Annotated in this window: 54 protein-coding genes and 3 pseudogenes (1 of these 57 only partly in view); 30 read left to right on the forward strand and 27 right to left on the reverse strand. The window is 72.9% G+C overall.

What is annotated here, in order from left to right; all coding sequences use genetic code 11:
- A protein-coding gene (locus tag ACZ4XJ_RS28330) for an oxygenase MpaB family protein (RefSeq protein WP_468497857.1) crosses the window boundary here: on the forward strand, positions 1-223 show its 3' end. The gene continues 938 nt to the left of window position 1, outside the view; the window shows 223 of its 1,161 coding nt (coding positions 939-1,161); the start codon falls outside the window, past its left edge; its stop codon occupies positions 221-223.
- Between the two features lie 81 nt (positions 224-304).
- Here the strand turns inward: ACZ4XJ_RS28330 and ACZ4XJ_RS28335 are convergent, their stop codons facing one another.
- From ACZ4XJ_RS28335 to ACZ4XJ_RS28350, 4 genes are all read right to left on the reverse strand, one after another.
- Positions 305-1,045, reverse strand: coding sequence for a class I SAM-dependent methyltransferase (locus ACZ4XJ_RS28335; RefSeq protein WP_468497858.1), 741 nt, complete (start codon positions 1,043-1,045; stop codon positions 305-307).
- Between the two features lie 247 nt (positions 1,046-1,292).
- Complete coding sequence (locus ACZ4XJ_RS28340) at positions 1,293-1,571, reverse strand: hypothetical protein (RefSeq protein WP_468497859.1); 279 nt, start codon at positions 1,569-1,571, stop codon at positions 1,293-1,295.
- An 81-nt stretch (positions 1,572-1,652) separates the two neighbouring features.
- Entirely contained in the window at positions 1,653-2,633 is a 981-nt protein-coding gene (locus ACZ4XJ_RS28345) for an alpha/beta fold hydrolase (protein WP_468497860.1), read from the reverse strand.
- 239 nt (positions 2,634-2,872) lie between these two features.
- Positions 2,873-3,811, reverse strand: a complete 939-nt coding sequence (locus tag ACZ4XJ_RS28350; RefSeq protein WP_468497861.1) for a LysR family transcriptional regulator — start codon at positions 3,809-3,811, stop codon at positions 2,873-2,875.
- Between the two features lie 133 nt (positions 3,812-3,944).
- Between ACZ4XJ_RS28350 and ACZ4XJ_RS28355 the strand changes: the two genes are divergently transcribed.
- From ACZ4XJ_RS28355 to ACZ4XJ_RS28390, 8 genes are all read left to right on the forward strand, one after another.
- Positions 3,945-5,207, forward strand: a complete 1,263-nt coding sequence (locus tag ACZ4XJ_RS28355; RefSeq protein ID WP_468497862.1) for an MFS transporter — start codon at positions 3,945-3,947, stop codon at positions 5,205-5,207.
- Positions 5,208-5,305: 98 nt separating this feature from the next.
- Positions 5,306-5,845 (forward strand): DoxX family protein, encoded by a 540-nt coding sequence (locus tag ACZ4XJ_RS28360; RefSeq protein WP_468497863.1) that lies wholly within the window; start codon positions 5,306-5,308, stop codon positions 5,843-5,845.
- A 100-nt stretch (positions 5,846-5,945) separates the two neighbouring features.
- On the forward strand, positions 5,946-6,305 hold the full coding sequence (locus ACZ4XJ_RS28365; protein WP_362880932.1) for a hypothetical protein: 360 nt from the start codon (positions 5,946-5,948) through the stop codon (positions 6,303-6,305).
- A 202-nt stretch (positions 6,306-6,507) separates the two neighbouring features.
- The gene (gene zwf, locus ACZ4XJ_RS28370; RefSeq protein ID WP_468497864.1) at positions 6,508-8,004 is read left to right on the forward strand and encodes a glucose-6-phosphate dehydrogenase; all 1,497 of its coding nucleotides are present in this window, start codon (positions 6,508-6,510) and stop codon (positions 8,002-8,004) included.
- 146 nt (positions 8,005-8,150) lie between these two features.
- On the forward strand, positions 8,151-8,450 hold the full coding sequence (locus ACZ4XJ_RS28375; RefSeq protein ID WP_362880930.1) for a hypothetical protein: 300 nt from the start codon (positions 8,151-8,153) through the stop codon (positions 8,448-8,450).
- Between the two features lie 90 nt (positions 8,451-8,540).
- Positions 8,541-9,143, forward strand: a complete 603-nt coding sequence (locus tag ACZ4XJ_RS28380) for a 2Fe-2S iron-sulfur cluster-binding protein (RefSeq protein WP_468497865.1) — start codon at positions 8,541-8,543, stop codon at positions 9,141-9,143.
- The gene (locus ACZ4XJ_RS28385; RefSeq protein WP_468497866.1) at positions 9,140-10,171 is read left to right on the forward strand and encodes an FAD binding domain-containing protein; all 1,032 of its coding nucleotides are present in this window, start codon (positions 9,140-9,142) and stop codon (positions 10,169-10,171) included. Before ACZ4XJ_RS28380 ends, ACZ4XJ_RS28385 begins: the two co-directional genes overlap by 4 nt.
- Positions 10,172-10,231: 60 nt before the next feature.
- Positions 10,232-12,331, forward strand: coding sequence for a xanthine dehydrogenase family protein molybdopterin-binding subunit (locus tag ACZ4XJ_RS28390; protein ID WP_468497867.1), 2,100 nt, complete (start codon positions 10,232-10,234; stop codon positions 12,329-12,331).
- 91 nt (positions 12,332-12,422) lie between these two features.
- Here the strand turns inward: ACZ4XJ_RS28390 and ACZ4XJ_RS28395 are convergent, their stop codons facing one another.
- Complete coding sequence (locus ACZ4XJ_RS28395) at positions 12,423-13,301, reverse strand: DUF4394 domain-containing protein (protein WP_468497868.1); 879 nt, start codon at positions 13,299-13,301, stop codon at positions 12,423-12,425.
- A 237-nt stretch (positions 13,302-13,538) separates the two neighbouring features.
- Here ACZ4XJ_RS28395 and ACZ4XJ_RS28400 point away from each other — a divergent pair, with 237 nt between their 5' ends.
- Positions 13,539-14,180 (forward strand): PASTA domain-containing protein, encoded by a 642-nt coding sequence (locus ACZ4XJ_RS28400; RefSeq protein WP_362880921.1) that lies wholly within the window; start codon positions 13,539-13,541, stop codon positions 14,178-14,180.
- 203 nt (positions 14,181-14,383) lie between these two features.
- On the opposite strand, the gene ACZ4XJ_RS28405 is transcribed toward ACZ4XJ_RS28400, so the two are convergent.
- Entirely contained in the window at positions 14,384-14,884 is a 501-nt protein-coding gene (locus ACZ4XJ_RS28405) for a carboxymuconolactone decarboxylase family protein (protein ID WP_468497869.1), read from the reverse strand.
- Positions 14,885-14,891: 7 nt separating this feature from the next.
- Between ACZ4XJ_RS28405 and ACZ4XJ_RS28410 the strand changes: the two genes are divergently transcribed.
- Positions 14,892-15,437, forward strand: a complete 546-nt coding sequence (locus tag ACZ4XJ_RS28410) for a MarR family winged helix-turn-helix transcriptional regulator (protein WP_362880919.1) — start codon at positions 14,892-14,894, stop codon at positions 15,435-15,437.
- Positions 15,438-15,473: 36 nt separating this feature from the next.
- Here the strand turns inward: ACZ4XJ_RS28410 and ACZ4XJ_RS28415 are convergent, their stop codons facing one another.
- The 5 genes from ACZ4XJ_RS28415 to ACZ4XJ_RS28435 all read right to left on the reverse strand — a co-directional run bounded on the left by ACZ4XJ_RS28415 (position 15,474) and on the right by ACZ4XJ_RS28435 (position 18,777).
- The gene (locus ACZ4XJ_RS28415) at positions 15,474-15,722 is read right to left on the reverse strand and encodes a DUF3253 domain-containing protein (protein ID WP_468497890.1); all 249 of its coding nucleotides are present in this window, start codon (positions 15,720-15,722) and stop codon (positions 15,474-15,476) included.
- Between the two features lie 133 nt (positions 15,723-15,855).
- Positions 15,856-16,458 carry a TIGR03086 family metal-binding protein gene (locus ACZ4XJ_RS28420; RefSeq protein ID WP_362880918.1) on the reverse strand — a complete coding sequence of 201 codons (603 nt, stop codon included), beginning with the start codon at positions 16,456-16,458 and terminating at the stop codon, positions 15,856-15,858.
- A 190-nt stretch (positions 16,459-16,648) separates the two neighbouring features.
- Entirely contained in the window at positions 16,649-17,047 is a 399-nt protein-coding gene (locus ACZ4XJ_RS28425; protein WP_468497870.1) for a hypothetical protein, read from the reverse strand.
- The gene (locus ACZ4XJ_RS28430; protein ID WP_468497871.1) at positions 17,040-17,903 is read right to left on the reverse strand and encodes a heavy metal-binding domain-containing protein; all 864 of its coding nucleotides are present in this window, start codon (positions 17,901-17,903) and stop codon (positions 17,040-17,042) included. Before ACZ4XJ_RS28430 ends, ACZ4XJ_RS28425 begins: the two co-directional genes overlap by 8 nt.
- A 1-nt stretch (position 17,904) precedes the next feature.
- Positions 17,905-18,777: a heavy metal-binding domain-containing protein gene (locus tag ACZ4XJ_RS28435; protein ID WP_362880912.1), complete on the reverse strand. Its 873-nt coding sequence runs from the start codon at positions 18,775-18,777 to the stop codon at positions 17,905-17,907.
- A gap of 341 nt (positions 18,778-19,118) precedes the next feature.
- Between ACZ4XJ_RS28435 and ACZ4XJ_RS28440 the strand changes: the two genes are divergently transcribed.
- Positions 19,119-19,307: a DUF6381 family protein gene (locus tag ACZ4XJ_RS28440; protein WP_362880911.1), complete on the forward strand. Its 189-nt coding sequence runs from the start codon at positions 19,119-19,121 to the stop codon at positions 19,305-19,307.
- A gap of 452 nt (positions 19,308-19,759) precedes the next feature.
- On the opposite strand, the gene ACZ4XJ_RS28445 is transcribed toward ACZ4XJ_RS28440, so the two are convergent.
- The 4 genes from ACZ4XJ_RS28445 to ACZ4XJ_RS28460 form a co-directional block, all read right to left on the reverse strand.
- The gene (locus tag ACZ4XJ_RS28445) at positions 19,760-21,856 is read right to left on the reverse strand and encodes a HelD family protein (protein WP_468497891.1); all 2,097 of its coding nucleotides are present in this window, start codon (positions 21,854-21,856) and stop codon (positions 19,760-19,762) included.
- Between the two features lie 278 nt (positions 21,857-22,134).
- The gene (gene ppk2, locus ACZ4XJ_RS28450; protein WP_362880909.1) at positions 22,135-23,100 is read right to left on the reverse strand and encodes a polyphosphate kinase 2; all 966 of its coding nucleotides are present in this window, start codon (positions 23,098-23,100) and stop codon (positions 22,135-22,137) included.
- 148 nt (positions 23,101-23,248) lie between these two features.
- Positions 23,249-23,611 carry a PRC-barrel domain-containing protein gene (locus tag ACZ4XJ_RS28455; RefSeq protein WP_362880907.1) on the reverse strand — a complete coding sequence of 121 codons (363 nt, stop codon included), beginning with the start codon at positions 23,609-23,611 and terminating at the stop codon, positions 23,249-23,251.
- 343 nt (positions 23,612-23,954) lie between these two features.
- Entirely contained in the window at positions 23,955-24,116 is a 162-nt protein-coding gene (locus tag ACZ4XJ_RS28460; RefSeq protein ID WP_053676175.1) for a hypothetical protein, read from the reverse strand.
- A gap of 130 nt (positions 24,117-24,246) precedes the next feature.
- Between ACZ4XJ_RS28460 and ACZ4XJ_RS28465 the strand changes: the two genes are divergently transcribed.
- The 3 genes from ACZ4XJ_RS28465 to ACZ4XJ_RS28475 all read left to right on the forward strand — a co-directional run bounded on the left by ACZ4XJ_RS28465 (position 24,247) and on the right by ACZ4XJ_RS28475 (position 25,967).
- On the forward strand, positions 24,247-24,816 hold the full coding sequence (locus tag ACZ4XJ_RS28465) for a GAP family protein (RefSeq protein WP_468497892.1): 570 nt from the start codon (positions 24,247-24,249) through the stop codon (positions 24,814-24,816).
- A gap of 88 nt (positions 24,817-24,904) precedes the next feature.
- Positions 24,905-25,288 (forward strand): VOC family protein, encoded by a 384-nt coding sequence (locus tag ACZ4XJ_RS28470; protein WP_362880905.1) that lies wholly within the window; start codon positions 24,905-24,907, stop codon positions 25,286-25,288.
- A gap of 163 nt (positions 25,289-25,451) precedes the next feature.
- A complete protein-coding gene (locus tag ACZ4XJ_RS28475) occupies positions 25,452-25,967 on the forward strand; it encodes an SRPBCC family protein (RefSeq protein WP_362880903.1) in 516 nt (171 codons plus the stop codon).
- A 95-nt stretch (positions 25,968-26,062) separates the two neighbouring features.
- Here the strand turns inward: ACZ4XJ_RS28475 and ACZ4XJ_RS28480 are convergent, their stop codons facing one another.
- Together ACZ4XJ_RS28480 and ACZ4XJ_RS28485 are read right to left on the reverse strand one after the other, a co-directional pair.
- Positions 26,063-26,512 carry a PRC-barrel domain-containing protein gene (locus ACZ4XJ_RS28480; protein WP_362880902.1) on the reverse strand — a complete coding sequence of 150 codons (450 nt, stop codon included), beginning with the start codon at positions 26,510-26,512 and terminating at the stop codon, positions 26,063-26,065.
- 167 nt (positions 26,513-26,679) lie between these two features.
- Positions 26,680-27,537, reverse strand: coding sequence for a helix-turn-helix domain-containing protein (locus ACZ4XJ_RS28485; RefSeq protein WP_468497872.1), 858 nt, complete (start codon positions 27,535-27,537; stop codon positions 26,680-26,682).
- Positions 27,538-27,781: 244 nt separating this feature from the next.
- Between ACZ4XJ_RS28485 and ACZ4XJ_RS28490 the strand changes: the two genes are divergently transcribed.
- The 3 genes from ACZ4XJ_RS28490 (at position 27,782) to ACZ4XJ_RS28500 (ending at position 30,145) form a co-directional block, all read left to right on the forward strand.
- Positions 27,782-28,453 (forward strand): DUF4097 family beta strand repeat-containing protein, encoded by a 672-nt coding sequence (locus ACZ4XJ_RS28490; RefSeq protein WP_468497873.1) that lies wholly within the window; start codon positions 27,782-27,784, stop codon positions 28,451-28,453.
- Positions 28,454-28,644: 191 nt separating this feature from the next.
- Positions 28,645-29,553, forward strand: a complete 909-nt coding sequence (locus tag ACZ4XJ_RS28495) for a DPP IV N-terminal domain-containing protein (RefSeq protein ID WP_468497874.1) — start codon at positions 28,645-28,647, stop codon at positions 29,551-29,553.
- Positions 29,554-29,647: 94 nt separating this feature from the next.
- A complete protein-coding gene (locus ACZ4XJ_RS28500; RefSeq protein ID WP_468497875.1) occupies positions 29,648-30,145 on the forward strand; it encodes a PH domain-containing protein in 498 nt (165 codons plus the stop codon).
- 234 nt (positions 30,146-30,379) lie between these two features.
- Here ACZ4XJ_RS28500 and ACZ4XJ_RS28505 read toward each other — a convergent pair.
- Positions 30,380-30,687: pseudogene (locus ACZ4XJ_RS28505) on the reverse strand (transposase family protein); the annotation flags it as partial.
- Positions 30,688-30,716: 29 nt separating this feature from the next.
- Here ACZ4XJ_RS28505 and ACZ4XJ_RS28510 point away from each other — a divergent pair.
- Together ACZ4XJ_RS28510 and ACZ4XJ_RS28515 are read left to right on the forward strand one after the other, a co-directional pair.
- A complete protein-coding gene (locus ACZ4XJ_RS28510; protein WP_468497876.1) occupies positions 30,717-30,869 on the forward strand; it encodes a hypothetical protein in 153 nt (50 codons plus the stop codon).
- A gap of 6 nt (positions 30,870-30,875) precedes the next feature.
- Positions 30,876-31,610, forward strand: coding sequence for a prolyl oligopeptidase family serine peptidase (locus tag ACZ4XJ_RS28515; protein WP_468497877.1), 735 nt, complete (start codon positions 30,876-30,878; stop codon positions 31,608-31,610).
- A 55-nt stretch (positions 31,611-31,665) separates the two neighbouring features.
- On the opposite strand, the gene ACZ4XJ_RS28520 is transcribed toward ACZ4XJ_RS28515, so the two are convergent.
- Positions 31,666-32,328 (reverse strand): GOLPH3/VPS74 family protein, encoded by a 663-nt coding sequence (locus ACZ4XJ_RS28520; RefSeq protein ID WP_362880894.1) that lies wholly within the window; start codon positions 32,326-32,328, stop codon positions 31,666-31,668.
- A 200-nt stretch (positions 32,329-32,528) separates the two neighbouring features.
- Here ACZ4XJ_RS28520 and ACZ4XJ_RS28525 point away from each other — a divergent pair, with 200 nt between their 5' ends.
- The 3 genes from ACZ4XJ_RS28525 to ACZ4XJ_RS28535 all read left to right on the forward strand — a co-directional run bounded on the left by ACZ4XJ_RS28525 (position 32,529) and on the right by ACZ4XJ_RS28535 (position 34,275).
- Positions 32,529-33,260, forward strand: a complete 732-nt coding sequence (locus ACZ4XJ_RS28525) for a nucleotidyltransferase domain-containing protein (RefSeq protein ID WP_468497878.1) — start codon at positions 32,529-32,531, stop codon at positions 33,258-33,260.
- 200 nt (positions 33,261-33,460) lie between these two features.
- The gene (locus ACZ4XJ_RS28530; RefSeq protein WP_468497879.1) at positions 33,461-33,835 is read left to right on the forward strand and encodes an isoamylase early set domain-containing protein; all 375 of its coding nucleotides are present in this window, start codon (positions 33,461-33,463) and stop codon (positions 33,833-33,835) included.
- A gap of 221 nt (positions 33,836-34,056) precedes the next feature.
- On the forward strand, positions 34,057-34,275 hold the full coding sequence (locus ACZ4XJ_RS28535) for a hypothetical protein (protein ID WP_468497893.1): 219 nt from the start codon (positions 34,057-34,059) through the stop codon (positions 34,273-34,275).
- 167 nt (positions 34,276-34,442) lie between these two features.
- On the opposite strand, the pseudogene ACZ4XJ_RS28540 reads toward ACZ4XJ_RS28535, so the two are convergent.
- The 4 genes and pseudogenes from ACZ4XJ_RS28540 to ACZ4XJ_RS28555 form a co-directional block, all read right to left on the reverse strand.
- Positions 34,443-34,646: pseudogene (locus tag ACZ4XJ_RS28540) on the reverse strand (carboxymuconolactone decarboxylase family protein); the annotation flags it as partial.
- 253 nt (positions 34,647-34,899) lie between these two features.
- Entirely contained in the window at positions 34,900-35,610 is a 711-nt protein-coding gene (locus ACZ4XJ_RS28545; protein ID WP_468497880.1) for a response regulator, read from the reverse strand.
- A 1-nt stretch (position 35,611) separates the two neighbouring features.
- Positions 35,612-36,829 (reverse strand): sensor histidine kinase, encoded by a 1,218-nt coding sequence (locus tag ACZ4XJ_RS28550; protein ID WP_362880888.1) that lies wholly within the window; start codon positions 36,827-36,829, stop codon positions 35,612-35,614.
- 5 nt (positions 36,830-36,834) lie between these two features.
- Entirely contained in the window at positions 36,835-39,159 is a 2,325-nt protein-coding gene (locus ACZ4XJ_RS28555) for an MMPL family transporter (RefSeq protein ID WP_468497881.1), read from the reverse strand.
- A 233-nt stretch (positions 39,160-39,392) separates the two neighbouring features.
- Here ACZ4XJ_RS28555 and lpdA point away from each other — a divergent pair, with 233 nt between their 5' ends.
- From lpdA to ACZ4XJ_RS28585, 6 genes are all read left to right on the forward strand, one after another.
- Positions 39,393-40,784 carry a dihydrolipoyl dehydrogenase gene (lpdA, locus tag ACZ4XJ_RS28560; protein ID WP_468497882.1) on the forward strand — a complete coding sequence of 464 codons (1,392 nt, stop codon included), beginning with the start codon at positions 39,393-39,395 and terminating at the stop codon, positions 40,782-40,784.
- Positions 40,785-41,437: 653 nt separating this feature from the next.
- Positions 41,438-42,919 (forward strand): hypothetical protein, encoded by a 1,482-nt coding sequence (locus tag ACZ4XJ_RS28565; RefSeq protein WP_468497883.1) that lies wholly within the window; start codon positions 41,438-41,440, stop codon positions 42,917-42,919.
- Positions 42,916-43,827 (forward strand): hypothetical protein, encoded by a 912-nt coding sequence (locus ACZ4XJ_RS28570; protein WP_362880882.1) that lies wholly within the window; start codon positions 42,916-42,918, stop codon positions 43,825-43,827. Before ACZ4XJ_RS28565 ends, ACZ4XJ_RS28570 begins: the two co-directional genes overlap by 4 nt.
- Positions 43,828-43,949: 122 nt before the next feature.
- Entirely contained in the window at positions 43,950-44,846 is an 897-nt protein-coding gene (locus ACZ4XJ_RS28575) for a serine/threonine-protein kinase (protein ID WP_468497884.1), read from the forward strand.
- Between the two features lie 344 nt (positions 44,847-45,190).
- Positions 45,191-45,616, forward strand: coding sequence for a hypothetical protein (locus tag ACZ4XJ_RS28580; RefSeq protein ID WP_362880878.1), 426 nt, complete (start codon positions 45,191-45,193; stop codon positions 45,614-45,616).
- Between the two features lie 185 nt (positions 45,617-45,801).
- Positions 45,802-46,314 (forward strand): hypothetical protein, encoded by a 513-nt coding sequence (locus ACZ4XJ_RS28585; RefSeq protein ID WP_468497885.1) that lies wholly within the window; start codon positions 45,802-45,804, stop codon positions 46,312-46,314.
- Positions 46,315-46,351: 37 nt separating this feature from the next.
- On the opposite strand, the gene ACZ4XJ_RS28590 is transcribed toward ACZ4XJ_RS28585, so the two are convergent.
- Complete coding sequence (locus ACZ4XJ_RS28590; RefSeq protein ID WP_468497886.1) at positions 46,352-46,888, reverse strand: GNAT family N-acetyltransferase; 537 nt, start codon at positions 46,886-46,888, stop codon at positions 46,352-46,354.
- A 107-nt stretch (positions 46,889-46,995) separates the two neighbouring features.
- On the opposite strand from ACZ4XJ_RS28590, the gene ACZ4XJ_RS28595 reads away from it, so the two are divergent.
- Positions 46,996-47,553: a GNAT family N-acetyltransferase gene (locus tag ACZ4XJ_RS28595; protein ID WP_468497887.1), complete on the forward strand. Its 558-nt coding sequence runs from the start codon at positions 46,996-46,998 to the stop codon at positions 47,551-47,553.
- 91 nt (positions 47,554-47,644) lie between these two features.
- Here ACZ4XJ_RS28595 and ACZ4XJ_RS28600 read toward each other — a convergent pair whose 3' ends face one another.
- The 3 genes and pseudogenes from ACZ4XJ_RS28600 to ACZ4XJ_RS28610 form a co-directional block, all read right to left on the reverse strand.
- Entirely contained in the window at positions 47,645-48,238 is a 594-nt protein-coding gene (locus ACZ4XJ_RS28600; RefSeq protein ID WP_362880871.1) for a flavodoxin family protein, read from the reverse strand.
- Between the two features lie 196 nt (positions 48,239-48,434).
- Positions 48,435-48,638 (reverse strand): cold-shock protein, encoded by a 204-nt coding sequence (locus tag ACZ4XJ_RS28605; RefSeq protein ID WP_362880869.1) that lies wholly within the window; start codon positions 48,636-48,638, stop codon positions 48,435-48,437.
- Between the two features lie 285 nt (positions 48,639-48,923).
- A pseudogene (locus ACZ4XJ_RS28610) lies at positions 48,924-49,111 on the reverse strand (2-oxoacid:ferredoxin oxidoreductase subunit beta); the annotation flags it as partial.

The following is a 49,111-nucleotide window of genomic DNA, read 5'->3' on the forward strand; positions in this document are numbered from 1 at the left end:
CCACCTGCTCGGCATCCTGGAGACCATCGAGGACCGCTCCCCGCTCGGCGCCTGGGCCCTGGACCGGCTCGGCCACCTCACGACGGTCTTCGAGCTGTCCTCGCTGACCCGGGGGCGCGTCATGCACTACGCCATCCCCGAGCAGCTCAAGAAGGAGTACGGGGTCCCGAGCGGCGTGCCCCGGTCCCACCGGTGGAGTCCCCCGGGCGCCTCGGTCTCGTGACGAGGCCGCGTCGGGGGACCCCGGGTCCGGGCGAGCCGACGTCCGCGCGGCGCGTGCTCGCACCGCCCGGACGGGATCCGGTCAGGCGCGGCAGCGCAGCATGGTCAGCGGCATGTTGCCGTCGAGGTCCTGCCAGAACTCCTCGCCGTGCTCGCGCACGCCGGCGGCGGAGATCTCCAGGGGAACCCAGGTGATGTCGCTGAAGCCGGCCGCTTCCAGGCTCTTCTCGTAGACCTCGCGGCTGGGCGGGTTCGCGACGAACGAGATCGACGGGTCGAGGAGCGCGGTGATCCGTACGCGCGGCCCGATCTCGGTGTCCTCGCCGAGGGATTCGCACAGGAAGCCGTACTTGGCCAGGGACGGGCCGTCGAACCGGTAGTCCGGGTTCTGCCCGAACGCGAAGAACTCTGCTCCCTCCGCGAGGCTGCGGTGGATGGTGCGACACATCCGCTCGATGGTGGCGACGTCCTCGGCGTAGTTGAACAGTTGGACCGCCACCGCGATGTCGAAGGGCTGCTCGAAGGCGCGCAGTTCGGCGACGTCGCCCACCTCGTAGCGCACGCCCAGCGGGTCGCGGTCCTCCAGCGCCCGGGCCGCGTCGACCATCGCGGAGGAGATGTCCACGCCGAGTACGTGGGACGCGCCGCGCCGCTTGAACTCCCGGCTGTAGAAGCCGGTTCCCGAGGCCAGGTCGAGGACGGACCTGCCGTTCACGTCGCCGACGAGGGCGAGGAAGCCGGGCACCTCTCCGTACCGTGCGAGAGGGAGGGTCTTGAAGCCCTCGAACGCTTCGCCGATCTCGTCGTACAGCTGACCGCTCATGACGCATTTCCCCCGTTGTATCCAGTACGTCCGATGCATCCGATGCATCCGGCTTCGCCCCTCATGTCGGGTCGAAGCCCCTGGCCGGAAGTCTGCTCCTCATCGGCCGGAGCGTCGTACTGGCGGATCCCACGAATATGGCGGGGGTGTTTGGTGCGCAGATCGCATGAGAGGTACGGGAGTTGGCCTTCCAGCCCTACCCAGGTTCGTGGGCGACCGGGGTTCGTGGGTCACCGGGGTTCCTGGGTCACCGGGATTCATGGGCCGCCGCGCGGCAGGCGCCGTTCGCGGCGCCGCCCGGCACCCCGGCTTCGGTGAGCCCGCTGCCGCATCCCTGGAGGTCGTTGCCGACACCCCGTTGACACGCGGCCGTGACGGCGTCGGTGACGGCGACGCCCGTCCGGCTCGCCATGAGGGTGCAGGCGGGAATGTCCGCCGGGGCGGTGGGGGCGGCGAGGGCCGTGCCGCCGAACAGGAGGATGAGGCCGGTCAGGACACCGGCGGCGATGCGGGTCGACGTGCGCATGGGACGCACCTGCTTTCCGAGCCGACTACCGTCTCTCCCCTCCACCGTACGACCGGCCGCACCCCACCACGAGCGCGGACCTCAGGCGGGCAGCGAGGCGAGCCAGTCGGTCAGGAGCTGGTTGGTCTCGGCGGGGCGCTCCTGCTGGATCCAGTGGCCGCAGCCGTCGAGGATCCGGGAGGTGACCAGGCCGGGCAGGGTGAAGGGGAACGCCTTGATCGCGTCGGCCAGCCAGGTGGTCGGGGCGTCCAGGCCGCCGCCGATGAACAGGGACGGCTGGGTGATGGGGGCGCCGTCGTACTCGGCGAGGTCCTCCCAGTCCCGGTCCACGTTCCGGTAGCGGTTGAGGCCGCCGGTCAGGCCGCTCCGCTCGAACTCCGCGCTGTAGGCGTCCAGGTCGTCCTCGTCGAGCCAGCCGGGCAGCCGACCCGCGGGGAAGCGGTCGCGCAGCTTCCCGCCCGGGCTGACGAAGTGCGGGACGGGCGCGTCGGGCCCGGGCATGGTGTCGGCGGACAGGGCGCCGTAGAACCCGGCGAGCCAGCCGCGCACGTCCGGCTCGATCTCGGCTTCGGCCCGGCCGGGCTCCTGGAAGTAGGAGATGTAGAACTCCTCGTCCCCGCCGAACGCCGCGAAGGCCTCGCTGGGCCGCGGCCCGCCGCGCGGGGCGTAGGGGACGCTGAGCATTCCCACCGCGCTGAAGACGTCCGGCCGGACCAGCGCGGAGTTGGCTGCGATGGTCGACCCCCAGTCGTGGCCGATGATCACGGCGGACTGTTCGCCGAGGGCCTCGACGACGGCGACGTTGTCCTCGATCAGGTCCAGCACCCGGTACGCGGCGACGTCGTCGGGCTTGGAGGAACGGCCGTAGCCCCGTACGTCGATCGCGGCCACCCGGTATCCGGCGGCGGCCAGCACCGGCAGCTGGTGGCGCCAGGAGTACCAGGATTCCGGGAAACCGTGCACGAGCAGCACCAGCGGCCCTTCGCCCTGCTCCACCAGGTGGATCCGCCCCGCCGGGGAGGGAACCAACCGGTGTGTGACGTCCAGGGCCTGCTTCGACATGAATCCTCCAGGTTGCTCGGCCTGCCGTACGCCAGGACCGTTACCCGATCATGCACGCAACGGCACAGGAGTTCGAGCGTAGTTGCCGGTTCGGCAACCCGGTCGCACGGGTCGGATTCCATGATCACGAACCCGCCGCACCCCGCCGGGCGTCGCCGACCCGCACTCGTTCGAGGTCCCGCGCGCCGGGCCTTGAGCCGCGTGCGGAGGCGATGGCCGCGGGGTCGCGCAGGGCGGGCTCAGTGCGGGAGGGCCCAGTTCGGGGTCCAGGTGTCCGGGGCGGGACCGGCGGGGGTCGGGATGGTGGCGAGGTGGGTCCGGAGGGTGGTCAGGGCCGGGTGGGGGTTGTCGCGGTGCCACAGGAGGGAGTGCGGGTAGACGGGTGTCGGGTCGGTCACCGGGATGCGGCGCAGGCCGTGGCCGGCGGGCCAGACCAGGCGGGTCCGCTCGCCCATGAAGGTGGCCAGGGCCGGGGTGTCGGCGACGGTGTCGAGGAGGGCGTCGGAGCCGAAGTTGGGGCCGGTCGCCTCGATGGTGAGGTCGAACGCGGCGACGAGGTCCTCGTAGTAGGCGGCCCATTCGGTACCGGGGACGATGCCGGGCATCCAGATCCGGTGCCCCACGAGCCGCGCCATCGTCACCGAGCGGGCCGCCGCCAGCGCGTGGCCCGGGCCGGTCAGGAGCTGGAGCGGCTCGTCGAGCACGCGGACGGACTCGATGTCCTCGGGGAGCGGCCGGCCGGGCGCGGCGACCGCGCGGAACGACGCGTCGATCGCGCCGGAGCGCAGGGCCGCGACGGCCGTGTCGATGTCGAAGAGCATCACCACGTCCAGGTCGATCCCGGGGTGCGCGCGGTGGAACTCGCGCATCAGCCCCGACGCCGCGACGCGCGAGGCGATGACGTCGACGCGCAGCGGCCGGCGGCCGGTGCGCACGGACGCGACGGCGCGGTCGGCCACGCGCAGCAGCTCGCGCGCGTGGGGCAGGAACGCCTGGCCGTCGATGGTGAGTTCGGCACCGCGCGGGGTGCGGGTGAACAGCCGTACGCCGAGTTTGCGCTCCAGGACGGCGATGCGTTTGGAGACGGCCTGTTGGGTGACCGCCAGCTCGGCGGCGGCCTCCTGGAACCGGCCCGCGTCGGCGGCGGCGACGAACGTCCGGACGGTGTCGAGGTCCATGCCGACACCCTACGGTCACAACCACTGGTTGTGGCGGAAGGTCCGGCGGTTGTTTGATCCCTGGTCGTGCCGCTCGCTTTGATGGTTCCGATCGCGGTCGGTTGTGGGTACGGAGCGGGAGGGGAGGTCGTACGTGAGGGGCGGGCGGCGGTTGGGGCGGCGGTTCGGATGGCTCTGGGCGGCGTACGGGACCGGTGCGCTGGGGACGTGGCTCGCCTTCGGCGCGTTTCCGATGATCGCCATTCAGGTGCTGCACGCCGGGCCGGCGAAGGTCGCGCTGCTCGCCTCCGCGGGGGCGGCGGTGGGCGCGGCGGTGGCGGTGCCGCTCGGCCCGTGGGTCGAGTTCCGCCGGAAGCGTCCGGTGCTGATCGCGATGGACCTGGCGCGGTGCGCGGCCCTGCTGACGGTTCCCGTCGCGTTCGCGCTCGGCGTGCTCGGGTTCCTCCACCTCCTGCTGGTCTCGGTGGTCGTCGCGGCGGCCGACATCACGTTCCGCGCCGCCTCGGGCGCGTACCTGAAGACGCTGCTGCCGGCCGGGGACCTGCTCGTCGCCAACGCCCGGTTGGAGTCCACGGCTTGGGCGACCACGATCGTCGGACCGCCGCTGGGCGGCGCGGCGATCGGCCTGCTCGGTCCGGTGGCGACGGTGGTGGCCGACGCGGTCAGCTACCTGCTCTCGGCACTGGGCCTGCGCGCGATGGGCGGGGACGAGCCGCGCCCCGAACGCGCGGAGGCCGGCCCCCGGGGGGACGGCAAGGGCATGCGGGGAGGGGACCTGCTCGACGGCTGGCGGTACGTCCTCGCCGATCCGACGCTGCGACCGCTGTTCTTCAACACGGTCCTGTTCAACGGCCTGGTGATGGCCGCTTCCCCGCTGCTGGCCCTCCTGATGCTCGGCCCGCTCGGGTTCGCGCCTTGGCAGTACGGCCTCGCGTTCGCCCTGCCCTCGATCGGCGGTCTGCTGGGCTCACGGCTGGCCCGGCCGCTCGTCGGCCGGTTCGGGCAGCACCGGGTCCTGGTCGGATCCGGGGCGCTGCGCGCGATCTGGCCCGTCGGCCTGGCCTTCGTGGGTCCGGGCGGCGGGGGGTTGCTGCTGGTGATGGGCGTCGAGTTCGGGCTCATCCTGTGCTGCGGGGTCTTCAACCCCGTCCAGGCCACCCAGCGTCTGGAGCGCACCCCGCCCGACCGGGTCGCCCGTACGCTGTCCGCCTGGGCGGTGACGTCCAAGGCGTCGACCGCCCTGCTGACGGCCCTCTGGGGGGTACTGGGCGTCCTGCTCGGCCCGCGCACGGCCCTCGGCCTGGCCGGCGTACTCGTCCTCGCGACCCCGTTCCTGCTCCCCCGCCGCGCGCCGACTCCTCCCCCCGGGCCCGGGACGACCCCGGCCGTCGGCTGACGGGCGGGGCGGGGCGCCGGCGGGTGCCGCGGCAACAGGAGCGGGGTCGGGTCGGGGTCGGGTCGGATGGACCGGCCGCGGCTGGGCAGCAGCGTGGCATGGCCGTCCTTCGAAAGCTCGCCCGTCCGTTGCTCGCCGCCCCCTTCATCGCCGGGGGACTGCGCACCCTGCGCCGTCCCGAGACCATCGCGGAAGCCGTCCAACCCGTCGCCCGGGAGATCGGCAAGCGCGTCCCGGCGCTCGGCGGGGACGCGGTCCAGTTCGTACGCGTCACCAGCGCGGTCCAGACGGCAGCGGGTCTGCTGTTCGCGACGGGGCGCGCCCCGCGCCTGGCCGCGCTCACGCTCGCCGCCTCGGTGGTGCCGACCTCCCTCGCCACGCACGCCTTCTGGAAGGAGGAGGACCCGCAGGAGCGGGCCCGTCGGCGCGCCCACTTCCTGACGGACCTCGCCACGCTGGGTGGGCTGCTGATAGCCGCCGCGGACACCCACGGCAAGCCCTCCCTCGCCTACCGGTCCCTGCACGCGCTCGATCACCGGCACCCGGTGAAGGCCGTGCGCCGGCCCGCCGAGGCGGCCGCGGCGAGTACGGTCAACCGTGCCAAGGCGGTCGTGGCCTCCCTGCCCGGCTCCCGCTGAGCCGGGCCGGGCCCGCGCCCGCCGGCCGTACGCACCGCACGACATCCGGGTCCCGGCCCCCCGCGGGTCAGGACCCGGCCGGACCGACGAGGAGCACTCCATGGCCGACGCCCGTCGCACCGCCCGCCACATATCCGTGGCCTCGCTGCTCCGGCCCGCCCCGCTCGGACCGGGTCGACTGGCGGAGACCCTGACCGCCGCCGCCCGCAACGCCCGGCGCCGGCGCGCCGCGGGGACGGCGGCCGTCTGCGCGACGGCGGCCGAACACCGCTCGGGCCCGGGCCGGGGCGGCGCGTCCGTACCGGACGTCGCCGGCGGGTCGCGCTGCCTGGAGTCCACCGGTTCGGGGGACCGCCGCGAGCGGGCCCACGAGGCGGTCGAGTCCCGCACCACGGGCCCCGACGACCTGGCCTCGCTCCTGGCCATGCTGGACCTGCGGCGCCGGGCGGACGGTGAGTAGGGGGTCCGCTCCCCCTTGGTCCCGGCCCGCCGGACGGCTCGGCGTTCCCCCGATCGCCGGGTCGCCACCCGAGTCGACGGTCCCGGAGTGCCGGATCGGTCGCCGACGCGCACAGTGGGGCCTTGAGGACGTACGGCCGCCGCGCCGGAGCGGTGCGCGGGCACGGCGTCGGCCCGTGCCGTCGGACGAGTGAGGATGCCCCGTGGTCCAGCCCGCCCAGCCCGCCGCCTGCACCACGACCGCGACTTCGACCCCGACCGAGCCACTTCCGGCGGACCACGTCATCGTCATGTTCGGCGCGACGGGTGACCTGGCCCGGCGCAAGCTGCTGCCGGGGCTGTTCCACCTGGCCCGGGCGGGGCTGATGCCGGGCCGCTACCGCATCGTCGGCACCGCGCCGGCGGCCGAGGCGCTGACCGACGAGGAGTTCCGGGCCCACGCCCGGCAGGCCGTGGCGGAATTCGGCCGTTCGCAGCCGCAGGGCCCGGCCTGGGAGGCGTTCGTGGCCGGCCTGTCCTTCGGCGCGGCCGACACCGGCGCGGCGGAACCGCTGGTCGCGGCGGTACGGGCGGCCGAGGAGGCCGTCGGGGGCAGCCCGCACCGGCTCTTCCACCTCGCGGTGCCGCCCGTCGCGTTCGCCTCGGTCATCGACCTGCTCGGTGCCACGGGGCTCGCCGAGGGCGGCCGTGTCATCGTCGAGAAGCCCTTCGGGACGGACCTGGAGTCCGCCCGCGCGCTCAACGCCACCATCCACGCCGTCTTCGACGAGTCCCGCGTCTTTCGCATCGACCACTTCCTCGGGAAGGAGGCCGTCGACAACATCCTGGCGCTGCGGTTCGCCAACGGTCTCTTCGAGCCGTTGTGGAACCGCGAGCACATCAGCCACGTGCAGATCGACGTGCCCGAGCACATCGACATCCAGGGCCGCGCGCACTTCTTCGAGGGCACCGGGACCTTCCGGGACATGGTCGTCACGCACCTGTTCCAGCTGCTGGGCTTCGTCGCCATGGAGCCGCCGGTCACCCTGGCGGCGGACGCGCTGCGGGACGAGCAGGTCAAGGTCTTCCACAGCATGCGGGCGGTGGACCCGGCCCACGTCGTCCGCGGCCAGTACGCCGGCTACCGCGCCGGGCCCGGTGTCGATCCGGAGTCGGACACGGAGACGTTCGTGGCGCTGCGGGTCGAGATCGACAACTGGCGGTGGGCGGGGGTGCCGTTCCACCTGCGTACGGGCAAGGCCCTCGCGGAGGGGCGGCACGTGGTGACGATCGGGCTGCGCGAGCCGGTGCTGCGGATGTTCCCGCTGGACGCGCGGGAGTCGGCGGACGGCCGGGGCAACGAGCTCGTCATCGACTTCGCCGATCCCGGTTCCCTCACCGCCCGGTTCCTGGTCAAGGAGCCGGGGCCGTCGATGCGGCTGGCGGAGGCCGACATGGTGTTCGCGTACCGCACCTCCTTCGCCACCGACAACTCCCTGGAGGGGTACGAGCACCTCCTGCTGGAGGCGATGCGCGGCAACCAGGCCCTGTTCACCCGCTCCGACGGCGTCGAACGGCTGTGGGAGGTGGCGACGCCGCTGCTCGACGCCCCGCCGCCGGTGGAGCCGTACGCGCCGGGCAGTTGGGGACCCGAGAGCATCGCCGCCCTCGTCGAGCCGTACCGCTGGTACCTGCCGGACCGGCGGGACCGGGAGGCATAGGCCCGCCGCCGCGGAGCGGCGCGCGCCGGTCCGCGGCGGCGGGGATCGCGGGGGACGGAGAAGCGGACAGCAGGCGGGGGCGGAGAAATGGTGGAATGCCGGTGGGGCGGCCGGTTTTTTCGGCGCGGTGTGGGTAGTCGGTGGCCATGGACTCGCTGACGCACGCCACCCCCGCCCCGCGCGCCGTCCGACAGTTGCGTCGCATCCGCGCCGCGTACGCCTCCGGATTCGCCCTGTGGGCGGCTGCTGCCGTCTGGGAAGGGTGGCATCGTCCCGGGAGCCGCGAGATGTGGGTGCTCGTGCTGCTGGTCGCGCTGTTCACCGGCCTGCTGTGCGTAGCCGCCGCCTCGCTGTACCGGCTGCGCAGGTCCGTTCGTGGCGCGCCGGCGGCCGCCTCGGCCCTGGCCGTGGGACGGTCGGGTCGCCGGGGACCTGCCGGCGCCTGACGGCGCGTCCAGGGCGCCGGAACGTGTGGGATGCCCGAGGCTGGGCAGTCGACAGTCATATCCACACGTACCGGACATGAAGGACATCTGTTGGCTGCGAGCGGAACACCTCCCCCGGAGAACGACGGCCTGCGGTCCCGCGTCACGCTGCGGGTCAACGGCGCGGAACGCGTGCTCGACCTGGACCACCGGGTCACCCTCCTCGATGCCCTGCGCGAGTCGCTGGGGCTGACCGGCAGCAAGAAGGGCTGCGACCACGGCCAGTGCGGCGCCTGCACCGTCCTCGTGGACGGCCGGCGCGCCAACAGCTGCCTGCTGCTGGCGGTGGCCCAGGACGGGGCCGAGGTCACCACCGTCGAGGGGCTCGCCGACGCCGACGGATCGTTGCACCCCCTCCAGGAGGCGTTCCTCGAACACGACGCCTTCCAGTGCGGCTACTGCACCCCGGGTCAGCTGTGCTCCGCCGTCGGCGCCCTCGCGGAAGCCGCCGCCGGCCAGCCCTCGCACGTCACGGACGCGGCGCGGCCGCCGGGCCCCGTCGCGCTGACCGGCGAGGAGATCCGCGAACGGCTCAGCGGGAACCTCTGCCGCTGCGGTGCCTACAACGGGATCGTGGAAGCGGTAGCCGCCGTCGCCGGAACCGGCGCCGAAGCCGGCACCCCGGCCGTCACCCCGTCGGGCGTGATCGCGTGAAGCCCTTCGCCTACGTACGGGCCACCAGCCTCCAGGAGGCGGTGGACGCGCACGCCGGTCGTCCGGACGCTCGCTACCTCGGCGGCGGCACCAACCTCGTCGACCTGATGAAGCACGGGGTCGAGACGCCGACCACCCTCATCGACATCACCCGGCTGCCCCTGCGCGGGATCGAGGAACTGCCCGAGGGGGGCCTGCGCGTCGGGGCCGGCGTGCCCAACAGCGACCTGGCCGCGCACCCCCTCGTACGGACCCGGTACCCGGCGCTGTCCGAGGCCCTGCTCGCGGGCGCGTCCGGGCAGCTGCGCAACGTGGCCACCACCGGCGGGAACCTGCTCCAGCGCACCCGCTGCCCGTACTTCCAGGACGTGTCCAAGCCGTGCAACAAGCGCGAGCCCGGTACCGGCTGCGGCGCCCGCGACGGCGTGCACCGCGATCTCGCCGTGCTCGGCCACTCCGAGCACTGCGTCGCCACGCACCCGTCCGACATGGCCGTGGCCCTCGCCGCGCTGGACGCGAACATCGAGCTGTACGGGGGCGAGGACGGGCCCCGCAGCGTTGCCGCGACCGCGTTCCACCGGCTGCCCGGCGACCGCCCCGAGCGGGACACCGTGATCCGCCCCGGGGAACTCGTCACCGGCGTGGTGCTGCCGCCGCCCGGCGCCGGCGCCGTCTCCCTGTACCGCAAGGCCCGCGACCGGGCCTCGTACGCCTTCGCCCTCGCCTCGGTCGCCGCCGTGCTGGAACTAGCCGACGACGGCCGCGTACGGCGTCTCGGGCTCGCCTTCGGCGGGCTCGCCCACCGGCCCTGGCGCGCCGGCCGCGCCGAGGAGCTGCTGGTGGGCGCCCGGCCGACCGGGGAGGCCGTACGCCGGGCCGTGGACGCCGAGCTGGCGGGGGCCCGGCCGCTGCGCGACAACGCGTTCAAGGTCGACCTGGCGCGCAACCTCGCCCGGGACGCGCTCACGCGGCTGGTGCGCGCCGCCGGCGGGCCGCCGGTGGCGCCCACGGAACGGCCCACCGTGTAGCACTCCCGCGCCCCCACCCGGCCGACGCAGCCGTCCGCACCGATCAGAGAGGGAGCCGTCATGCGCTCCACCAACGCCCTCGGCAGCCCCGCGCCCCGGCGGGAGGGCCGCGAGAAGGTCACCGGAGCCGCCCGTTACGCCGCCGAGCACACCCCGCCCGGCTGCGCCTACGCCTGGCCGGTCCCGGCGACGGTCGCGCGCGGGCACGTCACCGCCGTCGACGACACGGCCGCCGCCGCGCTGCCCGGCGTCATCGGCGTACTGACGCCGTTCAACGCACCGCGCCTGGGCCCCTCCGACGACCCCACGCTGCAACTGCTCCAGGACTCCCGGGTCCCCCATCGCGGCTGGTACGTGGCCCTCGCCGTCGCGGACACCCTGGAGGGGGCGCGGGCCGCCGCGTCGCGGGTGCGGGTCGACTACGCGAGCGAGCCGCACGACACCGTCCTCAGCGTCGACCACCCCGGGGCCTACACCCCGCAGGAGGCCAACGGCGGCCATCCCGCCCACCGGGAGCAGGGCGACCCCGACGCGGCGCTGTCCGCCGCCGACGTACGGGTCGACTGCGCCTACGCGGTGGCGCCGCTGCACAACCACCCCATGGAGCCGCACGCGGCGACCGCCGTCTGGGACGCCGCCGGGCACCACCTGACCGTGCACGACTCCAGCCAGGGTGCGGGCCCGGTCCGCGCGGCGCTGGCCTCGCTGTTGAAGCTCGCCGAGGACGAGGTCACCGTCGTCTCCGAGCACGTGGGCGGCGGTTTCGGCTCCAAGGGGACACCGCGCCCGCACGTGGTGCTGGCCGCGATGGCCGCCCGCCACTACGACCGGCCCGTGAAGCTGTCCCTCCCCCGCGCCCACCTGCCGGCGACGGTGGGGCACCGAGCGCCCACCCTGCACCGGATCGGGTTGGGCGCCCGCGCGGACGGGACCCTCACCGCCCTCACCCACGAGATCACCACGCACACCTCCCGCGTCCGGGAGTTCGTCGAGCAGGCGGCCGTGCCGGCCCGGGTCATGTACGCCGTACCGGACGTGCGGACCACGCACCGGGCCGTCGCCCTGGACGTGCCCACGCCGTCGTGGATGCGCGCGCCCGGGGAGGCTCCCGGCATGTACGCGTTGGAATCGGCGATGGACGAACTGGCCGACGCGCTCGGCATGGACCCGATCGAGTTGCGCGTGCGCAACGAGCCGTCGACCGAGCCCGACAGCGGCCGTCCCTTCAGCAGCCGGCACTTGGTGGAGTGCCTGCGCGAGGGCGCCGAGCGGTTCGGTTGGGCGGACCGGCGCACCCCGCTGCGGGAGGGCCCGTACCTCGTGGGCACCGGGGTGGCCGCCGCCACCTACCCGGTGCTGATCGCCCCGTCCACCGCCCGCGCGCACGCCCGCCCGGACGGGAGCCACCTCGTCGAGATCAACGCGACGGACATCGGGACCGGGGCCCGTACCGTCCTGGCACAGGTGGCCGCCGACGCGCTGCGGGTCCCGCTGGACAGCGTCTCCGTCGCCATCGGGCACACCGGCCTGCCCGCCGCGTCACTGGCCGGCGGGTCCTCCGGTACGGGGTCCTGGGGCTGGGCCGTGCACGACGCCTGCGCCGCCCTGACCGCGCGCCTGGAGCGCCATGCCGGGCCGTTGCCGGCCGAGGGGCTGTCGGCGTCGGCCGACACCACGCAGTCGGCCAAGCAGAAGTCCCCGTACGCCCGGCACGCGTTCGGCGCGCACTTCGCCGAGGTCCGGGTCGACACGGTGACCGGGGAGGTACGCGTCCGGCGCCTGCTCGGCGTCTTCGCCGCCGGCCACATCCTCAACCCGCGGACGGCGCGCTCGCAGTTCAAGGGGGCGATGATCATGGGCATCGGCATGGCGCTCACCGAACACAGCACCATGGACGCGGAGTTCGGCGACTTCACGGAGAGCGACCTGGCCGCGTACCACGTGCCCGCGCACGCCGACGTGCCGGACCTCGAAGCGCACTGGATCGACGAACACGACAAGCACCTCAACCCGATGGGCAGCAAGGGGATCGGTGAGATCGGCATCGTCGGAACGGCCGCCGCCCTCGGCAACGCCGTCGCCCACGCGACGGGCCGCCGGCTGCGCGAACTGCCCCTGACACCGGACCGCGTCCTGACGGTGCTGCACGCAAGCAGCTGACGGACGACGGGGCGGGCGCGGCGCACCGGGCCGGCGCGGTGGACCGGCGCGGTGGACCGGCGCGCGCCCGGCGGCCCACCGCACGGTCACGTCAGCCCTGGTCCAGCGGCAGGGCCAGGTCGGTGACCTGCTGCTGCTTCGGGAACGCGCCCATGTCGCGGCCGGCGCCGGTCAGTACGTCGATGCCGTAGAGGCGGAAGGCTCCGCCGGTGTTGAGGGCCGCGAAGCCGTGGTTGGTGCCGTGCTTGGGCGAGAAGTAGATGTCGAAGCCGGCGTCGGGTCCGGCGGCGACGCCGAGGTTCCCGGTCGGGGCGAGGGTGCCGGCGTTGGCGGGCGACTGGAGGGAGACCCGGTCGGCCGTGGTGTCGATGTCGAAGAGGGTGGTCGCGGTCGCCGTGTTGAGGTCGTTGTTGGTGTACGCGGCACCGGTCACGCCCATCGCCGTGGACGGCGGGGTGGTCGGGTTGGTGAGCGTCCCGTCGACGGTGGTGCCGAGCGGGGCCGCGGCGTCGTCGAGGTTGTGGCGCAGGTTCTGCCCGGTGTCGCTGATGACGCGGAGCCGGTTGGCCGCCGGGTTGAAGTCCACGCCGAACTGCCGGCCGGAGAGCGCGACGGTCAGCTGGGACACCTTCGTGGCCTTGGCGTTGCCGGTGTCGAGGGTGTAGACGCCGCCCCGGTCCCCGACGCCGTAGAGCTTCTCGTTCTGCACCCGGAAGTCGATCCCGACGAGCTTGGTGTCCCCGGCCAGGCCGGTCACCCTGCCGATGGACATGCTCCGGCCGGGCCGGTCGACGGTGAACTCGACCAGGCGCTGGTTCGCGGTCAGGCCCACGGCGGTCAGTGCCTCGCGGCCCGTCCGGTCCCTGTGGTCCATGGCTTTGCCGCCGCCGTCCGCGGACGCCAGTACGGGCGCGGACAGGGCCGCGGCCACGGCGATGGACAGGGCGGTGATGGTCTTGCGCGTACGCATGGTGCTCCCCGAGAAGTATGGGTTCGTGCCTGCGGCCCGCGGGAATCGCGGACTCGCCCGGGGTTTCGACGTCGGCCCCGCCCCGGATGGGTCGAACCCACGAACACCATCCCAATGGCCGCACGCCCGGGCACCCGCCCCGTCTCCTGGCCGTCGCGCGGCGGGCCCACGGTTCCAGTGCGTCACGGAACGGTCACAGGCCCCACGAACCGGCGCATCCCCGGCGATCATGGCGCGATGCGCACACATCACGTCACCCTGCTCGCTGGCGTCGGCCTTCTCGCACTCACCGCCTGCAACCCCCAGGCAGCGGACGGCAAGCCCGACACCTCCGCTCCGACCGCCTCCTCCTCGCCCGCCGGAACCTCACCGTCGAAGACCGCCGGCGGCGGCCCGAAGACCGCCACGCTCCCCGATTTCGTCGGCAAGGGCCTGCAAAGCGCTCAGGACGAGGCCCAAGCCGCCGGTTTCCTCCTCCTGAAGTCCCATGACAGCCTCGGCCAGGAGCGACTCCAGGCCCTCGACCGCAACTGGAAGGTCTGTAGTCAGACCCCGGCCCCCGGTGCGAACGTCGACACGTCGACCACCATCGACTTCGGCACGGTCAAGCTCGAAGAGAACTGTCCGACCGGCGACGCCCCCGCGCCGAAGCCGGCCGGCGGCACCATGCCCGACTTCGTCGGCAAGGGCATGAAGGCCGCCCGTACCGCGCTCCCGACGAACACGTCTATCACCGTCAAGGACGCCTCGTCGCAGAACCGCATGGTGCTCCAGGAGTCGAACTGGAAGGTGTGCACCCAGAATCCGGCCCCGGGCTCCGCGCTGAACGGGCAGCCGGTCGCGTTCACCGCCGTCAAGACCGCCGAGTCCTGCCCCTGAGGTGACCTCTCCCCGTTCGGCGACCCGTTCTCGACGCCGTCGGGATCCGACGCGTGCGCCGAGCGCCGCCTGCCGGCGGGCCCACACCGAGCCGGCGGGGGCGCCGTCGTCGGCGTCGCGACGGGACAACGGCCGGGCCCCAGTCGTCCGCTTCTGCGTCGGCCGCCGGCGCCGATGCCCGGGCGGCCGTACGCCGCGGGCTGCTACGCGGCGCCGGTGAGGCGGTTGGCCAGGGTCGAGACGGTGTACGTACCGATGCCGAGGACGACCTCCAGGGCGTTGCGGCGGTCGTAGCCGTGGGCCCGGAAGGCCGCCAGCTCCTCCTCGCTCACCGCGCCCGAGGAGGCGAGCACCTGGAGGGTGAACCGGCGTACGGCAGCGAGCCGTTCGGGGTCCGGGGCGGGGCCGAGGGCGGCGAGTTTCGCCTCGTGCATGTCGACGCACAGGTGGCACTGGTTGCGCGCGGCGACGGTGAGGATCACGGTCTCGCGGGAATGCGCGTCCAGGGTGGTGGACTCGAAGATCTCGTTGAGCTTGAGGAAACCGTCCAGGGTCTGCGGGGACTCGCGGAGCAGCGCGACGGCGTTGGCGGTTCGGGCGGACAGCTCGGCGGGAGCGGGGGAATCGGTGGGTGCGGACAGCGCGGCGGTCATGACGGCTCCTGCGGGGTCGGTGCGGCGGATGATGAGGGACACGCGTAGCATCGACAACATGGTTGACGATGTCGATGAAGGAAACGTAAACCAGGTTGTCGATTCGGGCAAGGGGGTGACCCGCCCCGAGGCGTCCGACGGCACACCCGGCTTCGAGCTGCCCCTGCTCCTCCTCGGCGGCTTCCGCACCCTCATCGACCGGTTGCACGCCCGCCTGGCCGAGGAGGGCCACCCCGGCCTGCGCCCCGCGTACGGCTTCGCCCTCCAGGCCATCGGCGCCCACGGCGCGACCGCGAGCGACATCGGACGGCGCCTCGGGGTCTCCAAACAGGCCGCCGGCAAGACGGTCGACCGGCTGCTGGCCCTGGGCTACGCGGAGCGCACCGACGACCCCGGGGACGCGCGCCGCAAACTCGTCCGGCTCACCCCCCACGGCCGCGCCGCCCTCGGCCGCTCGGCCGCCGTGTTCGACGAACTCCGCGCCGAGTGGGCCCGGGCGCTGGGCGCGGACCGCGTACGGGACATCGAGACCGCCCTGCGGACCGTCGTCCCGGCCGAAACCGCGTTCCGCCTGGACGCCACCAGTTGGCTCGGCGGCACCTGAAGCCGGCCGGACGGGGAGGGGCCACCGCCGGCCCGGTCAGTCGGAGCGGCGGCGGCGGCGGATGCGGATCGGGCCGCGGGTCTTCGTCGGGTCGACGGGGTGGCCGCCCTGGGTGATCTCGACCTCGCCGGCCGTGACCAGGCGGCGGGCCGCGCGGCGGGCCGGTTCCATCAGTGCGCGCCAGCCGTCGCCGTCGCCCTCGTACACCGCCCGCGCGGCGTCGGAGGGACAGATGGTGGAGGTCGGGCTTCGACGCTCCAGCAACTCCAGGATGGCTCGCTCCAGGCGCCGGTCCGGGTGCCGTTCGCCGTCCGGGTGCCGTTCGCCGTCCGGATGCCGTTCGGCGTCCCTCTGTCCTTCGCCGTCCGTCTGTCCTTCGCTGTCCGTCACCCCTCCAGTGTGCGGCCGGGGGCCCGTGTCACGGGGACGTCGGCGGCGTCCAGCCCGGGTCGCGCCCGCTCAGCCCGACGGCCCGGTCCAGCAGCGGGGCCCCGTCCGGTACGGGCACGACGGGGCCGAAGATGCCGCCGCCGCGGTCCCCTTCCTGGGCGGCCGCCAGCAGGAACGCGTGCGCGGCGCGCAGCGCGGCCTGATCGGGGGCGTACTCCTGGCCGGTGGCCCGGGCCAGGTCCCAGCCGTGCACGACGAGTTCGTCCGCGGCCACCGCGGCCGCGACCTCGCCGGGCAGGTCGACGCCGCCCGCCCGGGTCATGCCGGTCCAGGCCGCCGGGTCCTGCCAGGCCGCGGCCAGCTCGTCGAGCACCCGGGGCAGCTCCTCGCGCCAGTCGGCGGGCAGAGCGGGGACGCCCGACTCGGGGTCGGTGTCCGTCGTCGGGCCCAGGTCCTTGCGGGCGGCGTCGCGAAAGGCGACGCAGAGTCCGGCCAGGTGACCCAGCAGGTCACCGACCGCGTACGCGGGGCAGGGCGTCGGCTCGCCGAGCCGCGCGTCGGGCACGCCCGCCGCGAGCCGCGCCACGATCCGGGCCTGCGGTCCGAGGTCGAGAGTCGTCGTACCGGTCATCTGCCGCTCCTCCCACAACGATGGGCCCGAAGGGTAGACCGGCGGCAAAGCCCGTACTCATCGCAACACGCCCCGAAAGTTCCCCGGCGATGGGCGATGGGCGATGGGGCGACGAGGCGGGCCATGGGGCGGCGAGGCGGGCCGGCCGGCCCCCAGCCCCCGCCCCGAGCCCCCGCCCCCGCCCCCGCCCTCAGGACAGGAAGCGTTCCGCGGCCTCGCGGGCCCGGGCGTTCGCGGTCGCGGCTTCGGACAGGGAACGGGCCAGGGCGTCGATCCACTCGTCCAGGCCCACCGGGCGCCGGGAGAGCACGATGCCCCGTACCTCGTGGCAGACCTCGCCGCTCGCGCGGCCCTCCCGGTCCATCCGCAGCAGGAGGCGCCGCTCCCCCAGCGCGACGTCCAGTGTGGTGACGCGGCCCTCGCGCCCCGCCATCCGTTCCACCACGGAACGCCGGCGCTCGACCCGTACCGTGCCGGACGGCAGCGCGTCCGCCAGGTGCGCCGCCAGCACGGCGACGTAGAGGTTCAGGTCCGCGCTGTCCCGGCGCAGCGCCGCGGCCAACGCGTCGACGTCCGGCGGCTCAGCCATCGAGGCTCAGCACCATGTTCGGTCGGTCGATGGTGTGGTCGTCGCGCAGCGGGCGGACCGCTGTCCCGATCGCGAAGAACTCGGTGGTGTGCGGTCCCCAGGAGTGCGAGTGCTGCCGCAGTTGGACCGCCACGATGCCCTCGGCGTCCAGGGACTCCGCCTCCGCCCGCATGCGGCCCATCGCCAGTTCTCGTGCTCCGTAGAGCGCCTGGGTGAACGGTTCGATCTCGACGTTGCGGCCCGCGGTGCTCAGTACCTGCGCGAAGCGCTGGTGCGCGACGTGGTGGACGCAGGAGCCCATGACCATGTCGAGGGGTGCGTAACCGGCCCTGATCAGCGTCCAGAAGTCCTGGCCCGACAGGTCCGAGGTGAACGGCTTGCCCTTGTTGTTGAGCCAGGTCCCCGCCGGTCCCGGGTCCGCGCCGGCCGCCTTGACCGCCGTGCCGACGGCGATGAACTCGGCCACGTCCGAACCGAACTCCTTGAACTCGATGTCCAGCCGCACCGCCACGATCCCGTCCGCGCCCAGAGCGCTCGCCTCCGCCTCCATGCGGCTCATGGCGAGTTCACGGGCGTGGTACATCGCCTGCGACAGTTTGGTCAGCTCCTGGTTCTTCGACCACCGGCCGAACTGGATGCCGACGTGGTAGACGGAGGAGCCGAGGACCAGACCGAGCGGGCGGAAGCCGACCTCGCGCACCAACAGGAACTCGTTCACCGACAGGTTCGAGGTGAACGGCGCCGCCCCCTCCCCCGGCCGGGGTTGCGCGAGCCGCCGCATCGCGTCCTCGGGCATGCCGTCCGCGGCCGGTCGGGCGGCTGCGCCGGCCGGTTCCTGTCCCGTTCGCTCGGTCATATCAGCGCTCGCGCTCCAGTCTCATGATGGCCAGTGGTGTGGGCCCGGCGGACCGCTCGGAGCGGGCGAAGCGGACGAGGGAGGTGCCGACGAGGACCGCCTCCGCGACGTGGTCGCGCGTGTATCCGTACGCGGGGCATTCGCTCTCGCTCACCGTCAGCTCCACGTCGTCCACCACCATCCCGTCGCCGCCGTGCTTCGCCGCGTCGAGGGTCAGTCGCACACGGGCTTCCCGGCGGACGTGGCTCAGCAGTTCCGTGTAGCCGTCGACTTCCTGGGCGTCGGCGGTCCACGCGGTGCGGCGCGAGGTGCGCCAGTCGTCGTGCCGGGTTTCGAGGGCCACGCCGAAGGCGAGTCCGGTGGGAACCCATCCCGCGTACAGCAGCTTCGCGAAGTCCTGGCCCGTCAGGTGCGACGTGAAGGGCCGCTGCGGCCGGATCCGCGAGCGGGCCCGGACCGCCGTTCCCCGGACGGTGCACTCCACGAGCCCCTCCGCGAACCGGTCGACGCACAGCTCGACCCCGACGATGCCGTCGCCGCCGAGCGCGCCGCATTCGGCGACCGCCCGCGCGAGCGCGAGCCTGCGCGCCCCCTGCATCGCCTTCGCCGTTGCCGACAGCGACGGCACCCATCGGGAGGACGGCACCCGCTTTCCGTTCACGGCCTTCCACGCTCCCGGGCAGCCGCCGAGACCCTCGTACCCGACGGCGGAGACGGTCGTACCGAGCACCTGGCCGACCGGCTCGAACCCGGCGCCCTTGACGGCGGCGTACTCCTCGGAGGTCAGGGCCGAGTCCCAGACGCCGCCGGCCCGGGAGCGCGTCGCCCCACCGGGAACGGCGTGCGGCGGACCGGTGTTCCGTCGGTCTGTCATCGCCCTTGCCATCGGCCCTTCGGCTCGCCTCGCGGATCGCGTCGCCCGTCGACAGCCTAGGCCATCGAACAGAACGGCGAACGACTGATCGACGGGTCCAACGGAGCCTCCCGTCACAGGCCTTGAGCACGAGCCTTGAGCACCGACCTTGAGCACGAGTGGCCGGGCGCCGGTCGGAGGGCGGATGGTGATCCCGTCATGGGGTAGGCGCGGCGGAGAGCGGTGGCGCGTCCGGGACGGTGAAGTTCCGGTGGGTCGCCGTGCTGGTGCGGTGACCCGGTGTCGCTCCGCTGGTTGGATGCAGGCGTCCGCACTCACTCCCCCGAGGGAAGGAACTGGCCATGAACAACGACAGTCAGCCGAGCAAGCGGACGCGGGAGATGCGCGAGAAGGCCGAGGAACTCGAACAGGCGGCCCAGCACGCCGGCGACCCGGCGGAGAAGCAGCGGCTGACGGAGAAGGCCCTGCACATCCGCCAGTTGAGCGAAGAGGTCAACGGCAAGGGCAGCGGGACCATGGACCCGATGTAGGCCCCCTGCTGTGGGAGGAATCGCCGCAGGACGGGGCGCGCGCAGCGTCGGGGTGGGGGCGCACCCCCTCGCGGTACGCCCCCCGCCGCCCGTCCCGTCACCCCTCGGCGGCCGTCAGCAGCGTTCGGACGGCCTCGCACAGGGCGTCGTCCTCGACCATGCTGCCCCACTGGTCCGACGACACCGGCCGGGCGTCGGCGGCGAGGATCGGGTGCAGGACGGGTGCCGGCGGCCCGGTGAGCGGCCCCGGCGCAGCCAGGTGCTCCAGAGCCCGGATGCCGTGGGCGCCGATGGCGCGTGCGTTCTTCTCGAATCGGGCCGTACGAGCGGCCGATGATGTGATGGGTGTGGAGGGTACGGGCCCCGGAGCCGATCGCCCGAACGGGGCTGCGGGGATCGGCTCGTGGCGTACGGCCCCCGGCCGGCGCGGCGTCGTCGCGTGCGCCGGGCGATCAGGCGGGCTGGACGGTGACGGTGACGGTGCAGAGGCGTTTCGTGGCCCGGGTGAGGGCCACGTACAGGTCCCTTTCCCCACCGGGGCGGGCCGTGATGATTTCCTCGGGGTGCAGGACGACGACCCCGTCGAATTCCAGGCCGCGGGCTTCGGACGCCGGCACGATGCGTGCGTGGTGCGCGATGCCCCGGGCAGTCAGCTCGTTCACCCTGCTGTCCGCGCAGATCACTCCCAGCAGCTCGCCCGGGTGCGCGGCGCTCTGGGCGCGCAGTTCCTGAGCGACGACGGTGACCAGCCCGTCCGCGGTCGTGGTGACGGTGCGGGGGCGCGCCCCGGTTCGAAGTGACCGTGTGGGCTTCTGGTCCGGAGCGATCCGTGCGAGCAGGTCCCGGACGCTCTCCAGGATCTCCTGCGTGGTGCGGTAGCTGACGGTCAGGTCGTGCTGTGCGAACCGCCGTCCGACGTGGGGGCCCAGTGCTTCCTTCCAGTCGCGTGCTGTCGCGTGGGGGCCCGCCTGGGCGAAGTCACCCACCAGCGTCATCGCTCTTGCCGGGCAGCGGCGGACGATCATCCGCCACTGCATGGCGGTCAGTTCCTGCGCCTCGTCGACGACGACGTGCCCGTACGTCCGCTCGGGCGGGCCGTCGACCAGGCTCGCCGCCTCGTCCAGCAACGACACGTCGGCGTCGGTCCAGGGGTCGTCCGGACCGCGCAACAGGAGGGACCGCTCCTGCGCGGTCAGGCGGGGCAGGTGCTCGGCGAGAGCGCCGGCGTTCGTCAGGAGCGCCTTCACGAGGTCACCGGCCGTCAAACGCGGCCACAACAACTCGATGGCCCGGTCGACGCCGGTTGCGGCGGCGTTGTTGTCGCCATCGCCGTCGCCATCGCCGCCGCCGCCGCCGGCACCGTCGTCGCCATCGAGGAGGTCGGCTCGGAGGGCGTCCAGGTCCAGCTCGTGGGCAGGCCCGGTGTCGGCCGCGCCTTCGGCACGCCGCCGGTCGGCTCCCGTGAACCGGTCCAGGTTGAGGCCCGTCATCGCTTCGGCGTCGGCGTCGATCCGCTCCAGGAGATCGCCCATGTCCCGTCGCACCGCGTCGGTGACGGCGTCGACCAAGAGCTCCTTGAACACCTGGCGCGCGGGGTTGTGCCCCGGTACGGCCGCCACGGCGGCGTCGCGTGCCGTGGCGACCTCTTCGCCGGACAGCTGGACCAGTTCCCGTCCTACCCGCACGGTGAAGTCACCGGCGGGGGCTTGGTGGGCCCGCAACAGGCCGGCCAGGGCGTCGGCGAGGTCGGCGCCGCCCTTGAGGCGCGCCGTATCGTACGGGTCCACCGTGGCCGGGGACACGCCGGCCAGCTCCCGGCAGGTCGCCAGGACGACGTCGTTCTCCCCGAGCGAGGGCAGGACCCGGGAGATGTAGTCGAGGAACCGGGCGTTCGGGCCCACCACCAGGACCCCCTCCTGCGCGGCGCGCGGGAACGCGTACAGGACGTAGGCGGCCCGGTGCAGGGCGACCACCGTCTTGCCGGTGCCGGGGCCGCCCTGCACCACGGTCACCCCGCGGTGGGCGGAGCGGACGACCGCGTCCTGCTCGGCCTGCAGCGTCGCGACGGCGGTGTGCATCCTGCCCGTACGCCGTGCCGACAGGGCCTCGGTCAGCGGGCCGTCCCCCACGACGTCCTCGTCGGTCGGGGCGCTCCCGTCCAGGAGTTCGTCGCTCACCGAGATGACCGTGCGCTCCTGGAGGCGCAGGTGCCGGCGCCGTCGCAGTTCCATGGGGTGGACCGGCGTCGCCTCGTAGAAGGGCCGCGCCGCGTTGGCGCGCCAGTCCACGAGCAGCGGTAGGTCGTCCTCCTCCGCGTGCAGGCCGATCCGTCCGATGTACAGGGTGGTGCCGTCCGTCCGGTCGATGCGCCCGAAGACCAGCCCCTTTTCGGCGCCCTCCAGCCGGCCGATTTCCTTGGTGAGGCGCTCGGCGGCTATTTCCCTCTCGAATGCCTCACCGGAATTTTCCGGCGGGTCCTTCAGTACATTCGCCCGCTGCGCTCGCGCTTCGCAAAGCCGCTCGGTGAGCACTTCGTACAGGGAGGACACATGATCCTGTTCCGCCGCAACCGCGTGCACAGCGGGTTCCATCACCTTCGACAACGGGGGCTCCTTCGATTCGAGCCACACCATACGGTCGAAGTTCCCCGAGGATAAGTCTTGAATTGCTCAGGCCGTCATGTCCTTGTGACCCACGCACGACGCGCCGCACCGCGTATCGCGCATTCCGCTGTTCCGTACATCTCCCATTGCGCTTTCAATATCCGTATGCCTTATGGGCGGCGCGCCCCGGAAATGTCGACGTCCCTTCCGGGGTGGCCCGGCGCTCACTCCGGCGTCGGGTGGTGGCCCGGGCCGGTGGGCAGGCCGGTCAGCGGGGTGGGGGACAGCGTGGTGGGTTCCTCGCCCTCTTCGAGGAGGGTGTCGGCGGCGCCGACGATCAGGGGGTCGGGCTTGCCTATCGCTTCCGGGTCCTTGTTGTCGTAGTCGACGCGCCACAGCAGGCTGCGCATCGCCTCCAGCCGTGCGCGCCGCTTGTCGTTGCTCTTGACGACCGCCCACGGCGCCGCCTCGGTGTCGGTGGCACGGAACATCGCGACCTTGGCCCGCGTGTAGGCGTCCCACAGTTCGAGGGAGGCGAGGTCGGTGGGCGACAGTTTCCACTGGCGGACGGGGTCCACCTGCCGGATCGCGAACCGGGTGCGCTGCTCGGCCTGGGAGACCGAGAACCAGAACTTGACCAGCAGGATCCCGTCGTCCACCAGCATCGTCTCGAAGGTCGGGCACTGCCGCAGGAAGAGCTCGTACTCGCGCTCCGTGCAGAACCCCATCACCTTCTCGACGCCGGCGCGGTTGTACCAGGACCGGTCGAAGAAGACGATCTCACCGGGGCCCGGCAGGTGGGCGACGTAGCGTTGGAAGTACCACTGCCCCGCTTCCCGTTCGGTCGGCTTGTCCAGGGCGACGATGCGGGCCCCTCGGGGGTTGAGCCGTTCGGTGAAGCGTTGGATGGTGCCGCCCTTGCCCGCCGCGTCCCGGCCCTCGCAGAGCACCAGCACCCGGGCGCCCGTCTCGCGCACCCAGCGCTGCAACTTCAGCAGTTCGATCTGCAGGATCCGCTTGTTCCGCTCGTACTCGGCGCGCCGCACCTTCTGTTGGTACGGGTAGTTCTCCTGCCACGTCCGGATGGGAGCCCCTACGGCGTCCAACAGGACGGGTTGCTCCGGCCTGCTCGCGTCGATGCTCAACCCGGACAGCAGGTCCTCGCCGGTTTCCACCGCTTCGTCTTCCATTTCGTGCGCCTACCCGGCGACCGCGGGACCAAGCGCGGAGGGCGGGGCGGCAACCGCATGGTCGCCGCCCCGCCCTCCGGGTGCTGCCGGTCGTCCGCCCCGCGTCCCCGCCTCACGAAGACGTGCGCGTCGGATCCGGCGGACTCGCTCAGACGCCGCGCGGGCCGTCGTAGTAGCCGCCGACCTGCTGGTGGTATTCCGCGTTGCCGAGGTGCTTGTCCTTGTCGAACTCGGGAGCGTTCTTGATCTGCTCCTTCGTGCGGTCCACGTAGATCTTCTCCTCGCCCGGGTCGATACGGGTGACCGTACCGGCCGGCAGGAGTACTTCCTTGCCGAAGATCCACGGGCCGGTGTCGACCACGATGTAGGCGGAGCCGACCTCGTCCGAGTGCTTGTCGACCTTGCCGATGGAGCCGTCGGCGGCCTCGACCTTGTAGCCCGTCAGGTCCGTCAGGTCCGCGCCGGTCAGTCGGCCGGACGTCTCGCGGTAGCCCCACACGTTCTCGGTCATAAGAAACCTCCCATTGGCTTGGAACTCGACGCCCGCCCCCGGGAATTCCCGAGCGACGGGCGGCCTCACGATCACAAAAACTCGCCTGCCCCGGCGCATTCGCCTCACACCCGGGAAAGCGATGAATCTTTCCGACGCTCCCGGACGCTCCCGGACGGGCCGGGACCTGGGCGGCCGACGGGTTCGGAGGCGTCGGTTCCCGACTGCTCCCGTCGACCGCCCGGGCCACCCGCGCGCCTACCCGGGAACAGCCGTCCGTAACGAGCACGCACACATGGGTGTGGGGCCCGCCCCCTCGACCGGGGCGGGCCCCACACCACAACGCCGCAGATCAGCGGCGGGTCTACCAGCGGTACCACCGACCGCTACCGCCCTTGGGACGGGCGACGAAGCCGACCAGCCACAGCACCAGAACGGCGATGGCGACCCACCAAAGGATCTTCACCGCGAAACCGGCGCCGAAGAGGATCAGAGCGAGCAGAAGAACAAGAAGCAGGGGAACCATAGTTATTACCTCCGAGACTCCGAGTGCCCCCACCGCCCCCGATCATGCACGTGGCATTTTCCTGTTTTTCATCGCCAGGAACGGGAATGCGCGCGGGTTTTGTTCGTTCACACTCCTACCCGACGGGTAGATTGCGCAGCCGAGTGGCCGGCCGGCCGCCGGCGCCTTCTTCGCCGGTTGGACGGTCGGAATCCTCATGGTGGCGACCGCCAGCACCGCCCTCGCCTCTGTCATCGAACGCACGGATGAGACGCCCACCTGGGCGTCGTGGACCAAGGCCGTGCTCGGCCTGGTGCTCGTCCTGCTGGCGGTCCGGCAGTGGCGTTCCGGCGTCGCGAAGGACACCCCGGCGTGGATGCGGGCCCTCACCACCGCCACCCCGGCCAAGGGGCTGCGGTTGGGCCTGCTGCTCTCGCTCGCCAACCCCAAGGCCCTCCTGCTGACCGCGGCGGCCGGGCTGACCGTCGGCGCGGCCGAACTGGGTACCGCGCGCGCCGGCATCGCCGTGGCGGTGTTCACCGCGATCGCCGTGTCCACCGTCGCGCTGCCCCTGCTGTCGCACGTCGTCCTGGGCGAGCGCGTCCTCACCCCGCTGGGGCGGGCCAGGACGTGGCTGGAGACGCACAACGCCGCGGTGACGGCGGTGGTCCTGGCCGTGATCGGTGTACTCCTGACCGTGGAGGGCGTCACCGGCCTCTGACCGGGCGGTGGCGGCGCGACGGGTGCCGGGTTGCTTCCTGGGCGCAACTCGGTGGCGTTCGGCGCGGAGATCGGGAAGGGTCACACGCATGGTGTCAGTAGTGCAGAACGTGGCGATCGATTGTGCGGATGCTTACGAGTTGGCCCGGTTCTGGAGCAGTGCGACGGGCTGTCCCCTGCATCCGGAGGACAAACCGGGGGACCGCGAGACGCAGGTGGTGCCGGCCGAGGGCCCGGTGCTGTACTTCAACCAGGTGCCCGAGGCCAAGGCGGGCAAGAACCGCATCCATCTGTGCCTGCGCCCCGAGACCTCACGCGACGAGGAGGTGGAACGGTTGACGGGCCTCGGTGCCCGCTTCGTCCGCGACCACCGGAATCCCGACGGCTCGGGCTGGGCCGTCCTGGCGGATCCCGAGGGCAACGAGTTCTGCGTTCTGCGCGGCGACTCCGACCGGGCCGCGACGGAGGAGTGACGTTTCCGCCCCGGCCCGGCCCGGAAGGTGGGTCGGGGGCTCGGGGCGGGGGCTCCAGTCGGGGGCTCGGTCGGGGGTGCCTGCCTGCCGCCCGCCGAAGTTACCCGGGGGTAGCCAGGTGGGGCGTCCGAGGGTAGCGTCGGCAGCCGAGAAGGGGAGTCCCATGCCTCGTACGTTCACGGTGTCCGACAGCATCGTCGTCCTTGCCCAGCCCGCCGATGTCTACCGGAAGGTCTCCGATCCCGCGCGGATGGGCGACTGGAGCCCGGAGAACCTCGGTGCCACCGTGCACGGCGGCGCCGGGGAGGCGCGCGTGGGCATGGTGTTCGACGGGCGCAACAAGCGCGGCGCCTTCCGGTGGACCACCCGGTGCACCGTGACGGCGGTCGAGGAGGGGCGCCTGTTCCGGTTCCGGGTGCACGCGATCGGCGTCCGGCAGCCGCGCGTGCGCGGCCCCATCGCCACCTGGGAGTACCGGTTCGAGTCCGTCCCGGAAGGTACCCGGGTGACCGAGACGTGGACCGACGACCGTCGCGCGTGGCCCGACTTCGTGGCCCACGCCTTCGACCGGATCGCCACGCGGGGCCACACCTTCGCCGACTTCCAGCAGCGCAACATCCGCACCACCCTGCGCAACCTCAAGCGCGTCCTGGAGGAACCGGCCGCCGCCGACCGGTGATCCGTACCGGCGCCGGGGCCCGGTAGGTCGCGGGCGCGGCGCCGGGGCGCGGCGGCGGGCGGGACGTTCGGGAGCCCGGGCGCCCCGGGCCCGGTTCAGCGTCCGGGCTGGACCGGTCGCAGCCGGGAGACGGCGTGCTCCTGGCCGGCCGTGCCCTCGCGCATGACCTGCGCCCGGTCCATCACCGCCCACCCGGCGTCGCCCTCCGCGTTGACCTCGTCGCGTGCGGAACGCACCCCGTAGTGCCCGTACAACTGCTCCTCCTCCGACACGGAGAGCACGCTCCCGCAGTCCAGCGCGGCGCAGGGTGCCTGCTCGATCAGCGTCACCGGATACGGCACCACCAGGCGCCCGTCCTTCCACTCCGCCGTCCGGAGCGGGACGAACACCCCACCCAGCCCCGAGGCCCGGTCGGTGATCCGCACCCACTCGGGCCTGCCGGTGGTGTCGTCGACCAGGACGTACTCCACCTGTCCCAGGCGCTGCCCCTGGTCCGTGTGCGCCGTGCATCCTGCCATGGCCGTGAGCTGGTCCTGAGTGATCACTACTGCTCCTTACCCGACTGCCGTGTGCTGTCGTCCGTGGTCCGTGGTCCGTCGCCTGTCGGCTACCCGCGCAGGCCGATGGGAAGCACGACGCCGACGTCGCACGCGTACTGACGGGTACGGGGGCACCCGGGGTGCCCCGGTCCGGGCGGCCCGACCCCGGCTGCTCAGCCGGTTCCGTCCGGGGGCGGCGCGGGCCACGGGTGTCGGGCGGCGCGGGCCTGGTCCGCGGCGCGGGCGAGGCTCTCGGCGACGAAGTCGACGAACCGGGCGACGGTTTCGAGGCGGGCCCCGGCCGGGGTCCCGGGGCCGAGGACGCGGACGCCCTGTCGTGCGGTGACACCGAGGTGCTCGGTGCCGCGGGCGGCGGCGATCGTCGCTCGGTACAGGGCGTCGTCGTCGATGAGGTAGCGCTCGCGGCGGCCTCCGTCGCGTTCCCTGCGGACGAGCCCCCGGCCTTCGAGGAACGCGATCGCCTTGGAGACCGAGGCGGGGCTGACCCGTAGGCGCCCGACGAGTTCGGACGCGGTGAGGGCGCCCTCGTCGGTGGTGCAGAGGCCGGCCAGCGCGCGGGCCGCCATCCTGGGCAGGCCCGATCGCATGAGCACGGCCGCGCACTGGTCCTCGTACGCGCGCACCGCCCCGTACGCGCGCACCGCCCCGTACGCGCGCACCGCCCCGGTGTCGCGCCCGTACGCCCGCGCGGGGGCGAGGTGTTCGGCGGCGCGGGGGGCGCGGTCGGATCGGGGGGCGCGGTCGGCGCGAGAGGCGCGGTCGGATCGGGAGGCGCGGTCGGGGCGAGAGGCGCGGTCGGGTCGGGAGGCGCGGTCGGGTCGGGAGGCGCGGTCGGTTCGGTAGGCGCGGTCGGTTCGGTAGGCCGTGGGGCCGCCGTTGCGCCGTACCTCGCGGCTGACGGTCGAGGTCGGCCGGCCGAGGCCGCGTGCGATCTCCGCGTAGGCGAGGCCGTCGGCCACTCCCCGCGCGATCCGTCGGCGTTCCCGTGGGGTGAGTCGGCCTGCCGGCATCGCGGGCTCCTTCGAAGTCGGTGGTGTCGCCAGTAAAGCGTTCACCCTCAGCTCATTGCAACAGGTGCTCAACTGACCGTTGCGTTAAACACATCCACAATGCAACGAAATTGGCCCTTTGACCTGCAATATCAGCGACTTGATGCAACGAATCCGTTGCCCAATACGTGAACGCAACTTACTGTTTCCCTCATCGGAAACAACCGGGCCGACCGAGTGCCCGCCGCAGACGAAGGAGCCCACCATGCTGAAGTTCGCCACCCCCGCCCCGGTCGCCGCCGTCCTCGACGTCCCCGCGGGACGCATCCAGGTCATCGCCGCCGACCGCTCCGACACCACCGTCGAGATCCTGCCCGCCGACCCCACCAAGGCCCGCGACGTCAAGGCGGCCGAGCAGACCACCGCCGACTTCCACGACGGCACCCTGCGGATCGCCGCCGCTCCCGCCAGGAACCGCGTCCTCGGCCACCCCGGATCCGTCGAGATCACCGTCCAACTCCCCGCCGGCTCCCGTGTCGAGGCCACGACCGCCGCAGTCGAGTTCCGCGGCGTCGGACGCCTCGGCGACGTCACCCTCGAAGCCGCGCAGGCCACCGTCAAGATCGACGAGGCCGATCACGCCCGCCTCACCGTCCACGCCGGCGACATCACCATCGGCCGACTCGGCGGTCCCGCCGACATCCACACCCAGAAGGGTGACCTCCACATCACCGAGGCCACCCGCGGCACCGTCACCCTGCGCACCGAGCACGGTGACATCACCATCGGCGCCGCCCGTCACACCTCCGCCACCCTGGACGCCGGCACCCACTACGGCCGCGTCCACAACACCCTCAACAACGCCGACGGCCCCGCCGCCGCCCTCACCATCCGCGCCACCACCGCGTACGGCGACATCACCGCGCGCAGCCACTGAACGCGCCCCGCCCCCCGACATCCGTAGCCGGTACCGACCCCTCACGACGTCGACGAGGATGAGCACCACCCAGGATTACCGGGCCGCCGAGCAGCTCCTGCGCCGGCCCGCCCGCCCGCCCCGGCGAACTCGTCGTCGGTGACAAGGTCCGGCGGCAGTGGATCGACGGCGGCACCCGCTTCCGGTACGCGGTGAGCAACGGCCTCGGCAGCCGGTTCACGCTGGTGGACCCCGCGGCGGGTACCCGTGAGCCGGCGTTCGACCACGCCCTGCTCGTCACCGCGCCGGCCGCCGCGTCCGGTCAGGACGTCGACCCGGAGGCCCTGCCGTTCACCGGCGTCGAAGTGACCGGGGACGCCGCGGAGTTCGTCGCGTTCGGCGCGTACTGGCGCTACCGGCCGGACGACCGGGTCTGCGAGCGGGCCGAGTTCCCGCCGGCGGGCAACCCGTTGGAGGTGCCGTCACCCGACGGGGAGCTCGCGGTGTCCCTGCGGGGGCACGACCTGTGGGCGCGCTCCCTGTCCGACGGCCGGGAGTGGGAACTGACCACCGACGGCGAGCCCGACCACGGATACGGCCGCGGACCGCGGTCCACCGGCGACAGCACCCTGTTGCGCAAGACGGGTCTGCCGCACCTGCCGCCCGCGGTCCTCTGGTCACCCGACTCGACCAAGGTCCTGGCCCACCGCACCGACGAGCGCGACGTCCGCCGCACCCACCTCGTGGAGGCCGCGCCCAGCGACGGCTCCGCGCCGCTCCTGCACACCCAGCGGTACGCCTACGCCGGGGACGAGAACCTGCCGCGGGCCGAGCTCGTCGTCCTGGACGTCGCCACGGGCACGGTGGTCCGCGCACGGGCCGAGCCGCCGCTCATGCCGAACGTGTCGCCGATCCTGACCCAGTGGGCGTGGTGGGCTCCGGACGGCTCGGCGGTCCACTTCCTCGACCGCCCCCGCGACCTGCGCACGATCACCCTCCACCGGCTGGACCCGGTCACCGGCGAGGTCTCCGCGGTGCTCGGCGAGAGCGGGGACACCCGGGTGGACCCCAACCAGGGAGCCCTTTCCATCCTCAGTTTGAGGTGGTCAGATGCAGGGTGAGGATGGAACGGGCTCATCGGGCAGGCAGAACACCCCGGCTTCCAGGTGATTCTTTGCCTCACCTACAGTTAGATCATCTGAGGATGGAGTGACCATGGGGGCACAGGAACTGCCGCGCTACTACCGGGTGAGCAAGCGAAAGGCAGTCAGCATGCTGGCTACCTTAGGCATCGCGACAGTCGGATTTCTGGTCGTAACGTGGATCGCGGAAGATCCGATCACCGACCAGGTAAAGCTGCTGGTAACCGTAGCGACGCTCCTGTTCGTCGCAGTTGTGGCGGTCACCCTCCCACGGAGCGGCACCTCGGTGGACCACAGCGGCCTCCGGATCCAAGGACCGGTCCGGACGCGTCGGCTGACCTGGGCAGAAATCCAGGACATCAGAACCGAGCCCATGCCCCGAACGGCCCATGGTGAAAGCTCCATGCCGAACATGGTCACGTACGCCTACCTGTCCGGGGGCCGGCGCCGGCTACTCATCCACGTAAACGACCTGCACGTCACCAACTTCGAGCACGAGGTCTCCATCCTGCGCGCCGCCTGGGCCGAGCTGCGCGGCACGGACCCCACACCGGGCACTCCCGCCGCTTGACCCCCGGTAGCCCCCCGGCCCATCAAGTCCGACCAGCCGGCCGGCGCACGAAGGACGCTCTCCAGGACCTGTCCTATCGATCACGTGACATTCGTTGAGATCTGGCTTTGACTGGCCTCAAAGCAAAATGGATCTTGGTCCGATGGTGGTCGCAACAGAGTGCTCGCATGTCCAACCCCATCGCATACCCGGTCTTCCGAACCACCGACCCATACTGAGCCATTTCCATCTTGATCAGGCGGCGAGTTCAAGAGCAACGACGGCTCGGACGATGGCGGTGATTCGGGTGGTGCTGCAGCGGAGCTTCCGCAGGAGCCGCGAGCATTTAAGGGTGGCCATGGCACGCTCGCCGAGGCCGCGGATCTTGGCGTGATCGCGGTTGTGACGTCGGCACCAGCCGTGCAGCCCCGGAACGGGACGCGGACCGCAGGACGTGCGCCCTGGTACGCCTTGTCGGCCCAGCACTTGGTGGCGTCGGCGGCGAGGGTGGCGGGCTTGGCGTGGGTCCGGGCCGCGGTCAGATCGTGCACGGATCCGGGTAGCACGTTGCGTACGGGACTGGGCCGGTCGGGTGCTGGTCGAGCTGGAGCGCGCCGGCATCGGCAAGCTCACGGCCACCGGCTGGACGGCTCCGGAACGGTTCCGGGTGAAGGCGGCCGACGGGGCGACGGACCTCTACGGGGTGCTGTACCGGCCGCGGGGCTTCGACCCCTCCCTGCGCTAGCCGGTGGTGGACAACCTGTACCCCGGCCCGCAGCTCAACCGGGTCGCCCCGTGCTTCGACCCCGGTGGCACGGGCCTCGACGCCGAGCTCCTCGCGGCGCTGGGCTTCGTGGTGATGGCGCTGGACGGGCGGGGCACCCCCGGGCGGAGCAAGGCCTTCCACGACGCCTCGTACGGCCGGTTGGCCGACGCGGGCCGCCTGGCCGACCACGTCTCGGCGCTGCGCCAGTTGGCCGGGAGCCGGCCATGGATGGACCTGGACCGGGTCGGCGCGTTCGGCCACTCCGGCGGCGGGTTCGCGGCGGCGCGGGCGATGCTGGACTTCCCCGAGGTGTACGGGGCGGGGGTGGCCCTCTCGGGCTCGCACGACGCCCGCTTCTTCACCCCGGGCTTCGTGGAGACCTACGACGGCGCGGCCAACCCGCAGGCACGGGCCCGTACGTCCAACGTGGACCTCGCCGACCGGCTGACGGGCAAGCTGCTGCTCGTGCACGGCGAACTGAACGACCAGGTCCACCCGTCCCACTCGCCGCGACTGGCCGACCGACTCCTGGCCGCCGACAAGGACTTCGAGCTGTTGATCGTGCCCGGGGCGGAGCACACCTTCATCGACTGCCTGGCCCACGTCCACACCCGCGCCTGGGACTTCCTGGTCCGCACCCTGATGGGTACGCAACCTCCCGCGTACCGCCCGTCCCGCATCCCGATCGGCCCCGAACTCCTCGCCGAACTGTTCGCCTGAGCGGGTGGGCCGGGACGGGGCGGGGGCGGGGCGCCGGCGGCATCGGTGGTCGGTGTTACGCGGCCGCCGCGCCGCGGAAGTCCTGGGCGGCGCGGCACACCGCCTCCGACACCGGGGCGGCGTTCTCGGCCAGGGTCATCAGGCGGTCCGTCAGGACGCGGCGTCGGTCGGACGACAGGGCCGAGGACAGTTGGCCTCCCGCGTGCGCGAGGCCGGCCAGCAGCGCGGCGCGGCCACCGGGTCCGGCGTCACCGTCGGGGTCGGCCGTACCGGTGGCGGGCCGGGCGGCGTCCGCGGCGGCCACCGCCGCCCGCACCTCCGCCCGTACCTCGCCGGCCGCGCTGAGGCCGTGCGGGGTGAGGTCGGCGCGGTTCAGGGCGAAGACGCCGAAGACGCGGCTGATGCTCTGTTCCAGCAGGCCGTCCTGCTCCATGCTCCTCAGCACGTAGTGGATCGATTCTCGACCGTCCTTCCGGACCCAGTAGAGCCATTTCCTACCGGGCTCGTCGACTATCCCCTGCCACACCTGCCGGAGCGCGGCATCCTGCGGAGCGTCACCCACCGCTTTTGCCGTACCCGCCTCGTCCGTCAGGGCGCCGCGGTCGAGCAGTTCGGCCAGCATCGCGCCGCGCACGGCCGGTGCCAGGTACTGCCGGACCGGAAGTTCCCCGCGCTTCGCGTCGAAGGCGAGCAGGATCATGTCGCCTGCCAGGCTCATCTCAGGTGTTCCTCTCGTACGGGCACCGCGCCGGCAACGACCGCCGGGTTCCAGGCAGTCTGCCCTGCTCGGGCGGGGTCCACCGCACTTCCGCCCCGGCTTCGAACCGCTCACCCGACCCGGTCGGGCCGCGGACACCTCGGCCGGGACGCCGGGGAACCCGCTCGCCCTCTCGCGTCGGTCCTGGCAGGCTGACCGGCATGAACGCGCCCCACGTGGCACAGGCCCGCCGTCTCGTCCGTGACCGCTTTCCCGACGCGCTCTCGGTGGTCCTCGCCGGGTCGACGGCCTCCGGACGGGCCACCGCTAGCAGCGACCTGGACATCCCGGTGCTGGTCGGGGACGACGGGGTGACCCACCGGGAGACCGTCCGGTTCGAGGGGCGGGTCGTGGAGCTCTTCGTCCACACCCGGGCCGGTCTCGCCGAACTCTTCGCCGCGGACGTCGCCAACCGGCGGGCGGCCATGCAGTACATGTACGCCGGCGGCCTCGTCCTGGTCGACGTGGACGGTGCGGCCGGCCGGGCCCGCGCCCTGGCCGCGGCGGATCTGCGCGGCGGGCCGCCCGCGTTGGATGCGCGGGCCGTCGGGTCGAGGCGGTACGGGTTGACGGACGCGCTCGACGACCTCGCCGACGCGGGCGATCCCGTCGAGACCCTGGCCGTGGCCGGGTACGTCCTCACCGCGGCGGCCGACCTCCTGTGCGATCACCGTCGGGCGTGGATCGGCGGTGGGAAGTGGCTGCCGCGACGTCTGCTGGAGGCGGACCCGGCCCTGGGAGCGGCCCTGTTGGAAGGACACCTGCGGCTGTGCCGGGCGGCTGACCCGACGGCCCTGATCGATGCGGCGTCAGCGGTCCTCGACCTCGTCGGAGGTCCGCTGCGCGAGGGCTACCGCAGGACGTGGCAGGGCACGGAGCCGTCGGCTCCGTAGCCGGCCGTCGGTTCCTTTGCCGGTCGGCGGTTCCTTCGCCGGTCGGCGGTTCCTTCGCGGTCGGCGGCTCCGTGAGCAACCGTCGACCGGCCGCGATGTCGCCCTCGCCCACGACCGGGTGGACCTCTACCTCGCCTGCGCCATGAGCGAGGGCTGAACCGGCCGGAACCCCTGGCGGGTGCACGGGGTGTGGTGGGCGGGTGACGCTGGGACCCCGGGCGGTGGCGTCGGCGGGCGCCGGGCGGGTCCGCCCCGCAGGATGGGCGGGTATCCCCGCCTCCCCCCGTCTGGAGCCCGTCGTGCTGGAACGCACCCTGCGCAAGGACCGCACCAAGATCACCTTCGTTCTCCCCGCGGACACCCCGCCCGGCCCGGTCAGCGTGGTGGGCGACTTCAACGACTGGCAGCCCGGCGTCCACACCCTGCAGCCCCGCAAGGACGGCAACCGCGCCGTCTCCGTCGAGCTGCCCAGCAAGAGCAGCCACTCGTTCCGCTACCTGGCCGCCGGGGACTACTGGTTCAACGACGAGGCCGCGGGCGACCAGGACGGCCCCAACAGCCGCCTCCACACCTGAGCCCGCTCCGGACCGCGGGGCGGAAGGCCTCCGGTCCCGGGTAGGCCGGTACGCCGCCGCCCCCACCTCCGGTGGCGGTGGCGGCTAACGGCGGACCGCTGCCGGCGGGCCGGCGCGCGGCTGGTGGACCGTGAACATGTAGCTCTTGACCGCCTCGGGGTCGAGGTTCCGGAACGTGACCATGTGGTTGGAGTCGACGTTCACGAACCCCCTGGGGCAACGTGACGGAAATCGGCCCGCCCACCTCGTCGTTCGCGGTGCGGTCGTGGAAGAGCACCTTCACCGAGGCCCGGGCCTCGGTCGGCGATCCGCCTTCCCGGAAGCGGCGCACGGCCGAGTACGCCTTCCCGCCCGGCCGGATCGTGGCGGCCGCCCGCGCCGGGGACTCCATCGGGAGCGGCTGGACCTCGGTGTCCGTGGCGAAGCGGACGATCGGGTAGTAGTACAGAGCTCCCCGACCCCCCGGGCTTCGCGGGCGCGCTCGGCTTGGCCGGGGCGGTGGACTTGGCCGGGGCGGTGGGCTTGACGGACTCGCTCGGCTTGACGGACCCACTCGGCTTCGCGGACCCACTCGGCTTCGCGGACGTACCGAACTCGGCGGAACCGCCGCCGGGATGCGCACCTCGGACTCCTCGGCCTTGCGGAGGAAGCCGGTGTTCAGGACGGTCAGGTAGGTGTTCCCGACGATCTGGCCGGCCCGCAGGTGGACCAGGCTCATCGTGGCGCGCGGGACCGACCGGTTGCCCGTGGCCCGGAACAGGGCAGTGCTGATGTCGTTCAGCTCCGGTACGAACTCGGCCGGGTTCGCCATCCGCGAGAGGGGGCGCGGGGGGGGGTGTCGGTGTTCGTCATGGCGGCCTCCGAGGGTTGGTGCCGCTGCTCGCTGCGTCGGCTGCACCGCACTGACGGACGGGACGCCGGGAGTGTGACGACTCCGGAGAAGAATTACTCACGTACCCCACCACCGGCCGCCGTCCTCCGCCCCGGGACACCCGTACGGCCCGGCGAATGAGCAGCGTCGCGGAGCAGTGGCCGGGGTGGGTCGGCGGGTCGGTGGGTTGGGGTCAGGGGCGGGGGAGGAGGCCTCGTTCCAGGGCCACGACCACCGCGTGGGTGCGGTCGCTGACGTCGAGTTTGGCGAAGACGCGGAGCAGGTGGGTCTTCACCGTGGCCTCGGCGATGACCAGGCGGCGTCCGATCTCCACGTTGGAGAGGCCGTCGGCGACCGCGTTCAGTACGTCGACCTCGCGTGCGGTCAGCGGTACGACGGCCGGCCTGCGCATCCGGGCGACCAGGCGGGCCGCGACGCGGGGGGCCAGGACGGTTTCGCCGCGGGCCGCGGAGTGGATGGCGTCGACGAGTTGCTCGCGGGTGGTGTCCTTCAGCAGGTAGCCGATGGCTCCGGCCTCGACGGCGCGCTCGATCTCCTCGTCGGTTTCGTAGGTGGTGAGGATCAGCACCCGGGTGCGGGCCGGGCCGGCGACGATCTCGGCCGTGGCGCTCGCCCCGTCGAGCACGGGCATCCGCAGGTCCACCAGGGCCACGTCGGGCTCCAGCCGCTCGACGAGTTCGACGCCGGCGCGACCGTCACCGGCCTCGCCGACGATCTCGACGGTGGGCTCCTGCGCCAGCAGGGCCACGACGCCCGCCCGCATCACCGTGTGGTCGTCGACGACGATCACGCGCAGGGGCTGCGGGCCGTCTCCGCCCCGCGCCGCGTGTGCGGACCGGTCGGGCCGGTCGGGCTGGTCGCGCTCATCACGCTGTACGGGCATGTCAGTCCTCGGTGATCGGGTCGGAGCTCGGCTCTGGGTTCGGCTCCGGGCTCGTGGGGATGAGGGCGAGGACGCGGGTGCCGTCGCCGAGCGAGCTCGTGAGCGTCAGGTCGCCGCCCAGCTCGGCGAGGCGCTTGCGCATCCCGTTGAGGCCGAAGCCGCGGGAGTCCGCCACGACGAAGCCGCGCCCGTCGTCGGTGATCTCCAGTTCCACCCCGTACGGGCGTTGCGCGAGGACCACGTCGACGGTGGAGGCGGCCGCGTGCTTGCGGACGTTGGCGAGGGACTCCTGGGTGCAGCGGAGCAGGGCGATCCGGGTGGGTTGGTCGCAGTCCACCTCCTCCAGTTCCGCGGTGACGGGGAGCCCGGTGTCCTCGGTGAAGCGGTCCAGGGTGCGGCGCAGGGTCGCGGCGACGGATCCGGGGGCGAGGCCGCTCTGCGGGGCGGAGCCGACGAGGATCCGGGCCTCGGCGAAGTTCTCGCGCGCCGTCTGCTCGATCGAGAGCAGTTGCTGCGCGCTGCGGTCCGGATCGGCCGCCAGCCCGGAGCGGGCCGCCTCGGCCAGCACGATGATGGAGGCGAAGCCCTGCGCGAGGGTGTCGTGGATCTCCCGGGCGAGCCGTTCGCGTTCCTCGGCCGCGCCCTGGAGCCGGTGGGCCTCGGCGAGGCTCAGTTGGGTGCTGGTCAACTGGGCCCGCAGCCGCTCCCGTTCGTCGCGCTGTTCCAGCGCCCGGGGGGTCAGGACGGCAAGCAGGACGCTCACGGCGTACACCGCGACGGAGGAGAGGGTGTTGGTGCTGAGGTTCTCCGCGTTCCAGCCCGCGCGCAGGGTGCCGCCGACGGTGATGGCGACCGCGCCGAGGCCGCTGAGGACGATCGCGGCGCGCAGACCGTCGACGAAGATCACGAACTGCGGCAGCGCGAGGGTGTAGAGCACTCCGTAGCCGTCGCGCAGGTAGGAGAGGCCGGCCAGTGCGACGAGGAGCACGCCGAGGTGGACGTACCCTCCCCGGACGGGGTTGCCGGGCAGTCGCCGGACGGTCCCGTAGCTTGCGCCGAGGGCGGCCAGCAGCGCGAGCGACCCGTACTTCGTGGTGCTCGGGAGGTCCGTGAAGACCGTGGTCAGGATCAGGATTCCGATGACCGCCCAGGACAGGACGTCCCACCAGTGGAGCATCCATATCCAGAACGGGTCGCCGCGCCGGGGCCGTTGAAGCATGATCGTCAGCCTACGTTCTCCACCGCGCGGCCCGCCGGGCCGGCGGCCGGGTCCACGGCCGGGCCGGCCGCCGGAGCCGTCCGGGGGCGGCGCAGCGGGTTCCATGCCCGCTCGCCCAGGAGGAGCAGCACCGCGGGCAGGACCATGAGGCGGACGACGACGGCGTCCAGCAGGACGGCGAGGGCCAGGCAGAAGCCCATCTGCTTCATCTCGGTGAGGTGGAGGGCGACGAAGGCGCCGAACACCGTCACCATCACCACGGCGGCGCTGGTGACCACCTTCGCGGAGCGTTCGATGCCGTCGAGCACGGCCCGGCGGGCGCTCATGCCCCCGTCCATGGCCTCCTTGATGCGGCTGACGACGAACACCTGGTAGTCCATGGACAGTCCGAACAGGATGACGAAGAGGAACAGCGGGACCCGGGAGGCGATCGCGCCGAGGGAGTCGAAGCCGAGGAGTTCTTCCGCCCAGGTGCCCTGGAAGACCGCGACGAGGGCGCCGAGCGCCGCGCCGGCGGACAGCAGGTTGAGGACGACGCCGAGCAGGGCGATGACCACCGAGCGGAAGGCCCACAGGGTCATCAGGAACGTCACCAGCAGCAGGAAACCGAGCACCAGCGGCAGCTTCGCGTTCTCGTGGTCGACGTAGTCGCGACCGCGCGCCACGTCGCCGGAGACGGCGCTCTCGACGCCGGTCAGCTGCCCGAGCGTGGCCGGCAGGTGGACCTGCCGGAGGCGGGTCAGGGACTCCCCCGCCCGCTGCGACGTGGCGGTGTACGGGACCGCCACCTCCAGTACGCTGATCCGCCCGTCGGCGGAGGTGAGGATCCGCGGCTCGGCGTGCGCGGCGAACAGGGGGTCGCCCTGGGTCCGCCGGCCGAGGTCCGTCAGGGCCCGGTGGACGTCGGCCGTGCGGTCGGGGCCGGTGGCCCGGACGGTGACGCGGTGCTGGGACGACAGCTCGGGGAACGCCGCGTTGAGCCGGTCGTAGACCTGGACGGCGGGGATGTCGCGGGAGAAGGTGTCGCGGCCCGGGTCTACCAGCTTGAGGCCGAAGGCGGGTGCGGTGAGGCCCAGCAGGAGCAGGACGGACAGGCACAGGGTGAGTACGGGGCGGGTACGGGCGGGCTTCAGCAGGGCGCCGGTCAACCGTCCGGGGCGGTCCTCGGCGTGAGCGTCGTCCGCACCGTGCGCACCGTCCGCGCCACCGTCGCGGCGGCGGGCGGCGCGGGCCGGCTTGCCGCTGCGGGCGCGGCGCTCCGCGCGGGCTTCGGCGCGGCGGGTGCGGCGTTCGGCGGTGCGGGCCGCGCGGCGCTCCGACCGCTGTCCGATCTTCACCAGCAGGGCGGGCAGCACGGTCAGGGAGCTGACCACGGCGACCGCCACGACCAGGATGGTGCCCGTCGCGAGGGAGGAGAAGATGACGTCGGTGGCGAGGTACAGGGTGGCGGTGGAGACGATCACGGCGAGGCCGGAGACGACGATGGCGCGGCCCGCGGTCGCGGCGGCCAGTTCCACGAGGGCCTCGGAGCTGAGGGTGCCCCGGGCGCGGGCCCGTTCCTCGCGTTCGCGCTTGAGGTAGAAGAGCGTGTAGTCGACGCCGACCGCGAGACCGACGAGCAGGATCATGTTGGTGCCGACGCCCGCGTCCGGGAGGAGGTGGGAGGCCGCCATGGACAGGCCGAGGGCCGCCGCGATCGAGGACAGGGCGAGCAGCAGTGGCACGGCGGCCATCACCACGGACCCGAAGACGAGCAGCAGGGTGATGAGGGTGACCGGGAGGGTGATGCGCTCGGAGAGCGCGAGGTCCTCGTCGCGCTGGTCGTTGACGCCCTTGCTGATGGCCGGTGACCCGGTCTCCTCCACGATCAGGCCGGGGTGGGCGGCGCCCACCGCCGCGCTCTGTTCGAGCAGCGGGACGACGTTCTTCCTGCCCTCCAACTCGGGTCCGTGCATGACCACCTGGACCATCAGGACGCGTCCGTCGCGCGAGCGGACCGGCTCGGCCACCGTGTCGACCTCGGGCAGGGCGCGCATCCGCGCGGTGAGGTCCCGGGCGGCGGCGCCGGCCCGGTCGGTGTCGAGTGGGAGGCCCTTGTCGCGGGAGCGGATCAGGATCTGCTCGGTGGGCCGGCGCTCCAGGCCTCCCTCGGCGGCCATCGCCTCGGCGCGGCCCGCCTCGCCGACGCGGAAGTCGGCGGAGGTGGCCTGGTGAGTGCCGACGGTGATGCCGACGCCGAGGCAGAGGACGACGAAGACGAACCATCCGGCGATGGCGGCCCACGCGTGCCGGGCGCTCCAACGGGCCGTGCGTACGGGAAATGAGGTCATGTCAGGAGCATGCGGCGCGGGGTGGGGCGGCCATGACGTCCTGCGGACTGAACTTGCCGTCCACCGGTCGGTGGACAACGCTCCCCCCGGCCGGGGTCCCGACCTGCCCCGTCGCGGCCCGTTCTCCGCGTCGGAGTTGATGGATCGCGGTGCCAAAGTCCGTACCCTGCCGACGAGATGACAGGATGATGACAGACAGATGGTGATACCACGCATTCGAAAGGTCATCGGCAATGGAGCATTCCGCGAACCGCGTGTACGACCTGGTCATCCTCGGCGGCGGTAGCGGCGGCTACTCCTGCGCCCTGCGTGCGACCCAGCTCGGACTGGACGTCGTCCTGATCGAGAAGGGCAAGTGGGGCGGCACCTGCCTGCACAACGGCTGCATCCCGACGAAGGCCCTGCTGCACGCGGGCGAGGTCGCCGACGAGCTGCGGCGCAGCGAGTCGTACGGGGTGAAGTCCACCTTCGAGGGCGTGGACATGGCGGCCGTGCACGCCTACAAGGACGGCGTGATCGCCGGCCTGTACAAGGGCCTCCAGGGCACGTTGAAGGCCCGCAAGACCCTCACCCTGGTGGAGGGCGAGGGCCGCCTGGTGTCCCCGACCGAGGTCGAGGCGGGCGGGATGCGCTACCGGGGCCGGCACGTGGTCCTCGCCACCGGCGCCCAGCCCCGCTCGCTGCCGGGCCTGACCATCGACGGTGACCGGGTCATCTCCTCCGACCACGCCCTCTTCCTCGACCGGATCCCCGAGTCGGCGATCGTCCTGGGCGGCGGCGTCATCGGCGTCGAGTTCGCCTCGGCCTGGAAGTCCTTCGGCGTGGACGTCACCGTCGTCGAGGGCCTGCCCCACCTGGTGCCCGCCGAGGACGTCGACATCTCCAAGTCCCTGGAACGCGCCTTCCGCAAGCGGAAGATCAAATTCGAGCTCGGATCGCGTTTCGCCGGCGTCGAGTACACCGATTCCGGCGTCCGCGTCTCCCTGGAGAACGGCAAGCAGATCGAGGCCGAGCTGCTCCTCGTCGCCGTCGGCCGCGGTCCCGTCTCCGCCGGCCTCGGCTACGAGGAGGCCGGCGTCACCGTCGAGCGCGGCCACGTCGTCGTCGACGAACTGCTGCGCACCAACCTGCCGACCGTCTCGGCCGTGGGCGACCTGGTGCCGACCCTCCAGCTGGCCCACGTCGGTTTCGCCGAGGGCATCCTGGTCGCCGAGCGAGTGGCGGGCCTGCCCGTCACCCCGATCGACTACGACGGCGTCGCGCGGGTCACGTACTGCGAGCCGGAGATCGCCTCCGTCGGGCTGACCGAGGCCAGGGCGAAGGAGCTCCACGGTGAGGACAAGGTCGTCATCAGCAGGTTCAACGCGGGCAGCACCGGCAAGAGCAAGATCCTGAAGTCGGCCGGTGACGTGAAGCTCGTCCAGCTCGTGGACGGACCCGTCATCGGCCTGCACCTGATCGGCTCCCGGGTCAGCGAGCAGGTGGGCGAAGCCCAGCTGATCTTCAACTGGCAGGCACTGCCCTCCGACGTGGCCTCCCTCGTCCACGCCCACCCGACACAGACCGAAGCCCTCGGCGAAGCCCACCTGGCCCTGGCGGGGAAGCCGCTGCACGTCCACGGCTGACCCCTGCCCGTTCGTCGGCGCGGCGGGCGGCCCCGCGCCCGCCGGGGGCCGGGGACCGGGGACCGGGGCCGGCGTCAAGGATCGACGTGCTCCGGGTCCCGGGACGTGCCCCGGGCGAAGGCCGCTTCGGACGCCGCAGGGCCGGCCGCCACCAGGCAGGCCGACCACACGCGGTCGACGTCGTACCGTTCCGCTTCGGGCAGCGGGGCACCGGCCGAGAGGCGGGCCGCGTGCGCGACGCCGAGCAGCTCCGCCGCCCGTTCCGCGGCGCCGCCGGCCGCCGCCGCGCCGGCCAGCCCCTCCCAACCAGGGCCTGCGCCCGTACGTCCCCCAGCTCGAGCGCCACCTCCAACCCCTCGGCGTGCAGCGCGTGCGCCCGGGAGGGCTCGCCCCGCAGCTCGGCCGTGAAGCCGAGTTCGGCGACGGAACTCCCATTCGGGGCTCAGGACGGCGTCGAGCACCGTCGGCGCCGGCGCGGGGTCGGCATCCGTGCGAGCACACCGTGACCCGTCGTCGGGCCGTCCCGGCGGACGCCCCCCGACACCGAGGCACGGGAAGGGCGGTCGCCGCCCCCGGTGGTGGAGGTCGCCGCACCGGCCGCTGCTCGCAAGGGCGTTGGGATTCCGCTCAGGGGCGGCGAGGTTCCCGCTTTCATGTCAGAAGTACCCGGATTCCGTACCGCCGGGGGTGGTCCACTGGTGGCCGTCCCCCTCCGTACGGCACGGGAGAGCTTCATGCGGTCCTGGCAGTCCCTCACCTCCGCCCTCGCGGCGCTCCACGATCCGAGGCTGCGCCGGCCCTCGGTCTACGAGATCTCACGGCGCAACACGACCGCGATGGGCCGCGCCACCTCCGCGCTCCGGTTCCTGGCCGCCCTGGTCTTCGCGGCGGCCCTGGGGCGGGTCGTCCTCGGGACCGGCGGCTCGCCCTGGTGGTGGGTCGTCACCGTGCCCGCGTTCGCCGGTTCGGCGCTGGCGATCGTGCACACCCACCAGGACCTCATCGAGGCCATGATGCGCTCCCGGCTGGCGCCGCTGCGCGTGATCGGACGCGAACTCGACCTGCACGGCTGGCAGAAGGTCAACGTGCCCGCGATCCTGGAGACGTTCGGGCCGCTCGTCCTGGCCTGGACCGTGGGGGCGCCGTCGGGGCCGTTCACCGGGCATCCCGGGGCCCAGCTCATCGCGGCCGCCGCCACCCTGCTCTACAGCGGCCTCGGGACGCTGCACTGGATCGTCGAATCGGTCTTCTACCAGTTCGAGCCGACGAAGGCCTGGTCGGTGGCGTTCGCCCGGCTGGCCCGCGCGGTCGTCCCCGCCCTGCTCGCCGCCGTCTACGGCCTGTTGCTCGCCCGCAACGCCGACGCGACCGGCGCCAACGCCGGCCTCCCCTGGCTCGCGGCCGTGTTCCTGCTGCTCTACCCGGCCACCGTGGTCTACGAAAGGATCCTGACCAGCGCGCTGAACGAGATGCGGCCCGCGATCGTGGCCCAACGGCTCCAGGACGCCACCATCGTGCACTCCAGCATCAGCAACCCCCTGCACTACGTGCTGCTGGCCGCCCGCGAGCGGCCCGCCGCCGACGCCGAACCGCTGATGATCTACCTGCGGGGCGAGCTCCGGCGGTGCCTGGACGAACTCGACCACCAGCACCCGCCCGCCACGATCGGCGAGATCGTCGACGCGGTCCGCGCCGGCCTGCTGCCCGACGACCGTCCCCGACTCACCTTCGACTCCCCCGTCTCCCCCGATCCTTCCGGTCCTTCCGGTCCTTCCGGTCCTTCCGGCTCCCCGCGCCGGCTGGGCCCCATGGACGCCTCGCTGGCCCGCAGCATCCTCGCCGACCTGTGCTGCAACGCCCTGAAGGAGGTCCGCGGCGGCCACCGCCCGCAGGCCGTGGTGACGGCGGCGTACGAGGAGGACGTGCTCACCCTGGTCGTCAGCGACGACGGCCCCGGCTTCGCCGGCGGTGCGGATGCCGCCGGGGGCGCCGGGGGCGCGCCGGGCACCTCCCTGGTGCGGCTGCGCCAGCTCCTCGGCCAGCTGCGGGGCAGTCTCACGTTCCGACCCGGCGAGGTCACCGGCACCGTGGTCACCGCGAGTTGGTCGCTCACCCCGCAGGACGGCACGTCATGAACCGTCGCCTGAACGTCCTCGTCCTGGACGACAACCCGACCACCGCGCTCGGTGCGCTCAACTACCACCTGGCGGCCACGGCCGGATCCCCGGACCGCTTCGCGATGCGGCACCTCTCCGACCCCGCGCGGCTGGACAACTACCTCGACGCCTACGGCGACGAGATCGACGTCGTCGTCATCGACGTGGAGTTCGAGCTGACCAGTACCCGGACCTGCCTGACCGCCTTCGACACCGTCCTGCGCCGGGGCGGGCCCGTCGCGATCGGCCTGTCCACCTCGCAGTACGGACGCACCCTCTTCCCGTTCGCCGTCTGCCAACTGCTGCCGCCACCGACCGGACGGACCATCGTCGGCTGGACGTACAAGGACGACCGGCCCGGGCGCGGTTTCCCCGAGCTGGTCCGGATCCTGGACACGATCGCCGCCGGCTCCCCGCCGGCCAGGCCCCGGACCCTGGAGCCATGCACGCCGGACGCGGCACCGGCGACGGGGGCCTTCATGCAGGAGATCCTGGCGGGCCGGACCGACGTACGCCTGTGGTCGATGCTGTCGCGGACCACCTACGAGGCGGCCGACCTGGCCGCGGGAACATCCGCGTCGGTCTCCACGGTCCGCAAGCGCTTCAAGAAGTACGTGGCCGCGATCACGGCGTTCGAGAAGGCCATGCGGGGCAACGTCGTCCACCCGCTGGGTGCGCAGGCCGTACTGGGGCGCCCGGGGGCGGAGGAGGGGCGGCCCGGCAAGTCCGATCCGACGCAGCGGATCGTCGAGACCTTCGCGCACGCGCACCGCACGTTCTTCCAGGCCCCCGAGCTGGAGGAGATCGTCGTGGCCCGGGACAACCGGCTCAGCAGGCTGCGCGGCCGACGCCGCAAGCCCGAACCCTGGTGGACGCCGCAGCCCTGACGCACGCCGTCCGGGCCATTTCCACCCCCCTTCGCTCCCCTGCCCAACTCGGGCAGGGGCCGACCGACCCGACACCCGCACCCGACACCCGCACCTGACACCCGCACCTGAAGGAGACAGTCATGCGACTGAGGCTCGTATCGGCAACCCTCGTCGGCGCCCTGTGCGTCGGCGGTCTGTCCGCGCCGGCCTTCGCCGGTGAACCGGCCGCGCCGGACCGGACGGTGACCACGCAGGAGGTGGCCGCCGCGCTCGGCGAGGTACCCGGCCTGCTCTCCGCATCCGATGGGGTGGCGGTCTCCGCCGACCGCGACTCCGCGGCGTCCGCCACCACCGGCGGCGCCACCGTGGACGTCCCCAAGGCGGCCTCCGGCGAGGTCACCCTGGCGCCGGACGCGGGCACCGGGTTCGCGGTGTCCCTGCCGGCCGGCGCGTCCGACGGACCGGGCACGCTCGTCGCGCCCGGCACCGTCGCCTACCCGTCGGGCGACGGCAGCGCCAACGCGGTCCAGGCCCTGGAGGGCGGCGGGGCGCGCATGTTGACCGTCATCTCGGTGCCCACGGCGGCCACCGAGTACCGGTACGACGTGACCGTCCCCGGCGGCGGCTCCATCGCCCTCACCGAGGACGGCGGGGCCGTCGTGCGCGACGGGTCGGGCGCGACCGTCTCGCAGGTCGCGGCGCCCTGGGCGGCCGACGCGAACGGCGCTCCCGTCCCGACCCGCTTCACCACCGACGGGGCGTCCCTGACCCAGGTCGTCGACCACCGGGGCGGCGGCCACGCCTACCCGATCGTCGCCGACCCGGTGTGGTTGGTCGGCGCGGCGCTCGCCGCGTACGTCGTGCTGCGCTGGGCCCTCGGCGCCTGCGGACTCGGCTACCTGTCCGGAGCCGCCCAGGAGGCGTTCTTCCACGGCTGGGTCTGGCAGAACGTACGCCGTGCCGGACGCGAGGGCTGCGTGTGGGGCCTCCTCACCGGTGGCGCCGGCGGCCTGGCCCGAGTCCTGATCAGGCGCTGACACCATTCCCGCTCCATCCGCCTGCCGACGCCCGCCCGCTGTCACAACAGCGGGCGGGCGTGGGGCTGTCCGGTGCGGGCCGGGGCTCGCGCACCGGTGCGGCTCCGCTCCTCGCGGGGCGTTGTCAGTGGTGCCCAGCGTCTCGAACATGCTGCGGACCGCACATATTTTCGCCTATGCACGCCCCCGCTCCGTGCGCCGCATATCCCTCCTGAGGTTCGTCTCGATCACCCGCGGGAGCGAGTCGATTTCCTCCCGCACGAAGGGGATGTCGTCAGTCCAACTCCTGTTTGGTCGGGCATGGTTGGCTGCGCAGTAGAATTCGAACAAAGGAAGCCGGCCGCATGGCGGACAACAGCGTTCCCGTCCCTCCGAAGGGCCGCATCGGAGTCACCTACACCGAGATAGCCGCGCACTACGGCATGAGCGCCCGCTACATCTCCGAGAACCCCCGATGGGGCCGGCACGAGCGCTGGCCGGAGAGCATCGGCAAGCGCGGGCGGAACAAGGAGTTCGACCCGGCCGCCGTCGCCGCCTTCTTCAACGAGCACCACATCCGCGAGACCGCGCCGCTCGACCCCGACCGCCTGTACACCGTCGTCGAGATCGCCGAAGCGGCGAACCTGCAGCCGGACACCGTCCGCTCCGACATCAGTCGCGGCCGGTGGCCCGCTCCCGACCAGTGGTCGCAGGGCGAGACGAAGTTGTGGCGGGGCGACACCGTCCGCGCCCACCTGTCCGCCCGCCGCACCTACCGCAGGGCCGGGTAGCGCGGACCTCCCGCGCCCCCTGGATCACCCGCCGACGATCGACCCGAGTGTCACCGCGAGCTACGCCGGGCACACGCGAGGTGACCGTCCCGCCGCGCCAACCCCGTCCGACCCCGTCCGCTGATGCGGGTCCGGCGCATCTGGGGGAGGCTGGGTGTGATCGGTCGCCGGGCGAGGAGGGTGTCGTGGACGTTTCGGTGGACGGCCGCGGGTCGGCCCGCGCGGGCGGGAACCGGGCAGGACGCGGAGCACGCCACGGTGTGCGGTCCGTGATGCGGACGGTCGGCGTCGCGTGCGCCGCCGCGGCCCTCGTCGCGGGAGTCGTACCGGCCGCCTCCGCGCAGACCACGCCGGCCCCGGACCCCGTCGTGGTCGTCGACTGCTTCGCGCAGGCCCAGGTGCGGCCCGAGGAGTACCTGCTGGCCTGCGGCGACGGGAACAACCGCCTCGTCGACCTGCACTGGGACACCTGGGGCTCGCGCACCGCGACGGCCACCGGCACGGACATGGTCAACGACTGCCGCCCGTACTGCGCGGCGGGCCGCTTCCGCGCGTACCCGGTGACGGTGACCCTGGCCAACCCGGAGCGCTGGCCCGACCATCCCGACCTGGACCGTTTCACGACGCTCCGGATCCTTTACACCGACAAGGCCCCGCACCCGGTGCCGAAGGATTCGACCTACCGACTGACGTACTGATCCGCCGTGGCGGCCCGGTGCCGCTCGGGAGGGACGGTCAGGGGTCGGGCCAGTGCGCGGTGACGAAGCCCATCTTGCGGTTCATCGCGATGGCGTGCGTGTGGGCCGGGTGGTGGACGGTGCGGATCTGGTGCACCCCGTACAGACCGGCGAAGCGCGTGCCGATCGTCTTCATGGCGATGGACAGGCCGCGCCCCCGGTGGCCGGCCAGGACGCCGGTCATCTCGTTGAAGAGGTGGCCGTCGTGGTGGGTCGTCGCGGCCATCCCCACCCAGGTGTCGCCGTCCAGCGCGATGACGATGCCGCGCGGGTCGTAGGAGGGGGTGTCGAAGCGGCGCCCGAGGTACGCGTCGAAGGTGGGGAACACGCCCTGTTCCGGGATGTCGGCGGCGCAGGTCCGGTGCAGTTCGTACAGCGTCCTGCGGTGCGCGGGAGTGTCCGTCAGCTCGTCGAACGTGGACAGCCGGATGCCTTCGCGGCGGGTCCGCGCCACGTAGGCGCCGAAGCGGCGGGGGTCGAAGGTGGTCAGGTCGAGTGCGAGTTTCACCCACTGGGGGTCGGCCGGTATCGACATGCGTCCATCCAACCGCGCCGGCTCAGCGATGGGGAGGGGCGGGCGGGCGGTGGCCGTCCGGTCGGGACCGGGCGCGCGCCTCCTATCCTGCGTCGATGGATTCCGTCATGACTCTCCGGGTGGACGCGACGTCGTCCGCTCCCGCTCTCGTCCTTCGTCCCTGGACCGTGAAGGACGTCGGCGCGCTGGTCGAGGTGGTGCGCGATCCTGCGTTCGGCCACTGGACCGGCTCCCCGGTCGGGAACGGGGCCGACGGGTCGGCGTGGGTGGCGGAGCAGCGCCGGGGCTGGGCGACCGGCACCCGGTTCGGGTTCGCCGTACGGGAGGTCCCGCCGACGGCGGGGTCGGGGCGGCTCGTCGGCGGCATCGTGCTGAAGGAGGTCGCGCCGGGCAGGGCGTCCGCCGAGGTCGGCTATTGGACGGCTCCGCACGCGCGGGGCCGGGGCGTGGCGTCGCGGGCGCTGGACGCGCTCACCGGCTGGGCGTTCGTCGCCTTCGGCGCCGACGGCCCGGCGGTGTTGGAGCTCCTGCACCAGGAGGACAACCTGGCGTCGTGCGGGGTCGCGCGCAGGAGCGGGTACGCCTTCGAGCGGATCCTGCCGGCGGCGCCGCCCGAGTTCCCGCTCGACGGACACCTGCACGTGCGCCGCCGCCGGGCGCTCTGACCCGGCGCGACGCCTCGTACGGCGGTCACGGTCCCGGTCCCGGTACCGGGACCCGGTATCGGCTGCGGTCCCGGTACCGACGACCGGGCGGCTACGGCTGCTCGTTGGGGAAGCGCGCGAGGGGCGCCTCGCCCTCGAAGAAGGTCTTGGCGCGGATCATCGCCCGCTCGTCGTCGCGTACCTGCCCGGGGCGCGAGCCGTTGCCGAGCAGGACGCCGCCGAAGCGCATCCGCAGGTACGCCGCCGTGTTGGTGAGGGTGGTGGTCAGGCCGTCGGCCACGGTCTCGTCGTGGTCCGCCATGGCCGTGACGCCCCACAGGGTGCGGCCCGCCATGCGCTGCTTGAAGTCCAGTTCCGGGACGGCCAGCCAGCCGGACCAGTAGTCGAGGTAGCGCTTGGTCTGCGCGGAGAGGGTGTACCAGTACAGGGGTGAGGCGAGGACGATGTCCGTGGCCCCCAGGGTGGCCCGCCGCAGGGTCTCCTCGTTCTCGCCCACCGTCCAGGCGTCGCTCTCGTGACGGCCGTCCTGGAAGTCCGGGAGCGGAAGCCGGGACAGGTCGATCCACTGCTGCGGGACGTGGGAGGGCAGTTGGCCGGCGGCCGTACGGGCGAGGATCTCGCTGTTGCCGTCGGGGCGGGAACTACCGAGGACGAAGAGGAACGAGCGGGCGGCGTCGCTGGTCATGTCTGCTCCGGTGAGGGCCGATCGAGTGTGGTCGACGCCTCCAACCCCGGTGCCCGACGGGGATATTCCGGTGCGCGGGCCGATCCGTCAGGTCCGCCCGGGTCTCGGGCCGCCGGGTCGACACGCGCCCGGCCGCCACCGCGCCCTCTCGGGCTGCGCGTCGGGTCCGCCGCCCGGCGGACCCGACACGTGCGGCTCAGATCGGGCGGACCTGGTCGGCCTGCGGACCCTTGGGGCCCTGCGAGGTGGTGAAGTCGACCCGCTGGTTCTCATCCAACGAGCGGTAACCGGAGGAGTCGATCGCGGAGTAGTGCACGAAGACGTCGGCGGTGCCGTCGTCCGGGGCGATGAACCCGAAGCCCTTCTCCGCGTTGAACCACTTCACAGTTCCCTGAGCCATGCCGTGCCTTCCGTTCGTCGGGCCTCGCGCTGTCGTCGCGTCCGGCTCCCGCGCTCAATACTCCCCAACCGTCGGCCGGTGAAACGGTGCCTTTTCCGGCAGGCCGGGAGCGCTTGCCGGCGTGGCGGGAACACGCTGTTCGCCCGGCCGGGGCGCGCGGTCGGGGGCCACGCGGACAGGGGGCGGGCCGGCCGGTGAGCACGGTGCGGGGGTGGGCTTCGGGTTCGGTTCGGAGGGGGTGGCGGTCCGGTTCCGACGCCCGGCCCCCGCCGCGTGCCCCCGGCGCTACCGCCCGGTGACCGTCCAGGCGTCCCGGCCGGTCAGGAGCGCGTTCAGGTCCCCCTTCCCGTACTGGTCGACGGCGGTGTCGAGTTGCTGGGCCATGAGGGTGTCGTAGACGGGGCGTTCGACGCTGCGCAGGACGCCGATGGGGGTGTGGTGGAGGGTGTCGGGGTCGGCGAGGCGGGAGAGGG

Source organism: Streptomyces sp. NPDC029836, from assembly GCF_055574495.1.

Bases quoted from the DNA above. Each gene is read 5' to 3' on its own strand.
- ACZ4XJ_RS28545 (WP_468497880.1), bottom strand. From the start codon at position 35,610: ATGCCCGTACAGCGTGATGAGCGCGACCAGCCCGACCGGCCCGACCGG.
- ACZ4XJ_RS28525 (WP_468497878.1), top strand. From the start codon at position 32,529: ATGAACGCGCCCCACGTGGCACAGGCCCGCCGTCTCGTCCGTGACCGC.
- ACZ4XJ_RS28340 (WP_468497859.1), bottom strand. From the start codon at position 1,571: ATGCGCACGTCGACCCGCATCGCCGCCGGTGTCCTGACCGGCCTCATC.
- ACZ4XJ_RS28440 (WP_362880911.1), top strand. From the start codon at position 19,119: ATGAACAACGACAGTCAGCCGAGCAAGCGGACGCGGGAGATGCGCGAG.
- ACZ4XJ_RS28395 (WP_468497868.1), bottom strand. From the start codon at position 13,301: ATGCGTACGCGCAAGACCATCACCGCCCTGTCCATCGCCGTGGCCGCG.
- ACZ4XJ_RS28475 (WP_362880903.1), top strand. From the start codon at position 25,452: ATGCCTCGTACGTTCACGGTGTCCGACAGCATCGTCGTCCTTGCCCAG.
- ACZ4XJ_RS28425 (WP_468497870.1), bottom strand. From the start codon at position 17,047: ATGGCTGAGCCGCCGGACGTCGACGCGTTGGCCGCGGCGCTGCGCCGG.
- ACZ4XJ_RS28575 (WP_468497884.1), top strand. From the start codon at position 43,950: ATGCGACTGAGGCTCGTATCGGCAACCCTCGTCGGCGCCCTGTGCGTC.
- ACZ4XJ_RS28345 (WP_468497860.1), bottom strand. From the start codon at position 2,633: ATGTCGAAGCAGGCCCTGGACGTCACACACCGGTTGGTTCCCTCCCCG.
- ACZ4XJ_RS28350 (WP_468497861.1), bottom strand. From the start codon at position 3,811: ATGGACCTCGACACCGTCCGGACGTTCGTCGCCGCCGCCGACGCGGGC.
- ACZ4XJ_RS28375 (WP_362880930.1), top strand. From the start codon at position 8,151: ATGGACTCGCTGACGCACGCCACCCCCGCCCCGCGCGCCGTCCGACAG.
- ACZ4XJ_RS28455 (WP_362880907.1), bottom strand. From the start codon at position 23,611: ATGACCGAGAACGTGTGGGGCTACCGCGAGACGTCCGGCCGACTGACC.
- lpdA (WP_468497882.1), top strand. From the start codon at position 39,393: ATGGAGCATTCCGCGAACCGCGTGTACGACCTGGTCATCCTCGGCGGC.
- ppk2 (WP_362880909.1), bottom strand. From the start codon at position 23,100: ATGGAAGACGAAGCGGTGGAAACCGGCGAGGACCTGCTGTCCGGGTTG.
- ACZ4XJ_RS28435 (WP_362880912.1), bottom strand. From the start codon at position 18,777: ATGACAGACCGACGGAACACCGGTCCGCCGCACGCCGTTCCCGGTGGG.
- ACZ4XJ_RS28365 (WP_362880932.1), top strand. From the start codon at position 5,946: ATGGCCGACGCCCGTCGCACCGCCCGCCACATATCCGTGGCCTCGCTG.
- ACZ4XJ_RS28580 (WP_362880878.1), top strand. From the start codon at position 45,191: ATGGCGGACAACAGCGTTCCCGTCCCTCCGAAGGGCCGCATCGGAGTC.
- ACZ4XJ_RS28555 (WP_468497881.1), bottom strand. From the start codon at position 39,159: ATGACCTCATTTCCCGTACGCACGGCCCGTTGGAGCGCCCGGCACGCG.
- ACZ4XJ_RS28550 (WP_362880888.1), bottom strand. From the start codon at position 36,829: ATGCTTCAACGGCCCCGGCGCGGCGACCCGTTCTGGATATGGATGCTC.
- ACZ4XJ_RS28460 (WP_053676175.1), bottom strand. From the start codon at position 24,116: ATGGTTCCCCTGCTTCTTGTTCTTCTGCTCGCTCTGATCCTCTTCGGC.
- ACZ4XJ_RS28335 (WP_468497858.1), bottom strand. From the start codon at position 1,045: ATGAGCGGTCAGCTGTACGACGAGATCGGCGAAGCGTTCGAGGGCTTC.
- ACZ4XJ_RS28605 (WP_362880869.1), bottom strand. From the start codon at position 48,638: ATGGCTCAGGGAACTGTGAAGTGGTTCAACGCGGAGAAGGGCTTCGGG.
- ACZ4XJ_RS28565 (WP_468497883.1), top strand. From the start codon at position 41,438: ATGTCAGAAGTACCCGGATTCCGTACCGCCGGGGGTGGTCCACTGGTG.
- ACZ4XJ_RS28410 (WP_362880919.1), top strand. From the start codon at position 14,892: ATGGTTGACGATGTCGATGAAGGAAACGTAAACCAGGTTGTCGATTCG.
- ACZ4XJ_RS28570 (WP_362880882.1), top strand. From the start codon at position 42,916: ATGAACCGTCGCCTGAACGTCCTCGTCCTGGACGACAACCCGACCACC.
- ACZ4XJ_RS28490 (WP_468497873.1), top strand. From the start codon at position 27,782: ATGCTGAAGTTCGCCACCCCCGCCCCGGTCGCCGCCGTCCTCGACGTC.
- ACZ4XJ_RS28430 (WP_468497871.1), bottom strand. From the start codon at position 17,903: ATGACCGAGCGAACGGGACAGGAACCGGCCGGCGCAGCCGCCCGACCG.
- ACZ4XJ_RS28485 (WP_468497872.1), bottom strand. From the start codon at position 27,537: ATGCCGGCAGGCCGACTCACCCCACGGGAACGCCGACGGATCGCGCGG.
- ACZ4XJ_RS28360 (WP_468497863.1), top strand. From the start codon at position 5,306: ATGGCCGTCCTTCGAAAGCTCGCCCGTCCGTTGCTCGCCGCCCCCTTC.
- ACZ4XJ_RS28470 (WP_362880905.1), top strand. From the start codon at position 24,905: ATGGTGTCAGTAGTGCAGAACGTGGCGATCGATTGTGCGGATGCTTAC.
- ACZ4XJ_RS28400 (WP_362880921.1), top strand. From the start codon at position 13,539: ATGCGCACACATCACGTCACCCTGCTCGCTGGCGTCGGCCTTCTCGCA.
- ACZ4XJ_RS28590 (WP_468497886.1), bottom strand. From the start codon at position 46,888: ATGTCGATACCGGCCGACCCCCAGTGGGTGAAACTCGCACTCGACCTG.
- ACZ4XJ_RS28595 (WP_468497887.1), top strand. From the start codon at position 46,996: ATGACTCTCCGGGTGGACGCGACGTCGTCCGCTCCCGCTCTCGTCCTT.
- ACZ4XJ_RS28600 (WP_362880871.1), bottom strand. From the start codon at position 48,238: ATGACCAGCGACGCCGCCCGCTCGTTCCTCTTCGTCCTCGGTAGTTCC.
- ACZ4XJ_RS28520 (WP_362880894.1), bottom strand. From the start codon at position 32,328: ATGAGCCTGGCAGGCGACATGATCCTGCTCGCCTTCGACGCGAAGCGC.
- ACZ4XJ_RS28500 (WP_468497875.1), top strand. From the start codon at position 29,648: ATGGGGGCACAGGAACTGCCGCGCTACTACCGGGTGAGCAAGCGAAAG.
- ACZ4XJ_RS28390 (WP_468497867.1), top strand. From the start codon at position 10,232: ATGCGCTCCACCAACGCCCTCGGCAGCCCCGCGCCCCGGCGGGAGGGC.
- ACZ4XJ_RS28420 (WP_362880918.1), bottom strand. From the start codon at position 16,458: ATGACCGGTACGACGACTCTCGACCTCGGACCGCAGGCCCGGATCGTG.
- ACZ4XJ_RS28405 (WP_468497869.1), bottom strand. From the start codon at position 14,884: ATGCTACGCGTGTCCCTCATCATCCGCCGCACCGACCCCGCAGGAGCC.